This is a genomic window from Streptomyces sp. NPDC045846 (assembly GCF_056431605.1).
In genome coordinates this window covers 115,344-173,014 of sequence record NZ_JBWKKJ010000011.1, presented here as the reverse complement: position 1 = coordinate 173,014, position 57,671 = coordinate 115,344, and the positions used below count along the sequence as shown (strand labels likewise).

The following is a 57,671-nucleotide window of genomic DNA, read 5'->3' as shown; positions in this document are numbered from 1 at the left end:
AGCCCGCACCGGACGGACGCGAACGCCCGGGCCGCGCCGAGGGCGAGGCGGCCGGGCGGGCCGGGGCGCGCCGGGCGGCCCGGCGCCGCAAGACCTCCGGCGGGCCCGACGCGCTGCGCCGCCTCCTCCCGCAGGCCCTCGTCGTGGCCTTCCTGGCGGGCGGCACCTCCGCCTTCCTCGCCACCGACAAGGCCGTCAAGCTCACGGTCGACGGCGTGCCCCGCACCATGCACACCTTCGCCGACAGCGTCGAGGAACTCCTCGCCGACGAACACGTGCCGGTCGGCGCCCACGACATCGTGGCGCCGGGCCCGGGTGCCGCGCTCGCCGGGGGCGACGAGGTCGTGGTGCGCTACGGCCGCCCCGTCCAGCTCACCCTCGACGGGCAGCGCCGCCAGGTGTGGACCACCGCGCGCACCGTGGACGGCGCCCTGCGCCAGCTCGGCGTGCGCGCCGAGGGCGCCTACCTGTCGGCGTCCCGCTCCTCGGAGATCGGCCGCGCGGGCCTCACCCTCGACGTACGCACCGAACGCTCGGTGACCTTCCTCGCCGACGGGCGCGAGCGCACCCTGCGCACCAACGCGGCCACCGTCGCCGAGGCCCTCCAGGAAGCCGGGATCTCCCTCCAGGGCCAGGACACCACCTCCGTGCCGCCCTCCTCCTTCCCGCGCGACGGGCAGACCGTGACCGTCATGCGGATCAGCGGCACCAAGGAGGTGCGCGAGGAGCCCATCGCCTTCAAGGTCGAGAAGACCAAGGACGCCACCCTGTTCGCGGGCACCCAGGTCGTGGTCCGCCAGGGGCGGCAGGGCGCCCGCCGGGTCACCTACGCGCTGCGTACCGTCAACGGCGTCAGACAGAAGCCGAAGAAGATCGCCGAGGAGGTCGTCCGCGCCCCGGTCACCCAGCAGGTCAAGGTCGGCACCAAGGCGCCGCCGTCCTCCGTCGGCGGCGCCGACCACCTCAACTGGAGCGGCCTGGCCCACTGCGAGTCCGGCGGACGCCCCGGCGCCCTCGACCCGTCGGGCACCTACGGCGGGCTCTACCAGTTCGACGCGGGCACCTGGCACGCGCTCGGCGGCAGCGGGCGGCCCGAGCAGGCACCGGCCGGCGAGCAGACGTACCGGGCGAAGAAGCTCTTCGTGACCCGGGGGTCGAGCCCGTGGCCGCACTGCGGCCGTAGGCTGTATCGGTGAGCACCACTGAGCCCGACGCACTCCTTACCCCCGCCGACATCCGTGAACTGGCCGCCGCGCTTGGCGTACGCCCCACCAAGCAGCGCGGTCAGAACTTCGTCATCGACGCCAACACGGTCCGCCGCATCGTGCGCACCGCCGAGGTCCGCCCCGACGACGTGGTGGTGGAGGTGGGCCCGGGTCTGGGCTCGCTGACCCTGGCGCTCCTGGAGGCGGCCGAGCGGGTGGTGGCCGTCGAGATCGACGACGTCCTCGCGGCCGCGCTGCCCGCGACGATCGCGGCGCGGATGCCGGCCCGGGCCGACCGCTTCGCCCTGGTCCACTCCGACGCGATGCTCGTCCAGGACCTCCCCGGCCCCGCCCCCACCGCCCTTGTGGCGAACCTCCCCTACAACGTGGCGGTCCCGGTCCTGCTCCACATGCTGGGCCGCTTCCCGAGCATCGAGCGCACCCTGGTGATGGTCCAGGCCGAGGTCGCCGACCGGCTCGCCGCGAAGCCCGGCAACAAGGTGTACGGGGTGCCGTCGGTCAAGGCGAACTGGTACGCGGAGGTCAAGCGGGCCGGGTCCATCGGGCGGAACGTGTTCTGGCCCGCGCCGAACGTCGACTCCGGGCTGGTGTCGCTGGTGCGCCGTGCCGCCCCGGTGGCGACGACGGCCTCCCGGGCCGAGGTGTTCGCGGTGGTCGACGCGGCGTTCGCGCAGCGCCGCAAGACGCTGCGGGCGGCGCTCTCGGGGTGGGCCGGTTCGCCTGCCGCGGCGGAGGCGGCGCTGGTCGCGGCCGGGGTCTCTCCGCAGGCGCGGGGCGAGGCGTTGACGGTGGAGGAATTCGCCGCGATCGCCGAACACCACCCGAGCTGAGCCCCCCTGCACCCCTCCCGGGGCTCCGCCCCGGACCCCGTTCGCGCCTGAACGGCGCTCGTCCTCAAACGCCGGACGGGCTAAAGATGCCAGCACTGGCCCGCACCAGTACTGATAGGGGCGCGGGGAACTGCGCGAGTAGCCACGTGCGGTCCGCAGGTGACGACCGGCGCGCAGGACTGCGCGGGCAGGCCGCATCGACAGGGGGCCGCGGTGGGCATTCCGTGAGGGAGAATCGGGGCGTCCGTACCAGAAGGAGCCCCGTGACCCCCCGCACCGTCACCGCCCGCGTCCCCGCCAAGGTCAACGCCCAGCTCGGCGTCGGCCCCGCCCGGCCGGACGGGTTTCACGACCTCGCCAACGTCTTCCTCGCGGTCGGCCTCTACGACACCGTCACGGTGACCCCCGCCGAAGAGCTCCGCGTGACCTGCGCGGGCCCGGACGCCGCCCAGGTCCCCCTGGACCGTACGAACCTGGCCGCCCGGGCCGCCGAACTCCTCGCCGCCCGGCACGGGATCGAGCCCCGCGTGCACCTCCACATCGACAAGGACATCCCCGTCGCGGGCGGCATGGCGGGCGGCAGCGCGGACGGCGCGGGCGCGCTCCTCGCCTGCGACGCGCTCTGGGGAACGAACGCCTCCCGCGCCGAACTCCTCGACATCTGTGCCGAGTTGGGCAGCGACGTACCCTTCGGCCTCGTCGGCGGCGCCGCCCTCGGCACCGGCCGCGGCGAGAAGCTGACCCCCCTCGAAGTCGGCGGGGCCTTCCACTGGGTGTTCGCGGTGGCCGACGGCGGACTCTCCACCCCGGCCGTGTACCGCGAGTTCGACCGCCTCACCCCGGACGCCACCGAACCCGTCGCCTCACCCGCCCTGCTCGACGCGCTCCGTACCGGCGACACGAAGGCGCTCGCGGGCGCCCTCTCCAACGACCTCCAGGCCGCCGCGCTGTCCCTGCGCCCCGCGCTCGCGGACACCCTCGCGGCGGGCACGGCCGCGGGCGCGCTCGCCGCCCTGGTCTCGGGCTCGGGCCCGACCACGGCGTTCCTGTGCGCCGACCCGGAGACCGCCCGCACCGTCGCGACCGCCCTGACCGCCTCGGGCACCTGCCGCACCGCCCGGACCGCCTCGTCCCCGGCCCCGGGGGCCACCCTGGTGACCGGCTGAGGACAGAGCTCGTCGATCGCCGTGAGATCCAGGTCGATGACAGGTCGGTGACGTAGGGTCTGGCGACCTTGAGCCGGTCGCGCTGCGTGCCCAGGTGCACGTACGCCCTGGTGAGCGGGTCCAGCGAGTCCGGCGTGTTCGACCGGGTCGACCGGCCGGGGCGCCCCTGGTCAGGCCGCCGGCTCAACCCGCGCGCGATCCCCGATCGGCCACCGAAGGCGGGCCGGCCGCTCGCGGCGACTACCCTGGACGACGATCCATCCCCCTGCTCAGGAGTGAAATGGCCGTCAACCTGGTCAATGTCGAGGCAGTCAGCAAGGTGTACGGGACCCGTGCCCTGCTCGACGGCGTTTCCCTCGGCGTCTCCGAAGGGGACCGGATCGGCGTCGTCGGGCGCAACGGCGACGGCAAGACCACCCTGATCCGGATGCTCGCCCAGCTGGAGGAGCCCGACACCGGCCGGGTCACGCACGTGGGCGGCCTGCGGCTCGGCGTGCTCACCCAGCACGACTCGCTCGACCCCCGGGCCACCGTCCGGCACGAGGTCATCGGCGACCTCGCCGACCACGAGTGGGCGGGCAACGCCAAGATCCGCGACGTTCTGACCGGCCTGTTCGGCGGGCTCGACCTGCCCGGCTTCGCCCAGGGCCTGGACACCGTCATCGCCCCGCTGTCCGGCGGTGAGCGGCGCCGCATCGCGCTGGCCAAGCTGCTCATCGGCGAGCCGGACCTGATCGTGCTCGACGAGCCGACCAACCACCTCGACGTCGAGGGCATCGCGTGGCTGGCCCGGCACCTCCAGGCCCGCCGGTCCGCGCTCGTCTGCGTCACCCACGACCGCTGGTTCCTCGACCAGGTCTGCACCCGCATGTGGGACGTCCAGCGCGGCTCCGTCTTCGAGTACGAGGGCGGCTACTCCGACTACGTCTTCGCCCGCGCCGAGCGCGAGCGGATCGCGGCGACGGAGGAGGCCAAGCGGCAGAACCTGATGCGCAAGGAGCTGGCCTGGCTGCGCCGCGGCGCCCCGGCCCGCACCTCCAAGCCGCGCTACCGCATCGAGGCCGCCAACGAGCTCATCGCCGACGTGCCGCCGCCGCGCGACACCAGCGAGCTGATGAAGTTCGCCAATGCCCGGCTCGGCAAGACCGTCTTCGACCTGGAGGACGTGAGTGTCCAGGCGGGCGAGAAGCTGCTGCTCAAGCACCTCACCTGGCAGCTCGGCCCCGGCGACCGCATCGGCCTGGTCGGCGTGAACGGCGCGGGCAAGACCTCGCTGCTCCGCGCGCTCGCCGAGGCCTGGCGAACCGCGGGCGAGGCGCAGCCCGCCGCGGGCAGGGTCGTCGTAGGCAAGACCGTGAAGCTCGCATACCTCTCCCAGGACGTCGCCGAACTCCCGCCCGCGCTGCGGGTGTTGGAGGCCGTCCAGCAGATCCGGGACCGCGTCGACCTCGGCAAGGGCCGCGAGATGACCGCAGGCCAGCTCTGCGAGCAGTTCGGCTTCTCGAAGGAGAAGCAGTGGACGCCGGTCGGGGACCTCTCCGGCGGTGAGCGCAGGCGGCTCCAGCTGCTGCGGCTGCTCATGGACGAGCCCAACGTGCTCTTCCTCGACGAGCCCACCAACGACCTCGACATCGAGACGCTGACCCAGCTGGAGGACCTCCTCGACGGCTGGCCCGGCTCCATGGTCGTCATCTCCCACGACCGGTTCTTCATCGAGCGCACCACCGACCACGTGTGGGCGCTGCTCGGCGACGCCACGCTGCGGATGCTGCCGCGCGGCATCGACGAGTACCTGGAGCGGCGCCGCCGGATGATCGAATCCGCTCCGGCCCCGGCCGCGGCCCCCGCCACCAAGCCCGCGAGCACCGTCTCCGCGCAGGACGCCCGCGCCGCGAAGAAGGAACTCCAGAAGGTGGAGCGGCAGCTCAACAAGATCTCCGACCGCGAGACACATCTGCACGCGCAAATCGCCGATAACGCCACGGACTTCGAGAAGGTGGCGAAACTGGATGCCGAGCTGCGCGAACTGATCGCCGAGCGCGACGAGTTGGAGATGCGCTGGCTCGAACTGGCCGAGGAGGCCTGAGGCACACGCGTACGGACGTCGTGCGGCGCTTGCGTAGAGACGCCGTACAGAGTCAGTAACGGCGGCATTACGGGCCGGTTCTCCCTTGGGAACAGGGGTGGACCGGCCCGTGGTGTGCGGTGCTCCGAGTGATAGAAAGTAGCTCCGTTCGACTGACGTAAAGACGCAAAGACGCAAATTCGGGGGTATCTCGCTGTGACTCAGCCGCCCAGTCCGCAGCCACCGCAGGGGGGCTTCGGGGCACCGCAGGACAAGCCTCAGGGACCGCCGCCCCCGCCTCAGGGGCCGCCGCCGCAGATGCCGCCCGCGCCACCGGCCCAGCCGCCGCAGATGCCGCCGACCCCGCCGGCCGGCGCGCCGGGCTACGGCTACCCGCAGGCGCCCCCGCCGCAGCCCGGCTACGGCTACCCGGCGGCCCCGGGCCAGGCTCCGACGCAGGGCAACCCCTACGCGCAGACCCAGCAGGGCGGTTACGGCTACCCGGGCCAGCCGCAGTACCCGGGCGCCCCGATGCCGCCGCAGGACGGTGGCGGCAAGAACCCCTTCAAGGGCAAGCCCGCGGCGATCGTGGCCGCGGCGGTCGCGGGCCTCCTGGTCATCGGCGGCGGCGTGTACTTCGCGACGAGCGGCGGGGGCGACGACAAGAAGCCGGTGGCCGACAAGAGCAACGGCGCTCTGCCGTCCGGTTCGCCCTCCGTCGACAAGGGCGACGGCAAGGGCAACGGGGGCAGCGACTCCAACGACATCAACGGCGGGATCAAGCCCGGCGAGGCCCGGGTCTGGCTGCACGAGAACGAGACCCCGCTGACCCAGAACGGCGCCGAGCAGTACGGCCCCTGGCGCCTGGGCGACGTCGTCGTCAAGGCCATGTACAAGGAGATCGTCGGCTACGCGGTGGGCGACGGCCAGGAGAAGTGGAAGGTGTCCCTGGACACCCCCATCTGCGGCGCACCGCACGACACCACCGCGGACGGAAAGATCGTCTTCGGCGTCCAGGAGAACAACACCAAGGACGCCAAGTGCAACCAGCTCCAGCAGGTCGACCTCGCGGGCGGCAAGGCGGGCTGGAAGACGGCGGTGCCGTCCGAGGGCCTCTTCGACATCATGACCGGCTTCGACATGGCGATCACCGGCAACACGGTGACGTTGGCCCGCATGGGCGGCGCGAGCGGCTTCTCCGTCACCGACGGCAAGAAGCTCTTCGGCACCCCGAAGACCGGCAACTGCAGCGCGGACGCGTTCGCGGGCGGCCCCAAGCTCATCTCGGTCAGCACCTGCAACGACCCCAACGACACCAGCATGGACGCCCCGCGGTCGGAGCTCCTCCAGGAGCTCGACCCGGCCACCGGCAAGTCCAAGTGGAACTACCAGTACGACAAGGGCTGGTCGATCCGGCGCGTCTACTCGATGGACCCGCTGGTCGTCTACGCCGCCAACAAGGACAAGAAGACGTGGAACATCTCCACCTTCACCCCTGACGGCAAGATCCGCTCGCAGGTCGACTCCAAGTCGCAGCTGACCGCGAACTGCAGCGGCTTCGGCATCATCGCCCGCCAGCTCCAGGACTGCTCGGGCACGGCCGCCGACGCCAACACCCTCTACATCTCCACCGAGGGCAAGGACAGCGGCGAGCTCGGCGTCGGCCGCAGCAACGACGTGGTGGCCATCGACCTCGGCACGGGCAAGGAGAAGTGGCACGCGGCCGCCCCCAAGGGCCGCATGATGCAGCCGCTGGCCGTCGAGGGCGGCAAGGTCGTGGTCTACATCGAGCCCGGCATCGACAACGAGGGCGCCGCGGTCGCGACCCTGGCCCCGACCGGCGGCAGCCCCACGATCACGTTGCAGAGCCCGGGTGCCGCCGCCGGGACCGAGCAGAGTTTCTACAGCCCGCGCGTGGCGTGGGCGGGCGGCCGGTTCTTCCTCCTGAACGGGCGGGTCAGCACCCCCAAGGCCGACAAGAAGGACAACGCGATCCTGTCGTTCGGCAAGTGACGCCCCAACTCCCCGTTCCCGCCTTCCAGTCAGAGGTCCCTCCGGCATGAGCCAGCCACCCCAGCCACCGCAGCAGCCCCCGCGGCCCGAGGACGCGCCCCAGGGCTTCGGCGCCCCGCAGCAGCCCCCGGCCCCCGGGTTCGGCGCACCCCAGGAGCCCCCGGCCGGCGGCTTCGGCGCACCCACCCCGCCGCCGCCCGCAGGGCCGCCGAGCACCCCGCCGCCCCCGGCCTACGGCTACCCGCAGACGCCCGGCACCCCGCCGCCCGCGGCCCCGCCCGGCTACGGCTACCCGCAGACCCCGCAGCAGCAGCCCGGCTACGGCTACCCGGGCCAGCCCGGGCAGCCCGGCCCGGCGGGGTACGGATACCCGGCCCAGCCGCCCACCCAGCCGATGCAGCCGCAGCCCGGGATGCCGGGCGCGCCGGGCCCCGGCGGCGGCAAGAAGCTCAACGCGCAGCTCACGATCATCATCGCGGCGGTCGTCGCGGTGGCCCTGATCGTCGGCGGCGGCATCTGGTACGCCACCAAGGACAACGGCAAGAGCGACGCCAAGTCCGGTGACACCGGCGGCGCCAAGGGCGACACCGGCGGCAGCGCGACCGGTGGCGGCGGCAAGGAGAAGGCGCCCGCCAACACCTCCGCCAAGGTGCTCTTCCAGACGCCCCAGCCCAAGGTCACCGACCTCACCGCGGTGCACGGCTCCTGGCTCACCGACAAGGTGTACGCCAAGTCCGGCGTCAAGGAGATCGTCGGCTACGACCCCGCCAAGGGCACCCAGCTCTGGAAGCTCCCGCTGACCGGCAACGTCTGCGAGTCGACCACGCACGTCTCGGCCGACGGCAAGACCGCGTTCGCCTTCGAGACCCAGGAGAACGGCGCCAAGGTCGCCTCCTGCACCGAGGTCGCGGGCCTCGACCTCACCACCGGCAAGCTGCTGTGGCAGGCCGACATCAAGGGCGCCAACGGCGACCGCAAGACCCGCTTCGACGAGGTCACCCTCGGCGCGGGCACCGTCGCGGCCGGCGGCCTCGACGGCGGCGCGGCCTGGGACCTGAACACCGGCAAGGAACTGTGGAAGCCCACCACCACCGCCGACCAGTGCGAGGACGTCGGCTACGGCGGCGGTGACGCGCTCGTGGCCGTCCGCAAGTGCGGCGACTACCAGAAGCCCACCATCAACATCCAGCCGCTCGACCCCAAGACCGGTCAGCCCGTCTCCACGTACAAGATGATGCCCGGCATCCAGTACGCCCACATCGTCTCCACCAGCCCGCTGGTGCTCGCCGCCGACGTCGGCGACAGCGCGGGCGACGGCAGCGGCATCTCGGACTTCTTCTCCGTCGACGCCAAGACGGGCAAGCTGCTCGCCCGCATCCCGGCGCCCGGCGACAAGTACGCGGCCAGCTGCGACAGCACCTCCGTCGAGAAGTGCACGATGGTCGCGGCCGGCAACGGCAAGCTGTACGTGCCGACCGAGCAGCACGAGAACGCCGGGGGCTCCGGCTCCATCGGCCGCACCAACGAGATCGTCGCCTTCGACCTCGCCACCGGCCGGCCCGTGCCCGGCAAGACCGACGCGGGCGACGGCTACACGCTGTACCCGATGCGCATGGACGGCAACAACGTCATCGCCTACAAGGATGCCCCGTACGACAAGGGCACCCAGGTCGTCAGCATCGACGGCGGCAGCCTCAAGTCGACGCTGCTCCTGGAGAACCCGGCCGACCGGGCGGTCCGCGACGCGATCACGTCGTTCTCGCCGAAGTACTCCGAGATGCTCTACGGCAACGGCCGCCTGTACCTGGGCGCGGTCCTGCTGAGCAAGCCGTACTCGGCGAGCGACGCCGACAAGAAGTTCCTGTTCATGGCGACCGGCACCGGCTGAGTCGCGGACGGCGAAGGCCCCGGCGGCGGAGTTCCTCTCCACCGCCGGGGCCTTCGGCATTTCCCGCGCCTTTTTCGGCCACGCGTTCCCCTCGCAGGTCCGGGGCGCGCAAAGGGGCGGGAGCCGGGCCGAGTTCGCCTCTTTACTTCCCCTCGTACTTCCCCGTACTTCCTCAACCGGGCCTGAATGCCGGAGAATTCGGCATTCCGGGGGCTTCTGGCCGGTAAGCGGCGCGCGGCGTCGAACAAGCGTGTAGCTTGCCGGGGCAGAAGGGGCCGGGGACCGGGGGTCCGAGTGGGCTGCCCCCGGCTCGAAGAGCTGGGGGGCCCGGGGGGATGGGGGTAGCTCGATGGGCGTGCGGCTCATGGTGGTCGACGACCACCGGCTGCTCGCCGAGGCACTCGCCTCGGCGCTGAAACTGCGGGGCCACCGGGTGCTCGCCGCGGCCGCTCCGGTCGCCGGGGCCGCCGAACTGGTGGTGAGCCGGGCGCCCGAGGTGTGCCTGCTCGGCACGGCCTCGCCCGCCGAACCGGGGGTGTTCGACCCGATCGTACGCATCAAACGGGAGCGGCCGCAGGTGGCCGTGGTGGTCCTCGGTCCGGTGCCGAACCCGCGCGGGATCGCGGCGGCGTTCGCGGCCGGGGCGTCCGGCTACGTGCGGCACGACGAGCGCATCGAGGGCGTCGAGCGGGCGATGGTGAAGGCCAGGGCGGGGGAGGCGGCGGTCGCGCCGCAACTCCTCCAGGGCGCCTTCGCCGAGCTCCTCAACCCGGCGGCCCAGCCCGACGACGAGGGCCAGCGGCTGCTGCATCTGCTGACCCCGCGCGAGGTGGAGGTCCTGGTCCGGGTCGCCGACGGCGAGGACACCCGGCTGATCGCGGCGGGCATGGGCATAGCCCCCTCCACGGCCCGCACCCATGTGCAGCGGGTCCTGATGAAACTGGGCGTCGGCTCCCGCCTGGAGGCCGCGGCCCTGGCCGCCCGCACGGGCCTCCTGGACCGCGCGACCCAGCCACCCGCCCCGTCGGAGACGCCCTAGCGGCCGGGCGCTTCCGCGTGCGCGGGGCTGTGGCGCCGCTTGCACGGAGCGCGTCGTGGTGCGGCTCCCCGCTTGTTCGGCTGCGGACCGTGGGGGCCGTTCGCGCAGTTCCCCGCGCCCCTTGACCCCGCTTCAGCCTGCGGACCGTGCCCGCTTGCTCGCGCAGTTCCTCGCGCCCCTTGACCCCGCTTGGCCTGCGGACCGTGCCCGCTGGCCCGCGCAGTTCCCCGCGCCCCTTGGCGGGGCTGTGGGCAGTGCTGTTCAGGGGCGCGGGGAACTGCGCGAACAGCCACCATCGACCCGCACTCGATCGCTGAGCCATCGGCGGGCCGAGGCGGGCGGGGGCCGCTGGGAGTGGCCGCGAGGCTCTCACTCCTCCCGGGAGGGCATGGGGCGGAGTTTCAGCCAGGTCAGGAAGAACAGGCCCAGGGCCAGCATGCCCAGGCCGGTCCAGAGGTTGATGTTGATCCCCTGCGCCTTCTGAAGGTCCGCGTCGGAGGCGAACACCCCCGCCCCGCCGACGATCACCCCGTACAGGGTGAACAGCCCCCCGATGATCCGGCGGATGTCGAAGAGCCGGGCGGCGGACGCCGACTTCTGCTCCAACTCGGAGACTTCACGCTGCAGTTCGGACATGTCAGGACCTCCGGTTCAGAACGAGTACGGGACGTAGCAGAGCGCGGCCAGCACGATCGCGCCCCAGCCGAGCAGGGCGGGCCGGCGGTACCAGGCGCTGTCGCCCTCGGCGGGCGGCTCCTCGACGCCGGGGGACTTCGTTCCGTACACCAGCCCCGCGAGCTCGGCCGCGGGCTTGGGCGCCGTGAACAGCGAGACCGCCACCATCACCACCGCGCCCGCCACGAACCCGACGATGGCGGAGACGAAGTTGGCGCCCTGGTCGGTCGGGATCGAGATGACGCCCTGCTTGTAGATCCAGAAGTAGTTGACCATCGCGGCCGAGGTGCCCGCGAACAGCCCCCACACCCCGGACTTCACCGACGCCCGCTTCCAGAACATGCCGATCACGAAGACCACGAACATCGGCACGTTGAAGAAGGAGAACAGGGTCTGGAGGTAGCCCATGATGTTGGAGAAGGAGGAGGCGATGAACGCCGTGCCGATGGAGGCCAGCACGCCGATCGCCGTGATCAGGCGGCCGAATCGCAGGTAGTACGCGTCCGGCCGGTCCTTCTTCACATACTTGGCCCAGATGTCGTACGTGAACACCGTGTTGAACGAGGACACGTTGGCCGCCATGCCCGCCATGAACGCGGCGAGCAGACCGGTGACCGCGATGCCGAGCACACCGTTGGGCAGCAGCTCCTGCATGAGGAGCGGGATCGCGTCGTTGTAGGTGAGCGACGAGCCCGGGGTGCCGATCTTGGGGACCAGGACCGCCGCGACCAGGCCCGGGATCATCACCAGGAACACGATGAACATCTTCGGGAACGCGGCGATCAGCGGGGTCCGCCGGGCCGCGCTGAGGTTCTTCGCGGACAGCGCGCGCTGCACCTCGGCGAAGTTGGTCGTCCAGTAGCCGAACGAGAGCACGAAGCCGAGGCCGAGCACGATGGTCAGCCAGTTGGCGCCCAGCGGGTTGGCCTGGCCGATGCCGGTGCCGCCCCACGCGGACAGGAAGTTGTCGCCGTGGCTGGCCTTGAGCGAGCCGGTGAGGCCGTCCCAGCCGCCGACGCGCTTGAGGCCGAGGATGGTCAGCGGTATGAGCGCGGCCAGGATCACGAAGAACTGGAGCACCTCGTTGTAGATCGCCGAGGAGAGCCCGCCGATGGTGATGTAGGCGAGCACGAAGACCCCGGCGACGACGATCGCCACCCACTGCGGCCAGCCGAGCAGCGCCTCCACGACGATCGAGAGGGCGTACAGGTTGACGCCCGCGATCAGTACCGCGGCGAAGGCGAAGAGCACCGAGGCGAGCAGGTGCGCCGACCTGTCGAAGCGCTGGAGCAGGAACTCCGGTACGGAGCGGACCTTCGAGCCGTAGTAGAAGGGCATCATCACGAGCCCCAGGAAGACCATCGCCGGGATCGCGCCGATCCAGTACCAGTGCACGACCGCGACGCCGTACTGGGCGCCGGTCGCGGACATGCCCAGGATCTCTGTGGCGCCGAGGTTGGCGGCGACGAAGGCGAGACCGGTCACCCAGGCCGGCAGTGAACGGCCCGACAGGAAGAAGTCGAGGCTGGTCTTCACGCTGGCGCGGGCGGCGAAGCCGATGCCCAGGACGACGATGAAGTAGATCGCCAGAATCGTGTAGTCGAGCCCGTTGGTGGGGAGCCGGAGCCCCGCGGCCAGGTATTGCATGCGTACTCGCTTCGTCGCGCTTACTGATCCGGACGGGAACCTACGCCTCGATGTTCAGAAACTGAACAGTTTTGATGAGATTGTTTGTTTGATTGTGATCGAGCGTGGCCAGGCCCCCGAGCACGGCCGTCGATAGCAACCGCTTGCGCGCCCATTGACGGAGCCTGTTGGCTTGTGGTTTGTTGTGTGCGGTTCTGTTGGATAGTGGAGGTTGCAGGTGAAGAAGACGTCGACCCGGCTCGCCGACGGTCGTGAGCTGCTCTACTACGACTCCCGTGACGACCTCGTACGGGACGAGACGGACCGGCGCCCGCTCGACCCGGTGTCGACCGCGTCCGAGACCCGCCGCGATCCGCTGCTCGGCGACACGGTGGTCGTGGCCTCCCACCGCCAGGGCCGCACCTACCACCCGCCCGCCGACGCATGCCCCCTGTGCCCCTCACGCGAGGGGCGCCACAGCGAGATCCCGGCCGCCGACTACGACGTCGTCGTCTTCGAGAACCGCTTCCCCTCCCTCGCGGGCGACTCCGGCCGCTGCGAGGTCGTCTGCTTCACCTCCGACCACGACGCCTCCTTCGCCGACCTCTCCGAGGAGCAGGCCGCCCTCGTCCTGGAGGCCTGGACCGACCGCACCGCCGAACTCGCCGAACTCCCGCAGGTCCAGCAGGTGTTCTGCTTCGAGAACCGGGGCGCCGAGATCGGCGTGACCCTCGGCCATCCGCACGGCCAGATCTACGGCTACCCCTTCACCACCCCCCGCACCGCCCTCATGCTGCGCTCGCTCGCCGAACACCGCGAGCGCACGGGCGGCCGCAACCTCTTCGACGACGTGGTGGAGCGCGAACTCGCCGACCGCGCCCGGGTGGTCCTGGAGGGCGAACACTGGGTGGCGTTCGTGCCGTACGCCGCCCACTGGCCCTACGAGGTGCACCTCTACCCCAAGCGGCGGGTGCCGGACCTGCGGGCCCTGGACGACGCGGCGCGCACAGAGTTCCCACAGATCTATCTGGAACTCTTGAGGCGCTTCGACCGGATCTTCGGGCCCGACGAGCCGCCCACCCCCTACATCGCCGCCTGGCACCAGGCGCCGTTCCGCGGCGAGGAGGCGCTCGACCGGGCCGAGTTCGGGCTCCATCTCGAGCTTTTCACCATCCGACGCACTTCCGGCAAGCTGAAGTACCTCGCGGGTTCCGAGTCCGGCATGAGCGTGTTCATCAACGACGTGCCGCCGGAGGCCGCGGCCGAGCGACTGCGAGAGGTGGCAAGCGAGTGAGCAAGTACCTGGTGACGGGTGGTGCGGGCTACGTGGGCAGCGTGGTGGCGGCCCACCTGGTCGAGGCCGGTCACGACGTGACCGTCCTGGACGACCTCTCGACGGGTTTCCGCGAGGCCGTCCCGGCCGGGGCCGCGTTCATCGAGGCCCGCGTCCAGGACGCGGCCGCCCGGCTCGACCCCTCCTTCGACGCCGTCCTCCACTTCGCGGCGTTCTCGCAGGTGGGCGAGTCGGTCGCGGCCCCCGAGAAGTACTGGGCGAACAACGTCGGCGGCACGATGGCGCTGCTCGGCGCGATGCGGGACGCGGGCGTGCGCAAGCTGGTCTTCTCCTCCACCGCCGCCACCTACGGCGAGCCGGTCTCGACCCCCGTCACCGAGACCGACCCCACCGCCCCGACCAGCCCCTACGGCGCCTCCAAGCTGGCGGTCGACCACATGATCGCGGGCGAGTGCGCGGCCCACGGCCTGGCCGCGGTGTCGCTGCGGTACTTCAACGTGGCGGGCGCCTACGGGGACAGCGGCGAGCGCCACGACCCGGAGTCGCACCTGATCCCGCTGGTCCTCCAAGTCGCCCTGGGCAAGCGGGAGTCCATCTCCATCTATGGCGACGACTACCCGACCCCGGACGGCACCTGCGTACGGGACTACATCCACGTGGCGGACCTGGCCGAGGCCCATCTGCTCGCCCTGGACGCGGCGGCGCCGGGCGAGCACCTGGTCTGCAACCTGGGCAACGGGAACGGGTTCTCGGTCCGCGAGGTCGTCGAGACCGTACGCAAGGTGACCGGCCACCCCGTTCCCGAGGTCGTGGCGGGGCGGCGCGGCGGCGACCCGGCCGTCCTGGTGGCCTCCGCGGCGCGCGCCCACGAACGCCTGGGCTGGCGGCCCTCGCGCGCCGACCTCGCCGCAATCGTGGCGGACGCCTGGGCGTTCGCGAGGCGCTCGGAGCACACGGATGAGTGAAGTGGCCATCTCCTTCCGGGAGTTGTACGGGCACGAGCCGGACGGGGTGTGGGCGGCGCCCGGCCGGGTCAACCTCATCGGCGAGTACACCGACTTCAACGAGGGCTTCGTCATGCCGCTCGCGCTGCCGCACACGGCGGTCGCGGCGGTGTCCCGGCGTACGGACGGGGTGCTGAGGATCCACTCGGCGGACATCGAGGGCCCCGTGGTGGAGCTCCGCCCCGACGAGCTGACCCCGCTGTCCGGCGCGGGCTGGGCGGCCTACCCGGCGGGCGTGGTGTGGGCGCTGCGCCAGGCGGGGCACGAGGTGCCCGGCGCCGACCTCCACCTGCGCTCGACGGTGCCGACGGGCGCGGGCCTCTCCTCGTCGGCGGCCCTTGAGGTCGTCACCGCCCTGGCCCTGCGCGACCTCTACGAACTGCCGCTGTCCCTGCCGGAGTTGGCCTCGCTCGCGCAACGGGCCGAGAACGACTTCGTCGGGGTCCCCTGCGGGATCATGGACCAGACGGCGTCGGCGTGCTGCACCGAGGGCCATGTGCTGCACCTGGACGCCCGGGACCTGTCCCGGCGCCAGATCCCCTTCGACCTGCCCGCGCACGGGCTGCGGCTGCTCGTCGTCGACACCCGCGTACAGCACGCGCTGGGCGACGGCGCGTACGCCGAACGGCGCGCCGGCTGCGAACGCGGCGCGCGGGAGCTGGGAGTACGGACCCTGCGCGAAGTCCCCTACGCGCACCTCCCCACCGCGCTCGCCGAGCTGACCTCGCCGCTCGTTCGGGACTACGTGCGCCACGTGGTGAGCGACAACGAGCGGGTGGCGCGGGTGGCGTCGCTGCTCGCGGCGGGCGAGGTCCGCGAGGTCGGCCCCGTCCTCACCGAGGGCCACGCCTCCCTGCGGGACGACCTGCGGGTTTCCTGCGCGGAGCTGGACCTGGTGGTGGAGACGTCGGTGGCGTCCGGGGCGCTGGGGGCCCGGATGACGGGCGGGGGGTTCGGGGGCTCGGCGATCGTGCTGGTGGAGGAGGGCGGGGTGGAGCCGGTGACGAAGTCCCTGACCGCGACCTTCGAGCAGGCCGGTCTGACCCGTCCGAGAGTGTTCGAGGCGACCCCGTCAGCAGGCGCCCGCCGCCTGACCTGACCCTCCCCCTCCCGGGTGGCGGCCCCGATCCCCGCCACCCGCACGGCCCCTCCCGAACCCGCTCGCTTCCGCGGGCCCGGCGCGGCCGCTCGCGCCCACGGTCCCCGAGCGGCCGGGCCGCCCCACGCCCGTCGACCGTACGGCGTTGGTCGCGCAGTTCCCCGCGCCCCTCGACTCGATGTCGGCCTTGCACCGTGCGTGGTTGCTCGCGCCGTTCCTCGCGCCCCTTTCAGGCCGTCCTTCGCCCGGCCACCGTGCGTGGCCGCTCGCGCAGTTCCCCGCGCCCCTGGCGGTACTGGTGCTGGCCCGCATGGGGCATTTCAGCCTGTCCGGCGATTGAGGACGAGCGCCGTTCAGGCGCGAACGGGGGTGTGGGGGCGGAGCCCCCGCCGGGGTTCGAGGGGCGGAGCCCCTCGGGGGGTCTGGGGCGCAGCCCCAGGAGCGGAACCATCCAACCCCTTGCACGGGCGGGCGGGTGGGCAACCCCCCGGGGTCCGGGGCGGAGCCCCGGGTGGGGGGCCTGGGGGTGCAACCCTCAGCGGAGCCCCAGGGGTGCCGGCACCGTCAGGGGAGGCGTTTGGTCAGGGTGTACTCCGTCACCCCGGGCGGATAGTCGGGGATGGCCGCCACCACCTCGTACCCCCGCTTGCGGTAAAAGCCGGGCGCCTGGAAGTCCCACGTCTCGACCCGGGAAAACCCGCACCCCCGCTCGGAGCGGGCCAACTCCTCGGCCTGCGAAAGGAGTTGGGTGCCGAGCCCCGCCGCCCGCACCCCCGCGTCGATCCACAGGAGGTCGACATGGAGCCACCCCGCCCACGTGCGCCCCACCAGGCCCCCCGCCAGCAGCCCGTCCTCGTTCAACCCCCAGACGTGAAGCGGAACTTCCTTCTCCGACGCCGTCCCCCGCAGCGCGCGCAGCACGGGAGAGCGCTCGGTGTTGGTGTCGTGCAGCCGTCGCCCCAGCTGCATCTGCCGGTCCTTGTCCACTTCTGTCTCGATACGAAACATGGAACTCACCCTAAACATTCGGGCACGCCAAGTAGCCGTACGGGTTCAATCAGTTCTGCAAAGTGCCTTCCCCTCACCGCCCACAGCCCTACGCTGATGCACAGCACCGGTGGGGGCCGGTGTTGATCAGGGGGCGAGACAGTCGGGTACGTCGCCCGGGGTGGGGTAGTACTCAGTGCACGGCGGCGGCCGTGCGACTGCGGTGATCCCGGCTCCGGGCGCCGTACCCGTACCGGTCCGTCCCCCGACCCTGGGGGTGTCACTTGGTACGTATCCGAGTTCTGGTGGTGGACGACCACCGCATCTTCGCCGAGTCGCTCGCCGCGGCCCTGGCCGCGGAGCCCGACGTGGACGTCGCCGCCGCGGGCAGCGGCCCCGCGGCGCTGCGCTGCCTGGAGCGGGGCGCCGCCGAGGGCCGCAGATTCGATGTGATGCTCGTCGACGCCGACTTGGGAACGTCGGCGACGGTCCCGGTGGCCCGCGCGGTGCCCGACGGCGGCGGCGCGGAGGGCCTGGTGGACGGCATCTCCCTGGTCGCGGGCGTCCGTACGGGCCAGCCCGCGGTGCGCACCGTCGTACTCGCCGAGAAGGACGACCCGCGCCGCGCGGCCCTCGCCCTCCAGGCCGGCGCCTGCGGCTGGGTCGCCAAGGACTGCTCCCTGCAACGGCTGCTCGCCGTCATCCGGGGCGTACTGCGCGACGAGACGCATCTGCCGCCCGCCCTGCTCACGGGCGTGCTGCGCGAGCTGACGGCGGCCCGCAAGCACCGTACGGAGTCCGAGCGGCTGGTGGAGTCGCTGACCCCGCGCGAGCGCGAGGTGCTGCGCTGCATGGTGGCCGGGCTCGGCCGCAAGGCGGTCGCGGAGCGGCTGTTCCTGTCCCCGCACACCGTGCGCACCCACATGCAGAACGTGCTCGGCAAGCTCGGCGTGCACTCCACGCTCGCGGCGGTCGCGCTGGCCCGCCGGGCGGGCGTGGGCCCGGTCGACCTAGCCGGGGATGTTGTCGAACGGGGCGGTCAACTGGCGTAGCAGCGCCGCCAGTTCGCCCCGCTGGTTCCGGCTGAGCTCGCCGAGGATGGCGCGCTCCTGCTCCAGGAGACCGGCCAGTGCCTGGTCGGCCCGGTCGCGCCCCTCGGGGGTGAGCCGGACCAGCACCCCGCGCCGGTCGCTGGGGTCGGGCAGCCGCTCGACCAGGCCCTTCTTGGCGAGCCGGTCGATCCGGTTGGTCATGGTGCCCGAGGTGACCAGCGTCTGGGTCAGCAGCTGGCCGGGGGAGAGCTGGTAGGGCGCGCCCGCGCGCCGCAGCGACGTCAGCACGTCGAACTCCCAGGGCTCCAGGCTGTGCTCGGCGAACGCCAGCCTGCGGGCCCGGTCGAGATGGCGGGCCAGCCTGCTGACCCGGCTGAGCACCTCGAGTGGTTCCACGTCGAGGTCCGGGCGCTCTCGGCGCCATGCTGCGACCAATCGGTCGACCTCGTCCTCCATGGCGATCAGTGTAGAGGGTCTGTCGACGTGAAGTCTCTTGACGTCAAGATATATATCGAGCCACCATTGGGCATGCAGGGGCCGGGACCCTGTTCCGCTTCGGTCAGCCGCACCTGCAAGGGGGCTCGAACATGCATTCCGATTCGCCGTCGACCACCGCACAGACCCAGCCACCGGTCTGGGATCCGCAGCAATATCTGCGGCACGCGGGGCACCGCACCCGGCCGTTCCTCGACCTGCTCAACCGCATACCGGAACTCCCCGCGACCGGTGGCCTCTCGCCCCGGATCGCCGACCTCGGCTGCGGCCCCGGCAATGTGACCGCCCGCCTCGCCGACCGCTGGCCCGACGCCCGCATCACCGGCTTCGACCTGTCGCCGCAGATGCTCGCCCAGGCCGACAAGGACTACGCGGGCACCACCGCGGGCGGCGGCTGGCTCGATTTCCAGGTCGCCGACGCCGCGCACTGGGTGCCCGGCGAACCGTACGACCTGATCGTCTCCAACGCGGCCCTCCAGTGGGTTCCCAACCACCCCGAGTCGTTCCCCGCCTGGCTCGACGGCCTCAGCCCCGGCGGCACCCTCGCCTTCCAGGTCCCCGGCAACTTCACCTCGCCCAGCCACGCGATCCTCGCCGAGCTCTGCGCCTCCCCGCGCTGGCGCCACCGCCTCGACGACCACGGCCGCCGCTACGTCCATATCCTCGAACCCGCCGACTACCTCACCCGCCTCGCCGATCTCGGCTGCGAGACCGATGTCTGGGAAACCGTCTACCACCAGCTGCTCACCGGCCAGGACCCCATCCTCGACTGGGTGAAGGGCACCGCCCTGCGCCCCGTGCTCACCGCCCTCGACGGGGATCAGGAGGCCATTGACGCCCTGCTCGCCGAATACCGCGACCGGCTGCGCGAGGCCTACCCGCCGGGCCCGCACGGCACGGTCTTCCCGTTCCGCCGCATCTTCGCCGTCGCCAGGAAGAAATAGCCGCCAGGAAGAAATGGGAGAACGCCGACCGTGCTCACCGCCGTCGATCACGTACAGCTCGCCGCCCCGCCCGGCAGCGAGCCGCAGTTGCGGACCTACTACGAAGACATACTCGGCATGACCGAAGTCCCCAAGCCCCCTCTCCTGGCGGCCCGGGGCGGCTGCTGGTTCCGGTGCGGCGCCGTCCAGCTCCACCTCGGCATCGAGGAGGACTTCCGCCCGGCGAGGAAGGCCCACCCCGGGCTCCGCGTCACCTCCATCGAGGCGTACGCGCGCCGTATAGAGGAGCGCGGCGGGAAGGTCGTCTGGGACGGCGACCTGCCGGGCCACCGGCGCTTCCACTCCGAGGACCCGGTGGGCAACCGGCTCGAATTCCTGGAGCCGTACCCGGCCGCGGCCTGAACGCACGGCGCCCCGCCCCCCTCCTGACGGAAGGGGACGGGGCGCTCGCGTGCGTGCTCACGCACCTGAACTGCGGTGCGCGCGGCGCGCGTTGGGCCTAGTAGATGCCGTTGTACGTGTTCCAGCCGCCGCCCAGGCTCACGCGCTCCTTGAAGGAACCCGTGCCGTTGGCGTCGTAACGCCAGGCGGTGCCCGAGGCGTCCACGCCGATCAGGTCGGTGCGGCCGTCACCGGTCATGTCGCCCGGGGTGGCCAGCTTGTTGTAGCCGTTCCAGCCGCCGCCGAGGTCGATCCGGTTGCCGAAGCCCGGCGTCGACTTGCCCGGGTACAGGAACAGGTGGCCGTTGTCGTCACGGGCCAGCAGGTCCGCGACGCCGTCGCCGTTCACGTCACCGGCGCCGATGAGCTTGTTGAACCCGTTCCAGCCCGCACCGAGGTCGACCCGGTTGTAGAACCCGGTCGCCTGGCCGTTGCCCGGGTAGAGGTACATGTGGCCGTTGTTGCCGCGCGCGAGCAGGTCGCCGTTGCCCTCGCCGGTGAGGTCGCCGACCCCGACGATCCCGTTGAACGCGTCCCAGCCGGCGCCCATGTCGTGGCCCGCGATGTACAGGTGGCCTCCGCCGAGCTCCATCAGCGTCCCGTAGCGGTCGGTGGACCGCAGCGAGGAAGCGAAGCTGATGTCGGCGCCCGCCCAGCCGCCCACGTCGCTGAGCAGCTGGCGGTCGGCCATGGTGCCGTTGCCCTTGGCCCAGTAGTAGTAGAGCGAGCCCTGGGTGTCGAGGGCCATCAGGTCGGCCTTGCCGAAGGCCGGGTTGCCTCCGGTGTTGGCCAGGTTGGAGCTGTACCAGCCGCGGGCGTTCATGTCGGTGCGGTCGCCGAGACCGCCCTTGCCGTCCGACTCGTAGATCCAGAACGCACCGGAGGCGTCCCGCCCGACGATCTCGGAGTGACCCTGGTTGTCGTCGAGGTTGAAGAGCTGGTTGTAGACGCTCCAGCCAGTTCCGATCTTGACCCGGTCCTTCAGCGGGGCCGCGGCGTTGCCGGAGCCCGGGTAGAAGTACAGGTCGCCACCGGGCGTACGGGCCACGACGTCGGCGATGCCGTCGCCGTTCATGTCGGCGGCGCCGACGAGCTGGTCGTAGATGCCCCAGCCGCTGCCCACCTTGATCCGGTCGCCGAACGGGCTGCCGGTGACCGAGCCGGTGCCCGGGTACAGGTAGAGGTCGCCGGAGGGCGTACGGGCCAGCAGGTCCGACTTGCCGTCACCGGTGACATCGCCGGGCGAGAACAGCTTGTTGTACGCGTTCCAGCCGCCGCTGGACCACGACAGCGAGCCGCTGTTGACCGAGAGGCTGTCCTTGTTGTTCGCGTCCTTGACCGGCGTGGCGGACAGGCCGGTGTACAGCGAGAGGGTGCCGGTCGAGGAGAGGACGAACAGCTCCGGGTTGCCGTCCCCGTCGATGTCGCCGGGCTCGATCAGGTCCTTGTAGACGCCGTAGCTGTTGTCGACGACCGGGTTCTGGTCGATCGCCCACGGTTCGAGGAACAGCTTGTCGCTGACGTTCCGGTACAGGAGGTCGCTGGTGCCGTCCTTGTTCAGGTCGAAGCGGGGCTTCGTCGGCGCGGACGGGGTGCTCGCGGCGTACGGGGTCTTGTGCCGGGGCAGCTTCGCCGACGGCGCCGGGCCCTGCGGGGCGACCGGCTTCGCCGCGACGTGCGGGCCCGCCGGGTGGGTGTCGGCCGAGGCCGGGCCGGCGAGCAGCATGCCCGCCGACAGGACGATGGCGGTGCAGGCCGCGAGGCGGCTCGCGCGCTTGGTGCGCACAGAGGACAAAATTCCCCCCATGGGAATAAGCGGGTAGACCCGGAGGGAATGGGATTCGCTGCGTATTCGTCGTCGCATGGGCGCGCGGAAAGGGGCGCGGCACGCACGGCAGGGCGGCACGACAGGCAGCCCTGGGTGATGGCACGCGAGGAATGGCGAAAATCCCCCCCGGGATTGTGCGTGAAGACTACAGCCGATTCTTGTGCAGTTGAAGTGAAAATTTTGACCGAAGTTGCCCGGGGGGAGGTGGTGATCAGTTTTTGCGGTGCCCTATCAGGCGCGGTTTCGGCTCAAGACCGTCCAAACCGTGCCAGGCCAGATTCACCAGATGCGCCGCGACTTCCGCCTTCTTGGGCTTGCGCACGTCCAGCCACCACTGACCGGTCAGCGCCACCATGCCCACCAGGGCCTGCGCGTACAGCGGCGCCAGCTTCGCGTCGAAACCGCGGGCCTTGAACTCCAGGCCCAGAATGTCTTCGACCTGGGTGGCGATGTCGGAGATCAACGAGGCGAACGTGCCGGTCGACTGGGCGACGGGGGAGTCGCGCACCAGAATGCGGAATCCGTCCGTATACGTCTCGATGTAGTCGAGCAGGGCGAATGCGGCCTGTTCGAGGAGTTCCCGCGGATGGCCCGCCGTCAGGGCGCTCGTCACCATGTCGAGCAGGGAGCGCATTTCCCGGTCCACGACGACCGCGTACAGGCCTTCCTTGCCGCCGAAGTGCTCGTACACCACCGGCTTGGAGACGCCCGCCTTCGCGGCGATCTCCTCCACCGAGGTGCCCTCGAACCCCTTCTCCGCGAAGAGCGTGCGACCGATGTCCAGCAGCTGCTCCCGGCGCTCGGCGCCGGTCATCCGCGTCCGGCGGGTGCGCCGGGGCTTCTCGACGGAGCCGGAGGCCCCGGCCGAGCGGGAGGAACCAGAGGTGCTGGTGGTACGGGTGGTGCTGGAGTCGGTCGCCACGTCGTCCATCATGCCGCCTCGGCGGCCTTCTCCTTGCGCCGGGACCGGCCGCCCTCATTCCGCTTGGAGTCGAGACGGGCCTCGCTCGGCCAGCGCACGTCGTAGGCCAGACCCAGCTGTTCGCACCAGCGGATGATCCGGGCACTGGAGTCGACCTGCCCGCGCATCACCCCGTGCCGCGCCGACGTCGGGTCCGCGTGGTGCAGGTTGTGCCACGACTCGCCGCACGACAGGACCGCCAGCCACCACACGTTGCCGCTGCGGTCGCGCGACTTGAAGGGGCGCTTGCCCACCGCGTGGCAGATCGAGTTGATCGACCACGTCACGTGGTGCAGCAGCGCCACCCGCACCAGCGAGCCCCAGAAGAACGCCGTGAACGCGCCCCACCACGACATCGTCACCAGACCGCCCACCAGCGGGGGGATCGCGAGCGACAGAGCCGTCCACCACACGAAGTCCCGCGAGACGCGGCGGATCGCCGGGTCGCCCAGGAGATCCGGGGCGTACTTCTCCTGCGGCGTCTGCTCCTCGTCGAACATCCAGGCGATGTGGGCCCACCACAGGCCCTTCATCAGTGCGGGCAGCGTCTCCCCGAACCGCCACGGCGAATGCGGGTCGCCCTCCGCGTCCGAGAACTTGTGGTGCCTGCGGTGGTCGGCCACCCAGCGCACCAGCGGCCCCTCGACCGCCATCGAGCCCGCGATCGCGAGCGCGATCCGCAGCGGCCGCTTCGCCTTGAACGAACCGTGCGTGAAATAGCGGTGGAAACCGATCGTGACGCCGTGGCAGCCCAGGTAGTACATGAAGACCAGCAGGCCGACGTCCAGCCAGCTGAGCCCCCAGCCCCAGGCGAGCGGCACCGCCGCGAGGAGCGCCACGAAGGGAACGGTGATGAAGAACAGCAGGGCGATCTGTTCGATGGAGCGCTTTTTCTCGCCGCCCAGCGTCGCGGACGGCGAGGGAGGTCCGTCCGGCGTCTTGAGCAGATCGGGACTGGTGGTCATGGGGAGTACCCCCGGCAGGGTGAGGAAAACGAGCGGATTCGCCTGGCTACGCTTGCGTAACCTACGGCAACGTAAGTATGGCAGCGCCGTGGCCCGGGACAAGAGCCCCTGGACGGCGGGGCGGAAATGGACACCTATCCTGGGTGTCGTCGGACAGCGCGGTCCGCAAGCCTCCAGAACCCTCCAGACGTGCTCAAACACTGCAAGGAGCCGCACCTGTGAGCAGTGCCGACCAGACCCCCGCCGCCAGCCATGAGCTGCGCGCCGACATCCGCCGACTGGGTGACCTCCTGGGCGAGACCCTCGTCCGACAGGAGGGCCCCGAGCTCCTGGAGCTCGTCGAGCGGGTCCGCGCGCTGACCCGGAGCGACGGCGAGGCCGCCGCCGAACTCCTCGGCGGCACCGAAGTCGAGACCGCCGCCAAGCTGGTGCGCGCATTCTCCACCTACTTCCACCTCGCGAACGTCGCCGAACAGGTCCACCGCGGCCGGGAGCTGCGCGCCCACCGCGCCGCCGAGGGCAGCCTCCTCGCCCGCACCGCCGACATGCTCAAGGACGGCGACCCCCAGCACGTCCGCGAAAGCGTCAAGAACCTCAACGTGCGGCCGGTCTTCACCGCCCACCCCACCGAGGCCGCCCGGCGCTCCGTCCTCAACAAGCTGCGCCGCGTCGCCGAACTCCTGGAGACCCCGGTCGCCGCGTCCGACCGGCGCCGCCTCGACCTGCGCCTGGCCGAGAACATCGACCTGGTCTGGCAGACCGACGAGCTCCGCGTCGTACGCCCCGAACCGGCCGACGAGGCCCGCAACGCCATCTACTACCTCGACGAACTCCACGCCGGCGCCGTCGGCGACGTCCTGGAGGACCTCGCGGCCGAGCTGGAACGCGTCGGCGTCGAGCTGCCCCCGGGCACCCGCCCGCTCACCTTCGGCACCTGGATCGGCGGCGACCGCGACGGCAACCCCAACGTGACCCCCAAGGTCACCTGGGACGTGCTGATCCTCCAGCACGAGCACGGCATCAACGACGCGCTCGACCTGATCGACCACCTGCGCGGACTGCTCTCCAACTCCATCCGCTACGCGGGCGCCACCGAAGAGCTGCTCACCTCGCTCCAGGCCGACCTCGAAGCGCTCCCCGAGATCAGCCCCCGCTACAAGCGCCTCAACGCCGAGGAGCCCTACCGGCTCAAGGCCACCGCGATCCGCCAGAAGCTCGTGCACACCAAGGAGCGCCTGGCCAAGGGCACCCCGCACCAGCCCGGCCGCGACTACCTCGGCACCGCCGAACTGATCGCCGACCTCACCCTCATCCAGACCTCGCTGCGCGCCCACCGCGGCGCCCTGTTCGCCGACGGCCGCATGGACCGTACGATCCGCACCCTCGCGGCGTTCGGCCTCCAGCTCGCCACCATGGACGTACGCGAACACGCCGACGCCCACCACCATGCCCTCGGCCAGCTCTTCGACCGGCTCGGCGAGGAATCCTGGCGCTACGCCGACATGCCGCGCGACTACCGGCAGAAGCTCCTCGCCAAGGAGCTCCGCTCCCGCCGCCCGCTCGCGCCGACGCCCGCCCCCCTGGACGCGGCCGGGCAGAAGACCCTCGGCGTCTTCGGCACCATCAAGGAGGCCTTCGAGCGGTTCGGCCCCGAGGTCATCGAGTCGTACATCATCTCGATGTGCCAGGGCGCCGACGACGTGTTCGCCGCGGCCGTCCTGGCGCGCGAGGCCGGGCTCATCGACCTGCACGCCGGCTGGGCCAAGATCGGCATCGTGCCGCTCCTGGAGACCACCGACGAGTTGCGCGCCGCCGACGTCATCCTCGACGAGATGCTCGCCGACCCCTCCTACCGGCGCCTCGTCTCGCTGCGCGGCGACGTCCAGGAGGTCATGCTCGGCTACTCGGACTCCTCCAAGTTCGGCGGCATCACCACCTCCCAGTGGGAGATCCACCGCGCCCAGCGCCGACTGCGCGACGTCGCCCACCGCTACGGGGTGCGGCTGCGGCTCTTCCACGGCCGCGGCGGCACCGTCGGCCGCGGCGGCGGTCCCTCGCACGACGCCATCCTCGCCCAGCCCTGGGGCACCCTGGAGGGCGAGATCAAGGTGACCGAGCAGGGCGAGGTCATCTCCGACAAGTACCTCATCCCGTCGCTGGCCAGGGAGAACCTGGAACTCACGGTGGCGGCCACGCTCCAGGCCTCTGCCCTGCACACCGCGCCCCGCCAGTCCGACGAGGCGCTCGCCCGCTGGGACGCGGCCATGGACACGGTGTCCGACGCGGCCCACTCCGCGTACCGCAAGCTGGTCGAGGACCCCGACCTGCCGGCGTACTTCTTCGCCTCCACGCCGGTCGACCAGCTCGCCGAGCTCCACCTCGGTTCGCGGCCCTCGCGCCGCCCCGACTCGGGCGCGGGCCTCGACGGGCTGCGCGCCATCCCGTGGGTGTTCGGCTGGACCCAGTCCCGCCAGATCGTGCCCGGCTGGTACGGAGTCGGCTCCGGCCTCAAGGCGCTGCGCGAGGCCGGGCTCGGCGAGGTGCTCGACGAGATGAGCGAGCGCTGGCACTTCTTCCGCAACTTCCTCTCCAACGTGGAGATGACGCTCGCGAAGACGGACCTGCGCATCGCCCGCCACTACGTCGAAACGCTGGTGCCCGACGAGCTCAAGCACGTGTTCGCCGCGATCGAGGCGGAGCACGAGCTGACCGTGCGCGAGGTCCTGCGGATCACCGGGCGCGACGAACTGCTCGGCGCCAACCCGGTGTTGCAGCAGACCTTCGCGATCCGGGACGCGTATCTGGACCCGATCTCCTACCTCCAGGTCGCGCTGCTCGCCCGGCAGCGGGCGGCGGCCGAGCGGGGCGAGGAGCCGGATCCGCTGCTGTCGAGGGCCCTTCTCCTCACGGTGAACGGCGTGGCGGCGGGCCTGCGCAACACGGGCTGACCCCCGAGCCCCCGGAGGCCCCGCCCCTTCCCGCGGTGACACCCCGCGGCTCCGCCACGTGGCCTCCGGGGGTGGCGGGACCCCCGGGGGCTCCGCCCGAGCCCCCATGGGTCCCGGCGCCCCTGACCGCGAACGGTCGAACCCGGGGCGCCGGTTCACCCCGCGAAGGGAGCCCCGTCAGGAGTTGTACGTCGACTGGGCCCGCTCCAGGCCCTCGATGACCAGCGCCTCCGCCGCGTCCGCCGCCCGGTCCACGAAGTAACCCAGCTCCTTGCGCTCCGTCGAGGAGAAGTCCTTCAGGACGAAGTCCGCCACCTGCATCCGCCCCGGCGGCCGCCCGATCCCGAACCGCACCCGGTGATAGTCCGCCCCCAGCGACTTGGTGATCGACTTCAGACCGTTGTGCCCGTTGTCCCCGCCCCCCAGCTTCAGCCTCAACACCCCGTAGTCGATGTCCAGTTCGTCGTGGACGGCGACGATGTTGGCGACCGGGACCTTGTAGAAGTCGCGCAGCGCCGTCACCGGACCGCCCGACAGGTTCATGTACGACATCGGCTTGGCGAGCACCACCCGCCGGTTCAGCGGACCCGGCGGGCCGATCCGCCCCTCCACGACCTGCGCCCGCGCCTTGTGCGCCTTGAACCGGCCGCCCATCCGCTCCGCGAGCAGGTCGACCGTCATGAACCCGACGTTGTGCCGGTTCGCGGCGTACTCCGGACCAGGGTTGCCCAGGCCCACGATCAGCCAGGGTGCGTTCGCGTCGTCGGTCGTCATGGGGGCTGCGTCTCCTCGGTCACGTACAGCGGGAACAACACGTACACAGAAAAACGGGGCGGCGGGCCAAGTGTGGCCCGCCGCCCCGTCGGAGTCCGTGCCCGGCACGGAACTCAGGCAGAGCGTGCGGCTCAGGCCTCGGCGCCCTCGGCGGCCTCGGTCTCGGCGGCCGGCTCCTCGGCCTGCGCGGCCAGGATCTGGATGACGACGGCCTCGGGGTCGGTGGCCAGGGTGGCACCGGCGGGCAGCTTGACGTCCTTGGCGTGGATCGAGTCGCCGGCCTCCAGGCCCTCGACCGACACGGTGACGGAGGTCGGGATGTGGGTGGCCTCGGCCTCGACGGAGAGCGTGTTCAGCACGTTCTCGACCAGGAAGCTGCCCGGGGCCAGGTCGCCCTCGGTCTCGACGACGACCTCGACCGTGACCTTCTCGCCCTTCTTGACGAGCAGCAGGTCGACGTGGACCAGGTAGCCCTTGATGGCGTCACGCTGGACGGCCTTCGGGATGGCGAGCTCGGTCTTGCCGTCGAGCTCCAGGGAGAGCAGGACGTTCGGCGTACGCAGCGCGAGCAGCAGGTCGTGGCCCGGCAGGGTCACGTGGACCGGCTCGGTGCCGTGACCGTAGATGACACCGGGAACCTTGTTCTCGCGGCGGATGCTGCGGGCGGCGCCCTTGCCGAAGCTGGTACGGACGTCGGCGGCGAGCTTGACCTCGGACATGTGCACTCCTCGTAGAAAGTGATCCAAAAAAGGCGGTCACCCGGCCACGACTGGCCTGCTACGAAGAGCGCGTCGATAACGGACCGCCGTACCTGAGGTACGGCCTCCCTCGCCGAGCAACTTGCCCAGACTACCCGGCCACCCCCCACCGGCCCAATTGGATCAATCCCCAGGGCCCGGGTATGAACGGCGACTCCATAGGCATTCGCCTATCCTTGCCGGTCATGGACCTGCTGCTGCACCTCAGGTACTTCCGCACCGTCGCCGAAGAACAGCACTTCGGCCGCGCCGCCGAACGCCTGCGCGTCGCCCAGCCCTCCCTGTCCCAGCGCATCCAGCGCCTGGAACGCGAACTCGGCGTCCGCCTCCTCGACCGCGGCCGCACCGGCGCCACCCTCACCCCCGCCGGCCACCTCGTCCTCGCCGAGACCCACACCCTGCTCGACGCCGCCGACCGGCTGCGCACCCTCGTCGGACGCGTCCAGGGCGGCGCCGCCGGAACCCTGCGCGCAGCCGTCCCGCCCCAGCTCGGCGGCGCCACCGTCGCCGCCCTCCTCACCGCCTACCGCGAACGCAGCCCCGGCGGCGCACTCGACCTCCGCGAACTCAGCACCGCCGAACAGACCGCCGAACTCACCGCGGGCACCCTCGACGTCGGCATCGTCCGCCACCCCTGCCCCACCACCGGCCTCGGCTTCGGTCCCCAGCTCCACCAGCCCCTCGGCGCCCTCCTCGCCGACCAGGACCCCCTCGCCCAGCACACCGAGATCGACGTGTCCGAACTCGACGGCCGCGAACTCGTCCTCTTCCCCCGCCACACCGCCCCCGCCCTCCACGACGAAACCCTCACCGCCTGCGCCCGCCACGGCTGCACCCCCAGCGCCGTACGCGAAGTCGCCGGCACCGAGTTCACCCGCGCCCTCGTCCTGTCCGGCACCCACGTCGTCGCCCTCGTCCCCCGCCCCGCCCCCGAACCCGGCACCACCTGGCGCCCCCTGCGCGCCAACCCCCTCACCTGGCGCACCTCCACCGCCTGGCCCACCGGACGCGACAGCCCCGCCGTCCACCTCTTCACCCAAGCCGCCCACGACGTCCTGCGCGACCACGCCGCGATGACCCCCACCGCCACCCCCCGGCGCCTGTTCCCCCGCCCCGCATCGGAGTTCCCGCTGTGAACACCCCCGTACGCAGCCGCCTCACCGCAGCCCTCACCGACGCCGGACTCACCGGATCCCTCTGCGCCACCGACATCGACACCGGCGCCGACATCACCCTCGCCGCCGACACCCCCGTCTCCACCGCCAGCGTCCACAAGCTCTGCCTCGTCGCCACCCTCTACCGCGAAGCCGCCGCGGGCCGCCTCGACCCCAGCACCCCCCTCGACATCCCCGCCACCGGCCGCGCCCCCGGACCCACCGGCCTCGCCGTCATGCGCGACGCCGCCCGCCTCTCCCTGCGCGACCTCGCCTCCCTCGCCATCGCCGTCAGCGACAACGCCGCAGCCGACCTCCTCTGGAACCACCTCGGCCTCGACACCGTCAACGCCACCATGGCCGCCCTCGGACTCCACCGCACCATCGCCGTCCACAACCAGGCCGCCCTCTACGCCACGATGGTCACCGACACCGGCCGGAGCGGCCCCGCCGCCCTCGTCGACCCCGCCGCCGTCGCCCGCCTCACCGCCCTCGACCCGGCCCGCACCAACCGCTCCACCCCCCGGGAGATCGCCGCGCTGCTCACCGCCGTCTGGCGCGACGACGTCTGCGCCGGACCCTGGGGCGAAGAACTCCGCGCCGTCCTCGGCGTCCAGGCCTGGAGCCACCGCCTCGCCTCCGGCTTCCCCTTCGACGACGTACGAGTCAGCGGAAAGACCGGCACCCTGCCCACCCTCCGCCACGAAGCGGGCGTCGTCGAATACCCCGACGGCGGGCGCTACGCCGTCGCCGTCTTCACCCGCGCCGCCTCCACCGCCGCCACCCTGCCCGCCGCCGACGCCGCCATCGGCCGCACCGCCCGCATCGCCGTCGACGCCCTGCGCGCCCGGGCCACCGGGCGGACATGAAGAAGGGCCGCGTCCGAAACCGGACGCGGCCCCAACTCCCAACAACTACAGGCTAGTTCTCCTCGAAGAGGCTCGTCACCGAGCCGTCCTCGAACACCTCGCGCACCGCGCGCGCGATCGACGGAGCGATCGACAGTACCGTGATCTTGTCGAGCTCCAGATCCGACGGATCCGGCAGCGTGTTCGTGAACACGAACTCGCTCACCTTGGAGTTCTTCAGACGGTCCGCGGCCGGACCCGACAGGATGCCGTGCGTCGCCGTCACGATGACGTCCTCCGCACCGTGCGCGAACAGCGCGTCCGCCGCGGCGCAGATCGTGCCACCCGTGTCGATCATGTCGTCGACCAGGACACAGACCCGGCCCTTCACGTCACCGACGACCTCGTGCACCGTCACCGTGTTCGCGACGTCCTTGTCACGGCGCTTGTGCACGATCGCGAGCGGCGCGTCCAGCCGGTCGCACCAGCGGTCCGCGACCCGGACACGGCCCGCGTCCGGCGACACGATCGTCAGCTTCGAGCGGTCCACCTTCGCGCCCACGTAGTCCGCCAGGACCGGCAGCGCCGTCAGGTGGTCCACCGGACCGTCGAAGAAGCCCTGGATCTGGTCCGTGTGCAGATCCACCGTGAGGATGCGGTCCGCACCCGCCGTCTTCAGCAGATCGGCCACCAGACGCGCCGAGATCGGCTCACGGCCCTTGTGCTTCTTGTCCTGACGGGCATACCCGTAGGACGGAATGATCACGGTGATGGATCGCGCCGACGCCCGCTTCAGGGCGTCGATCATGATCAGCTGCTCCATGATCCACTTGTTGATCGGAGCCGTGTGGCTCTGGATCAGGAAGCAGTCCGCACCACGCGCCGACTCCTGGAAACGAACGTAGATCTCACCGTTCGCGAAGTCGAAGGCCTTCGTCGGCACGAGGCCCACACCCAACTGGTGCGCAACCTCCTCGGCCAGCTCGGGGTGGGCGCGGCCGGAGAAGAGCATCAGCTTCTTCTCGCCGGTCGTCTTGATCCCGGTCACAGCACAGTCTCCTCAGACGTGTTCGATGCTGCTGCACCCGCGCGGTCCCTTTCGCGGCGAGCCAGCCGAATATGTGCACCTATCACGGTAGCCCGTGAAAGACGCACCCGAATCCGGTCAGTTCTCCCCGCCCGACTGCTCGGCCGCAGCCTGAGCAGCCTGCGCGGCAGCACTTCCCGGACGCTTGCGCTCCACCCAACCCTCGATATTCCGCTGCTGGCCACGGGCGACAGCCAACGAACCGGGCGGCACATCCTTCGTGATCACCGACCCCGCAGCCGTGTAAGCACCGTCCCCCACTGTGACAGGAGCAACAAACATGTTGTCCGAACCCGTCTTGCAGTGCGAGCCGATCGTCGTGTGATGCTTCGCCTCACCGTCGTAATTCACGAACACGCTCGCCGCGCCGATGTTCGTGAACTCACCGATCGTCGCGTCACCCACATACGAAAGATGAGGAACCTTCGTCCCCTCACCGATCGTCGCGTTCTTCGTCTCCACATACGTACCGATCTTGGCCTTCACACCAAGCCGCGTACCCGGCCGCAGATAGGCGTACGGACCGACCGACGCACCCTCACCCACCTCCGAGTCGTACGCCACCGCGTTGTCGACCCGCGCACCCCGACCCACCACCGTGTTCGTCAGACGCGAATGGGGACCCACCTCCGCACCCGAAGCCAGATGCGTCGAACCCAGCAACTGCGTCCCCGGATGCACCACCGCGTCCTGCTCGAACGTCACCTGCACATCCACGAACGTCGACGCCGGATCCACCACCGTCACACCCGCGAGCATCGCCCGCTCCAACAACCGGTCATTCAACAGACGCCGCGCCTCGGCCAACTGCACCCGATTGTTGATCCCCAGAATCTCCCGGAAATCCCCCGCCAACGACGCACCGACCCGATGCCCCGCCTCACGCAGAATCCCCAGCACATCAGTCAGGTACTCCTCACCCTGACTGTTGTCCGTCCGCACCTTCCCCAACGCGTCCGCCAACAACGCGCCGTCGAACGCGAACACACCCGAATTGATCTCACGGATCGCGCGCTGCGCCTCGGTCGCGTCCTTGTGCTCGACGATCGCGGTCACCGCGCCCGAGACGTCGTCGCGCACGATGCGGCCGTAACCCGTCGAGTCGGCCACCTCGGCGGTCAGCACGGTGACCGCGTTGCGGTCCGCCTCGTGCGTACGCGTCAGCTCCGCCAGCGTCGCCCCGGTCAGCAGCGGGGTGTCGCCGCAGACCACCACGACCGTGCCCTCGATGGTCTGGCCCAGCTCCTCGAGCGCCATCCGGACGGCGTGCCCGGTGCCGTTCTGCTCGTACTGCACCGCGGTGCGCACCCCCGCGTCGATCGCGCCGAGGTGGGCGGACACCTGCTCGCGGGCGTGGCCCACGACCACGACGAGATGCTCGGGGTCCAGCTCACGAGCGGCGGCGACGACGTGGCCGACGAGCGAGCGCCCGCAGATCTCGTGCAGGACCTTGGGAGTGGCCGACTTCATGCGGGTGCCCTCACCCGCGGCGAGGACGACGACGGCGGCCGGGCGGGTTGCGCTCACGGAGGTGCCCTTCGGCTTCGGGGGGTGGACACCCGAAGGATACCGGGGGGTTTCGCGGATGAAATCGGGGTGGGGGCGGGGGAAAACGCGGCGGGTCCTGACTGGGACAGTCAGGACCCGAACTATCGAGCTCCCAGGGAAGGAATCGAACCCTCATTCAATGGACCAAAACCATTTGTCCTGCCATTAGACGACCTGGGATGGTCTGCCCCCTATGTCCATTTCGGCTCGTCGGCCGTGAGGGCAGCCCCTACTATGCCGTACCAGGCGCCTTCCATGCGACGGTACAGATCGACGCTATCCCGGACATAGATCGTGAGACAGCCTCGGTACGTGTCACCGGTGTTCTTCCGGAGCGTCTTGGGGTTGTGGCGCTTGAGTACGGGTTTGTTGAAGCTGGTGGGTCCGAGGCCCGTCAGTTCCGTCCAGAATCGGGTGGCTTCCTCCACATCGGCCGACTCGTGGATGTTGACGCAGAGGCGGAGCCGCTCCGGCTCGACGCCCTGCAGCCCCAGCCACCGCAGATAGACCTTGATCACGTTCGGATCGCTGTTGATGAACTTCAAGGACTCCCGACGGGACCACGGCTTGTCCTTGGCGCCCTCCGCCCAGTACAGGACCACGCCGACCAGGAACAGCTCCCGGTCGGACATCTCCCCGATGTCGTGGGCGGCGTCCTGCTTCACCGTTCGGCGCTCCTCCTCCCGTCGGCGCAGCGTCGCCTCCCACCCCTTCCGGGCGATGGCCGACGCCTCCTCGCGGGTGCGGGTGCGGTCCGGCTTGGGGAGGTCGCGGACCCACAGGGATATCGAGCTCTTCGAGCAGCCGAGTTCGACCTGGATCTGGTCGTACGTCAGGCCCCGCGCGCGGAGCTCTCTCGCGCGGTCGCGGAGGTCGTCCTTGGCGTTCGGGCGCTTGGTCCACTCCGGGGCGGGTTCGCCGTTCAGGAGTCGGTTCAGGAGGTCGTTGTTGTCGACGAACAGGCGGTCTCGGATCTGGCGGCGGCTGAGGCCCTCGCGGCGCAGGGCGATGGCCTGCTCGCGCAGGCCCTCGAAGTCGGCGTACTTGCCGGGTGTGGTCGATGTCATACGGACACGCTCGTCCGGAATGCGGACGTCCGGTCGAGGAATCGGCTGATTCACTCCATCGTGGGATGGACGGTGATTACCGGCGTGTTCGAGGTGTTTTCGTGCTGCCCGTGCTGGAGGAAAGCCGCCGGAAAAACGTTCGCGCCCGCCCGTAGTCTGGGAGCTATGACCGCAACGGGGGCTTACCAGGAAGCCACGGGGTTGACCTCCCGTGGCTGGTGGTGGTGGGAACGCAGGCGCAGCGCGGTGCTGGATGTCCTGCTCGGGTTGATCTCCGCGCTGGAGTGTGCGCTGGAGGGTGTGAGTTTCGCGGGGGACGCCGGGGTGCCGGTGCCGCCCGGGGTGGTGCTCGGGCTGGTGTCGGGGGCGTCGCTGCTGCTGCGGCGGCGGTGGCCGATCGCCGTGGTGCTGGTGTCGGTCGCGGTGACGCCCGCGAGCATGGGGCTCGTGCTGAGCGTGGTGGGGCTGTACACGCTGGCCGCGTCGGACGTGCCGCGCCGGATCACGGCGGCGCTGGCGGGGATGTCGGGGGCGGGGACGTTCATCGTCACGTTCGTACGGATGCATCAGAGCGTGTCGGGGGGCGAGTACGACCCGGGGCGCTGGTACGTGCCGCTGGTGTCGGTGGTGATGTCGCTCGGCATCACGGGTCCGCCGTTGCTGTACGGGCTGTATATAGGTGCGCGGCGGCGGTTGATGGAGTCGTTGCGGGAGCGGGCGGATTCGCTGGAACGGGAGTTGTCGCTGCTCGCGGACCGGGCCGAGGAGCGGGCGGAGTGGGCGCGTACGGAGGAGCGGACGCGGATCGCCCGGGAGATGCACGACGTGGTGGCGCACCGGGTGTCGTTGATGGTGGTGCATGCGGCGGCGTTGCAGGCGGTGGCGCGCAAGGATCCGGAGAAGGCGGTCAAGAACGCGGCGCTGGTCGGTGACATGGGCCGGCAGGCGTTGACGGAGTTGCGGGAGATGCTCGGGGTGCTGCGGGCGACGGACCCGCAGCCGGTGTCGGTGCTGGTGGATCCGGTGCCGTTGGCGGCGGTGGGGGCCGCGGCCGCGGCTGCCGCCGCGGCGGCCGAGGAGGGTCCGTGTCTGGCGGACATCGAGGCGCTGGTGGGGCAGTCCCGGGAGGCCGGGATGGTGGTGGAGCTGACGGTGCAGGGGGAGGCGCGGGGGTGTGACGCGCTGGTGGAGCAGACGGCGTACCGGGTGGTGCAGGAGGCGCTGACCAATGTGCACAAGCACGCGGCGGGCGCGAAGGTGATGGTGCGTCTGGCGTACCGGGCGGCCGAGGTGGCGATGCAGGTGGAGAACGGGCCTGCGGACGGGGTCACGGCGGACGCGGGGTTGCCGAGTGGGGGCAATGGGCTGGTGGGGATGCGGGAGCGGGTGACCGCGTTGGGCGGGGTGTTCGTGTCGGGGGCGACGGATGCGGGTGGGTTCCGGGTCTCGGCGGTTCTGCCGGACCGCATGCCGGCGGTGCCGTAGCGCGGGTCCCCCTGGGCTGCGCCCCGGCCCCCGGGGGTTCTCCCACCCACCCGCCCGTGCAAGGGGTTGGAGGGTTCGGCTTCCGGGGGCTGCGCCCCCAGCCCCCCGGCGGGGACTGCGTCCCCTGCACCCCTCCCGGGGCTCCGCCCCGGACCCCGTTCGCGCCTGAACGGCGCTCGTCCTCAAACTCCCCCAAGGCCTTAAGGGCCAGGGGGGACCCCCATGACAGGCTAAAGATGCCAGCACTGGCCCGCACCAGTACTGATAGGGGCGCGGGGAACTGCGCGAGCAACCGGGCACGGTCCGCAGCTAAAAGCGGCTCGCGGTCGGCCCAGCATCCGCACTCCGCGAGGGCCGACGCACCTGGGGGCGCGGGGAACTGCGCGAGCAACCACGCATGGTCGGCGGGCGAAGGCGGGTGTTCAGGGGCGCGAGGAACTGCGCGACGAGCCAGCCGCGGTCCGCGGTCGACGGCGAGTTGGGGGCGCGGGGAACTGCGCGAGCAACCGGCACGGTTCGCGGGCGCAGGGACAGGGGCGCGGGGAACTGCGCCAGCGGCCCCCTGCGGCTCGCCGGTGTGGGGGAGGGGGGCCGGGCGGAACCCCGGGAGGGGGCGGGTCAGGCTGAGGTGAGGCGGATGGGCTGGGTGCCGGTGATGAGCGTGTTGAGGGCGTGGTCGATGTCGGGCCCGAGGTACCAGTCCCCGGTGTGGTCGAGGGAGTACACGCGGCCCTGCGCGTCGAGGGCGAGTACGGCCTGCTGGTCGCCCTCTTCGCCGAGCGGGGCGATGTCGGTTTCGAGGGCGCGGCCGAGGTCGGCGAGGGTGCGGGCGAGGTGGAGGCCCGCGAGGGGGTCGAAGCGCAGGGTCGCGGGGGCGTTGCGGCGGCCGGGTCCCGGGGCGGTGAGGGTGAGGCCGCCGAATTCGGCCCAGGCTTCGACGGCGGCGGGGAAGACGGTGTGGCGGTGTCCGGCGGGGGAGGTGTGGCCGCGCAGGACGTCGGCCCAGGCTTCGGCCTGGCGTATGTCCCAGCGGCCGGGCTGCCAGCCGGCGGTGCGCAGGGCGGCGTCGACGGGGACGGGGAAGCGGGTGGTGGAGATGTCCGGCATCGGCCGCGGCCTTTCCGTGAGGGTTCGGTGTGGGGTTCCGTGGGGTCCTGTCAGGGTTCGACGCTGCGGACGCCGAAGTGGGCGAGCAGGGCGGTGCAGGAGCGGCAGGGTGGTGCGTAGCTGCCGTGGAGGGGGTCGCCGTCCTCGCGTATGCGGCGGGCGGTGAGTTTGGCGTGTTTGAGGGCGCGCCGGGCCTCGCCGTGGGTGAGGGGTTTGCGCTGGGCGCGTTTGGAGCGTCCTGTTTCGACGGCGGTCAGGTGTCGGGAGAGCAGGATCGCTTCGGGGCAGCGGCCGGTGAAGCGTTCGCGTTGGCCGCTGGTGAGGGTGTCGAGGTAGTCCTGGACGAGGGTGTGCAGGACGGGGGGCTGTTCGCCCTTGCCCGCGGTGCAGGTGAGGGTTTCGCCGCGTACGGACAGGGCGGCGGCGATGGCGGGGAGGATGCCGTCGCGGCGGTGGCGGAGTAAGGGCGCCGCGGTGGTGGCGGTGGCGCTCCAGCCCAGGCGTGGGTCGCCGGGTGTCTCGTTTATCGCGTTTGTTGCGGATGTTTCGCCTGTTGCGGTGTGCATGGTGCTGTGTTCCTCCCACTGGCGGCGGCTTCAGCCGCACGTGTCAGCGCCCCCGAGTTGCGGGGACAGCCTGCCAAATGCGGGTGCTGGTACGGAAGCTGGGGCGTGGTAAGCCGCGCGTCGGGGGCGCAGGGTGATGCGGGTGTGACGGTTGGTGACCGAATTGCGGGGCCGGGACCCGGTATTGCCTCACCGCATAGTCTGGTCCTCACCAGCCAGACGCAGAGCACGCAGCAGGGGGCAACCGCCATGACGACAGGTCGGCTCGGGCAGCATGCCGCGCCACCGAACGCGGCCTATGCCGGGCAGGTCGTGCACTTCCCGGACCCGGTCCGGGCCTCCCGGCATCCCAGAGGGGTGCGGGTGGACGAGAACGGCTTCCCGGTTTTCTCGGCGTACGCCCGTGCGGCGGCGGAGATCGCGGAGCCGCCCGAGGGTTTCGGGGTGGACGAGCTCCGGCTGACCGACTACGTGTCGGCGAACGCGGCGCTCGCCGCGGCGGGCCATGAGCTGTGGGACACGATCGCGCCGGTGGCGACGCCGCACGGGTGGACGTGGCACCACGTGCCGGGCGGTCGGCGGCTCGAACTGGTGCCGGTCGAGGTGAAGGCGCTGCTGCGTCATTACGGCGGTCTGGCGACGGCGCAGGTCGAGCACGACAAGCGGGGCACGCGCCCGTTGCAGGAGACGCGGCCCGCGCACTTCGGTCTGCCGAAGGGCTCGGTGTCGGTGACGGAGTCCCAACTCCTGGGTGTGGAGGAGGACTTGGGGTACCGGCTGCCGGGTGCCTACCGGTCGTTCCTGAAGGCGGCGGGGGGCTGTGCGCCGGTGGGCGCCGCTCTCGACGCCGAGTTGGGCCTGCTGGTGGACCAGCCGTTCTTCACGGTGCGGGACGAGGCGGCGGTCAATGACCTGGTGTACATCAACAAGTGTCTGCGTGATCACCTCACCAAGGACTACCTGGGCGTCGCGTTCGTGCAGGGCGGGATCCTGGCGGTGAAGGTGCGGGGTTCCGCGGTCGGTTCGGTGTGGTTCTGCGCGTACGACGACGCGCGGGACCGGGACGGGCTGAGTGTCGCGGAGCGCGTGGAGCAGTTGTTGTTGCCCTGCGGGGACGATTTCGACGCGTTCCTGGCGCGGCTCGCGGGCAATCCGCCGGAGCTGGAGACCGTGGCGAACCTGATGGTGGACGGCGGCTTCGCGCGCGCCGTCGAGACGACCTCGGTAGGGGAGTGAGCCGGCCGATGGTGACTTTCGCTCAGGCGCAGGAGCGCGCGGAGGAGTGGATCAACGGCGACGTGCCCGCGTATCAGCACCGGGAGGTGCGGGTGCGGGAGTTCGAGCTGGGTTTCGTGGTGTGGGCGGAGGACCGGGAGAACGGGCCTTCGGGCGGCGGCGGTGCGCAGCGTCTTGTGATCGCCCGGGACAGCGGCGAGGCGTCGTTGTGGCCGGGGCTGCCGGTGGGTGAGGTGATCCGCCGGTACGAGGAGGAGTACGGGGTGCCCGAGGACGCGCCGCCCGCGCCGCAGCCCGCGGCGCGGATCGATCTGAACCAGACGTCGTTCCTGCTGAGTCCGCCGGAGTGGCTCCAGGAGGCGGCGGACAAGCTGGGGATTCCGGACCGGCGGGGCGAGAGTGCCGCTTCGGGTTCGGGTGCGGCGCAGGATGCCGGTGCTTCTCAGGGTGCGGGGGTGCCCGCTCCGGCTGCGCCCGAGCCCGCCGCGCCGAAGTGGCCCGAGCCTGCCGGTGCTTCGCGCGGTGGCCCGGCTTCGGGGACTCCCGCCGGGGCCACGCCGTGGGCGGGGACGGACACCAACGCGGGGTCGGACGACGGTTCGGTGCCGCTGCCCGCGACGGTGTACGCGCCCGCGCTGTCCGGTTCGGACGGTGGGGACACCCCGCCGCCGCGGGTGTTGCCCGAGGCGAAGACCGCGTTGATGGCGGGGGGCAGCCAGCTTCCGCCGACCGCGCTCGCGCCGGCGCTCGACCCGCAGGCCGGGCCGGTGCCGGGCGCGCCGCCGCAGGGTGCGACCCCGCCACCGGTGGCTCCGGCCGTCCCGTCCGCCGGTCCCGCCGGGCTCTCGGACGCCGGGGACATCGCGGATGCCGCCACCAGCAAGGCGGCCGGGCCGCCGCCGGGTGCGCGGGCCGCGCGGGGCGGCGCTTCGACGACTCCGCCGCCGCCGGGCGCGCCGGGCACCCCGGGTGCGCGTCCGGGCGGGCCGGTGGCGCCGCCGGTGCCGGGTTCGACTCCGCCGCCGGGTGCTCCGGCGGGTGGTTACCTGCCGACGCAACTGGTCTCGCAGCTCGGTCCCGAGGGGCCGCAGCCGCCCGGCACGCCGACGCCGCCGCCCGCGCCGGGCGGGGTGCACCAGGCGGCCACGATGTTCGCGGACCCGAGCCGGATGGGCCCCGGCGGGCCCGGCGCCCCCATGCCTCCCGGTCCGCCGGGAGCTCCCGGCGCGCCTGGTGCTCCGATGCCTCCTGGTCCGCCGGGAGCCCCCGGTGCTCCGCTGCCGCCGGGTCCGCCCGGCGCTCCCGGGACGCCGCCCGGCGGGGTGCACCATGCCGCGACGATGTTCGCGGACCCGAGTCAGATGGGCCCCGGTGGGCCTGGCGCGCCGATGCCGCCGGGGCCGCCCGGCGCTCCGGGGGCTCCGATGCCTCCCGGTCGCCCGGGAGCCCCGGGTGCTCCTGGCGCCCCCATGCCGCCCGGTCCGCCCGGTGCCCCGGGTGCGCCCGGTGCTCCGATGCCGCCCGCCGCTCCCGGGGCGCCCGGGGGTGGGGTGCATCAGGCGGCCACGATGCTGGCGGGGCCCGCGCAGCTGGGGCCCGGTGGCGGGGTGCCGCAGCCGCCCGGTCCGCCCGGCATGCCGCCGGGTGGGCCCGCGCCGCAGACGCCGCCGCCCGCGTACGGCTATCCGCAGCAGCCTCCGGCGGGGCTGCCGACGGTCGGGCCCGGGTACCAGGCGGTGCTGCGCTACCGCGCGCCCGACGGTTCCGAGCAGCAGCTCATCCGCCGTTCGGCGCCGGGCATTCCGCACCCGGAGTGGCAGATCTTCCATGAGCTGCGGGCGATGAACGTGCCCGCGGACCACGTCCTGGAGCTGCACACGGAGCTGGAGTCGTGCGAGCTGCCGGGTGGTTACTGTGCGCGGATGATCCGCGAGCAGTGGCCGCAGGTGCGGATCACGCATGTGGCTCCGTACGGCAAGGACCACGGTTCGCGCCGTCAGGGCGTCCAGCATCTGCTCACCCACCAGGGCGAGTTGGCGCAGGTCGCGGACGGTCCGGCCAGGCCGCAGCCGGTGCGGGCACCGATTCCGGCGGTGCAGCCGGTGCCGCCGCTGCCGCCGGAGGGCGTGGCGCACGAGCTGGCGGGCGCGTTCGGCCCGCAGGGCGTCTTCCGCTTCGACCAGCGGGCGGTGTCGCGGCAGGGCGTGCCGGAGGCGGTCGCGGTCACGCTGGTGTGGGCGGGGCTTCCGGTGGACTTCGGGCCGTTCTTCTGGGCGCAGGCCGTGCCGGGGCAGCCGGTGCCGACGCTGGCCGAGCTGGCCCAGCAGCGCGGTGTGCAGCCGGCCGCCGACGCGGGCTCGTACCTGGTGATGGGCTCGGACTTCGGGCGGGCGATCTGTGTCCAGTACGGGACCGCGAACATCGTGGCGGTGCCGGTGGAGGCGGGGTCCCCGGCGGGAGGGCACGGTCAGTCGGCGCCGCCGCAGTTCGTGAACTCGGGGCTTCCCGAGTTCGTCCGGTCGCTCGCGCTGCTCGGCCGGATGTGGCGGCTGCGGTTCGGGCTCAACCCGGAGCAGGCGGGCCGCTGGACGGTCGACTTCCAGGCGCAGCTCGCGGCGCTCGATCCGGCGGCGCTCGCTTCGCCGGAGAGCTGGTGGTCGGTGCTCCTGGAGCAGATGTGGGACGGGCTGCTCTGAGCCTGGGGTTGTGCGGGTCGGAGGCGCTCACCGCGCGGGTCGCGGTGGGCGCCTTCGGCGTGTGGCGGCCCCGCGATTCCGCCTTCTTACGCCCTTTGGCGCATCCTTGAGCGTGTCATGTGGGCGGAGTGTCGCGTTATGACCATTTCGCTTCGATCGACCAGGATGCGATCGGTCAGGATCGTTCGGTCGGCCACCGAGCGGGCAGGACTGCTTCGGTCGGGTTCGGTCAGGTCGTTCAGGGTGAGCGCCGGGCGGCGGAAATGGCACGACCGGGTCGCCAGTGGGTGCGGGAGAGAGGCTTCAGGATGAGCGCAGCATCGATGTCACCGCCGCCGTCGGCGCCGCCGTTCGGGCCCGTCCGGGGCCGCGGCTACCGTCCCGACCAGGTCGACGCCGCGCTCGCGCGGCTCTCGCAGGAGCGGGACGCGGCCTGGGAGCGGGCGGCCCGGCTCACCGTCCTCGCCAAGGAGATGGGCGCCCAGGCCGCGGTCCTGCGCGAGCAGGTGGCGGCGCTGGGTCCGCAGACGTACGAGGTGCTCGGCGGGCGGGCGGGGGAGCTGTTCGCGCTGGCCGTGGAGGAGGCCGACGAGCTGCGGGCCTCGGCCGAGGAGGCGGCGGCCGGGCAGGTGCGCGCGGCCGAGGAGGCGGGCCGGGCGGTCAGGGACGCGGCCCGGGCGCGCAGCGAGGCGGTGCTGGCGGCGGCGGAGGCACGGGTGCAGCAGACGCTGCTGGCGGCCCGCACCGAGGCCGACGAGATGCGGGTCGCGGCCCGCATCGGCGCCAAGGAGATGCGCGAGGACGCGGCCGGTGCCCTCGACGAGATGCGTCGGCGCTGCGAGACCTATCTGGCCGGGCAGGACAAGCAGCGGGCGCAGGCGCTCGGTGCGGCCGAGCGTGAACAGGCCGCTCGCGAGGCCGAGTTGGACGCCCGTCACGCCGAGCTCACGGCGGCCGCGCAGGCGGTTCTCGACGAGGCCAAGCGTGCGTTCGCCGAGGCCGAGGAGAACGCGCGGCGCGGTCAGGAGGACGCGGAGGCGCGGGCGGCGGAGCTGGTGGCCGGGGCGCGGGCGAGCGAGGAGCGGATCGCGGGCGAGACGGAACGGGTGATGCGCGAGCACGCCCGCGCCCGCGAGGAGGTGCAGGCGCACATGACGCACGTACGCAACAGCCTGGCCACCCTGACGGGCCGTGCGGCCACCGAGGAGCCTCAATAGCCTTGCCGCGCGGGCGAGTTGGGGCGCCGCCGCTATGGAGGGGCGGTCGTGCCCGGGGTCCGGGTGGGGGGCCACCCGCCGCCCGCGGCCGGGGTGACCCGGCGGGTCACTCCTCGCTCTGTTCCGTCAGGACGGGGAAGCGGCGCGGGGCCAGGAAGAGCAGGACCAGCAGGGACAGGGCGGCCGCGGCGGCGGCGCCGAGGTAGACGTGGTCGACGGCGCTCGCGACCGCGCGGCGCAGATAGTCGGCGGCGTCGGTGGTCAGGGCCGTCGGGTGGCGCAGGGCGTGCGACACGGAGTCGAGGTCGCCGGGCAGGCCGGGCATCGGGGCGTGGGCCAGGCGGGCGGCGAGGGTGGCGTTGGCGACCGCGCCGAACAGGGCGGCGCCCACGGACTGGCCGACCTGGCGGCAGAACAGTACGGACGCGGTGGTGGTGCCGCGTTCGGACCAGCCCACCGTCGACTGGACGCCGATGATCAGCGGGAGCTGGAACAGGCCGAGCGCGCCGCCGAGCAGGAGCATGAGCAGCGCGGGCTGCCAGGCCTGGCCGGGGAAGGGCAGCAGGGGGAAGGCGAGCAGGATGAGCGCGGCGAGCGAGATGCCGGTGATGGCGCTGTTGCGGAAGCCGATGCGGGTGTAGACGCGGCTGGAGAGGGCGGCCGACAGGGGCCAGCTCAGCGTCATCACGGACAGCACGAATCCCGCGGCGGTGGGGTTGAGGCCGAGGACCGACTGGGCGTAGGTGGGCAGGAACACGGTCGGGGCGACCATGAGCAGGCCGAGTCCGCCGAGTGCCAGGTTGACGGCGGCGATGGTGCGCCTGCGCCACACCCAGCCGGGTATGACGGGTTCGGCGGCCCGGCGCTCCACGTAGACGGTGAGGGCGGCGAGGGCGGCGCTGCTCGCGAGCAGGGCGAGGGAGGGCGCCGACAGCCAGGGCCAGGCGACGCCTCCTTGGACGAGCGCGGTGAGCAGCAGGGCGCCGGTGGCGAAGACGCACAGAGCGCCGGCCCAGTCGATGCGGGGCCGGGCGGCGGGCCTGGGCCGGGCGGGTTCGGTGAAGTGCCGGACGACGAGATGGAGGGCGGCCGCGCCGACGGGCACGTTGATGAGGAAGATCCAGCGCCAGTCGGCATACGTGGCGAGGAGGCCGCCAAGGGCGGGTCCCGCGACCGCGGAGACCGCCCACACGGTGGACAACTTGGCCTGGATCCTGGGGCGTTCCTTGAGCGGGTACAGGTCGGCGGCGATCGTCTGGACGGTGCCCTGGAGGGCGCCGCCGCCGAGGCCCTGCACGACGCGGAAGGCGATGAGCGCGCCCATGTTCCAGGCGGACGCGCAGAGCACGGAGCCGGTGAGGAAGAGGATGACGCCCGCGACGAGGACGGGTTTGCGGCCGAAGGTGTCGGAGAGCTTGCCGTAGACGGGCAGGGTGACGGTCACGGCGAGCAGGTAGCCGGAGAACAGCCAGGAGAAGACGGCGAATCCGCCGAGGTCGCCGACGATCTGGGGGACGGCGGTCGACACGATGGTGCCGTCGAGGGCGGCCAGGGCCATGCCCATCATGAGGGCCGCGACGACCGGGCCGCGCCCGCGTGCGGGGGCGGCGGCCGACGGGGCGCCGGGTATCGCCGCTTCGGTGCCGGGTGTTCCGTCGGAGACGCTCACCGAAATCCCTTCACTGTGCATGCATATGGGGGACTCACCTTCTCACCCGGGCCTGGAGTAGCGGCAGGGGTGGAGGCGCCCCTGACAGGTACTGGGCCCAGGGGTGGAGACCCCTAGGGGACGCTCCCCACTAGGGGGCAGGGCGGGTTCGTCCCGGCGGAGGAGGTGGCGGGGGGCCGCCGGTCCTTACCGTGGTTTTACGTCGAGGAGCGCGGCCCGGGGTGGGGAAAGCCCCACCTCAAGACGGTGCCTGGCACCAGGGCGCGGGACCGCGGCGTTCCCGGACACTCAGGACGTACCTCAGCGACTGGCTGAAACTGACCTAGGAGAACACCGTGACAACGGCTGTGACCATTCCCCGGCACGGGGACACCGGAGGGCGAACGGCGGTCGCGGCGCGGGCGCGGCAGGTCGTGAAGGCGTACGGGGCGGGCGAGACCCGGGTGGTGGCCCTCGACCACGTGGACGTGGACATGGCCCGCGGCCAATTCACCGCGATCATGGGCCCGTCGGGGTCCGGCAAGTCCACGCTGATGCACTGCCTGGCCGGGCTCGACACGGTGACCAGCGGCCAGATCTACCTGGACGAGACCGAGATCACCGGGCTCAAGGACAAGAAGCTGACCCAGCTGCGCCGGGACCGGATCGGGTTCATCTTCCAGGCGTTCAACCTGTTGCCGACGCTGAACGCGCTGGAGAACATCACGCTGCCGATGGACATCGCCGGGCGCAGGCCGGACGCCCAGTGGCTGGAGCGGGTGGTGGAGACGGTGGGCCTGGCCGGGCGGCTGAAACACCGGCCGACGCAGCTCTCCGGCGGGCAGCAGCAACGCGTCGCCGTGGCACGGGCGTTGGCGGCCCGGCCGGAGATCATCTTCGGTGACGAGCCGACGGGGAACCTGGACTCCCGGGCGGGCGCGGAGGTCCTCGGCTTCCTGCGGCAGTCCGTCGACGAGCTGGGCCAGACCATCGTGATGGTCACCCACGACCCGGTGGCCGCCTCCTACGCGGACCGGGTGCTCTACCTCGCGGACGGCCGCATCGTGGACGAGATGTTCCGCCCGACCGCGGACGCCGTCCTGGACCGCATGAAGGACTTCGACACCCGGGGGCGGACGTCATGACCGTCCTCAAGACCTCGCTGCGCAACTTCCTCGCGCACAAGGGGCGCATGGCGCTGTCCGCCGTCGCGGTCCTGCTGTCGGTGGCGTTCGTGTGCGGCACGCTCGTGTTCACCGACACCATGAACACCACCTTCGACAAGCTGTTCGCGGCGACCGCCTCCGACGTCACCGTCAGCCCGAAGTCGGCGGGCGGCGACGGGGGCGCGCGCTCCCAGACCGGCAAGCCCGAGGCGCTGCCCGCCTCGCTCGTCCAGAAGGTCGAGAAGGTGCCCGGCGTGCGCAGGGCCGAGGGCGGCGTCGGCAGCTCCCAGGTCACCGTCGTCAACGCCAAGAACGAGAACATGGGCTCCTCGACCGGCGCCCCGACCATCGCCGCCAACTGGACCGACAACGACCACAAGGCGATGGAGATCACCTCCGGGCACGCCCCGCGCGGCCCGACCGAGATGATGGTCGACGCCGACACCGCCGACAAGCACCACCTCAAGCTCGGCGACGACCTGCGCACCATCACCGTCACCGGCGACTTCACCGCGAAGATCACCGGCATCGCCACCTTCAAGGTGACCAACCCGGGCGCGGCGATCGTCTACTTCGACACGGCCACCGCCCAGCGTGAACTCCTGGGCGCCACCGGCCAGTTCACCCAGATCAACGTCACCGCCGCGGACGGCGTGAGCGACACGCGGCTCAAGCAGGACGTGGCGGCCTCGCTCGGCTCGGGCCCGTACAAGCTCCAGACCGCGAAGGAGGCCGCGGACGCCAACCGCTCCAGCGTCGGCTCGTTCCTCGACGTCATGAAGTACGCGATGCTCGGCTTCGCCGGGATCGCCTTCCTCGTCGGCATCTTCCTGATCATCAACACGTTCTCGATGCTGGTCGCCCAGCGCACCCGCGAGATCGGCCTGATGCGCGCCATCGGCTCCAGCCGCAAGCAGGTCAACCGCTCGGTGCTCCTGGAGGCCCTGCTGCTCGGCGTGGTCGGCTCGGTGCTCGGGGTGGGCGCGGGCGTCGGCCTCGCGGTCGGCCTGATGAAGCTGATGGGCTCCATCGGGATGGAGCTGTCCACCGGCGACCTCACCGTGAAGTGGACGACGCCGGTGATCGGTCTGGTCCTCGGCGTGGTCGTCACCGTCGTCGCGGCCTACGTCCCGGCCCGCCGGGCCGGGAAGATCTCGCCCATGGCGGCGCTGCGCGACGCGGGCACCCCGGCCGACGGCAAGGCCGGTGCCGTCAGGGCCGTCATCGGTCTGGTCCTGACCGGCGCGGGCACCGCCGCCCTGTTCGCCGGCGCCAACTCCTCGAAGGCGGCGGCCGGTTCGGGCCTGCTCGGCCTCGGCGTCGTCCTCACTTTGATCGGCTTCGTGGTGATCGGCCCGCTCCTGGCGGGCGGCGTGGTGCGGGTGATCAGCGCGCTGGTGCTGCGGATGTTCGGCCCGGTCGGGCGGATGGCCGAGCGCAACGCGCTGCGCAACCCGCGGCGCACCGGGGCGACCGGCGCGGCCCTCATGATCGGCCTCGCCCTGGTGGCCTGCCTCTCGGTGGTCGGCTCCTCGATGGTCGCCTCGGCCACCAGCGAGCTCGACAAGTCGGTCGGCGCGGACTTCATCGTGTCCTCCGGCACCGGCCAGCCGATCGTGCCGCAGGCCGCCGACGCGATGAGGCGGACCCCGGGCATCGAGCACGTCACCGACTACAAGGCGGTCGACGCCCGGCTGACCGCCCCCGACGGCACGGCGCAGGACGACCAGGTCACCGCCGCCGACCCCACCTACCAGCAGGACCTGCGGCGCAAGACCGTCGACGGCGACCTGGCGGCGGCGTACGGGCCGGGCGCGATGTCGCTCGGCGACGCCTACGCCAAGGCGCACGGGGTCAAGGTGGGCGACTCCATGACCGTCGCCTTCAAGGGCGGCGCCACCGCGAAGCTGAGGGTCGCGGCCATCACCTCGGACGACACCAACGTCGACAAGGGCGCGATGTACACCAACATCACGACCGTCGCGAAGTACCTGCCGGCCGACCGGATGCCCAAGAACATGCTGATGTTCGCCAAGGCCGACGACGGCAGGGCGAAGGACGCCTACGCGTCGCTGAAGCAGGCACTGAAGGCGTATCCGCAGTACAAGGTGCAGAACCAGGCCGACTTCAAGCAGGACCTGAAGGACCAGATCGGCCAGCTCCTGAACATCGTGTACGGGCTGCTCGCCCTCGCGATCATCGTCGCGGTGCTCGGCGTGGTGAACACGCTCGCCCTCTCGGTGGTCGAGCGGACCCGGGAGATCGGCCTGATGCGGGCGATCGGCCTCTCGCGCCGCCAGCTGCGCCGGATGATCCGCCTTGAGTCGGTGGTGATCGCCCTGTTCGGCGCGCTGCTCGGCCTCGGGCTCGGCATGGGCTGGGGCGCCACCGCCCAGCGGCTCCTCGCCCTGGAGGGCATGGACGTCCTGGAGATCCCCTGGCCGACCATCCTCACCGTGTTCGTCGCCTCCGCCTTCGTGGGCCTGTTCGCCGCGCTGATACCGGCGTTCAGGGCGGGCAGGATGAACGTCCTGAACGCGATCGCCACGGACTAGCCGCCGGCCGGTCCGCAGCGGTACGCGCACCCCCGCCACCCCGGCGGCCGTCCCGACGGCCGCCGGGGTGGCGTTCTGGCGGGCCGCGGGAGGTCAGCGCACCCGGGTCTGGGTGCCGGTCGGGACGGCGTACGGGAGGGAGGGCGAGGGGGACAGGGGAGGGGCGGTGTCAGTGGGGGGAGGGGGGTAGGGGGAGCGCGACGGTACCGAGCGCGAGGGTGTGCCCCCGGTGTCCGGGCTCGGTGTGCTGGGTGCCCGGGTCGGCAGCCCCGGGCCCGGCGCGGTGGACGGCGGACCGGCGCTCGGGGTGGACGCGGGTGTGACCGGCGGGCCCTCCTCGAGCCGCGGGCCGAGCGCGGCGCCGGAACCGGCGAGCAGGCACACCGCGCCGACGGCGAGCGCGGCCCGCGTGCGGCGGCGCCGCAGTCCGCGCGCGGCGACCCGCTCGGCGGGCTCAGGCACGATCCGCCGACCGCCCGCATCGGCGGCCCGCTTCAGGGCGCGGGCCAGGGCCTCCTCCTCGGGGCGGACGTCAGACACCGTGTTCCTCCTCCAGGAGACGGGGCGCGAGGGCGGCCCGGGCACGCGACAGATGGGTCTTGACGGTGCCGGCGGAGATGCCGGTCTCGTGGGCGACCTGCTCCACGCTCAGATCGCACACGTAGTGCAGTACGGCCACGCGGCGCTGGCGGTCGGAGAGTCCGCGCAGGGCCTCGGTCAGGGCGACGGTGTTGGGGTCCGGTTCGGGGGCCTCGGCGGGGTGCGTCCGGCTGTGGCGGCGCCAGGCCTCCGCGGCCCTTCTGCCGCGCCGCCACCGGCTCACCGCGAGGCGCCATGCCACGGTCCGCACCCAGGCCTGCGGGCCCGCCCCCACCTCCAGGCGGGACCGGCGGCCCCAGGCCCGCACGAACGCCTCCTGGACCACGTCCTGGGCCTCGTGGAGGTCGCCGGTCATCAGGTACACCTGCCCGACCAGGGGTTTTACGGAGTGAGCGTAGAAGTCCTCGAACTCCTCGTCGGTCAATGCGGCTCCCGTGGCTGGACAGTTCTCCCCGGGTTATACGCCCCACCCCCACCCCGGGTTGACACCGGGCTCCACTCCGTCCGCTCCCGCTGTGACACTCTGCGGCTCCGCGTGGCCTCCGGGTTGTGGAGGGCTGAGGAAGCCCCCTGGGGCTCCGCCCCAGACCCCGGTGGGCCCCACCCCGCCCCTTCCCTAAACCCGCCGGGGGTGAGGGCGGCCCGAGGGAGACTCCCGGGGCTCCGCCCCGGACCTCGTTCGCACCTGAACAACGCTCGTCCTCAAGGGCCAGGGGACCCCAAGACAGGCTGAAGACGCCAGCACCGCCCCGCACCAGTACCGCCAGGGGCGCGGGGAACTGCGCGAGCAAGTGGGCACGGTCCGCGGACGAAGGGGTTGAGGGGGCCCGCATAGGCACCCCGCGAGGGGCGTCGTACCTGAGGGGCGCGGGGAACTGCGCGAGCAAGTGGGCACGGTCTGCGGACGAAGGGGCGGAGGGGGCTCGCATGGGCGCCCCGCGAGGGGCGTGGGGCGCCGCCCCGCGCGGGGCGGCGGGGGGCCGTGGGGCGTCGTACGCTGGAAGCCCCCGGCCCGTACGACGTGTCGGGCGGTTCGCGTTGCCCACTCCCCGGGATGGATGCCCTTCATGAGCCTGCACGGTCTGCTGGACGCCGTTGTACGAGACCCCGCGCTCGCCGAAGCGGTGAAGGCCGCCACCGACGGCCACCGGATGCACGTCGACCTGGTGGGCCCGCCCGCGGCCCGCCCCTTCGCCGTCGCGGGCCTCGCCCGGGAGGCCGGGCGCCCGGTCCTCGCGGTGACCGCCACCGGCAGGGAGGCCGAGGACCTCGCGGCGGCGCTGCGCTCGATGCTGCCCGCCGAGGAGGTCGTCGAGTACCCGTCGTGGGAGACGCTGCCGCACGAACGCCTCTCGCCGCGCAGCGACACCGTGGGCCGCCGGCTCGCCGTGCTGCGCCGCCTCACCCACCCCAGCAAGGACGACCCCGCGGCGGGCCCGGTCAGCGTCGTGGTCGCGCCCATCAGATCCGTACTGCAACCGCAGGTGAAGGGCCTGGGCGACCTGGAACCCGTCGCGCTGCGCACCGGCCAGTCCGCGGATCTGAACGAGGTCGTCGAGGGCCTGGCCGCCGCCGCGTACGCCCGGGTCGAACTCGTCGAGAAGCGCGGGGAGTTCGCCGTCCGCGGCGGCATCCTCGACGTGTTCCCGCCGACCGAGGAACACCCGCTGCGCGTCGAGTTCTGGGGCGACGACGTCGAGGAGATCCGCTACTTCAAGGTCGCCGACCAGCGCTCCCTCGAAGTCGCCGAGCACGGACTGTGGGCCCCGCCCTGTCGCGAACTGCTGCTCACCGACGACGTGCGGGCCCGCGCCGCCGAGCTCGCCGAGCGCCACCCCGAGCTCGGCGAGCTGCTCGGGAAGATCGCCGAGGGGATCGCGGTGGAGGGCATGGAGTCCCTCGCCCCGGTCCTGGTCGACGAGATGGAACTGCTCATCGACGTGCTGCCGCAGGGTTCGATGGCCGTGGTCTGCGACCCGGAGCGGGTGCGGACCCGGGCCGCGGACCTGGTCGCCACCAGCCAGGAGTTCCTCCAGGCGTCCTGGGCGGCCAGCGCGGGCGGCGGCCAGGCGCCCATCGACGTGGACGCGGCCTCGCTGCGGGGCATCGCCGACGTCCGGGACCGGGCCCGCGAACTCGGCATGATGTGGTGGTCCATCTCCCCGTTCGCCGCCGACGACGCGGACCTCGACGACGAAACCCTCAAGCTGGGCATGCACGCCCCCGAGACGTACCGCGGCGACACCCAGCGGGCGCTCGCCGACACCAAGCAGTGGCTCGCCGACGGCTGGCGCACGGTGTACGTGACGGCCGGCCACGGCCCGGCGTCGCGCACCGTCGAGGTGCTGGGCGGCGAGGGCATCGCGGCCCGGCTCGACGCCGAGCTCGGCGAACTGACCCCCTCCGTGGTCCACGTCACGTGCGGCGCCATCGACTTCGGGTTCGTCGACCCCGCGCTCAAGCTCGCCGTCCTGACCGAGACCGACCTCACCGGCCAGCGCAGCGCGACCAAGGACCTGGGCCGCATGCCGGCCCGCCGCCGCAAGACCATCGACCCGCTCACCCTGGAGGTGGGCGACTACATCGTGCACGAACAGCACGGCGTGGGCCGCTACATCGAGATGGTCCAGCGCACCGTGCAGAACGCGACCCGCGAGTACCTCCTCGTCGAGTACGCGCCCGCCAAGCGCGGCCAGCCCGGCGACCGCCTGTACATCCCCACCGACCAGCTGGAGCAGGTGACGAAGTACGTCGGCGGCGAGGCCCCGACGCTGCACCGGCTCGGCGGCGCCGACTGGACCAAGACCAAGGCGCGCGCCAAGAAGGCCGTCAAGGAGATCGCCGCCGACCTCATCCGGCTGTACAGCGCCCGCATGGCCGCGCCCGGTCACCCCTTCGGCCCCGACACGCCCTGGCAGCGCGAGCTGGAGGACGCGTTCCCGTACGCGGAGACGCCCGACCAGCTGTCCACGATCGCCGAGGTCAAGGAGGACATGGAGAAGACGGTCCCGATGGACCGGCTGATCTGCGGCGACGTCGGCTACGGCAAGACCGAGATCGCGGTGCGGGCCGCGTTCAAGGCCGTGCAGGACGGCAAGCAGGTCGCGGTCCTCGTGCCGACCACCCTCCTCGTCCAGCAGCACTTCGGCACGTTCACCGAGCGGTACGCCCAATTCCCGGTCGTGGTGAGGGCGTTGAGCCGGTTCCAGACCGACGCCGAGGCCAAGGCCACCCTTGAGGGGCTCAAGGACGGCTCGGTCGACCTCGTCATCGGCACCCACCGGCTGTTCTCGTCCGAGACCAAGTTCAAGGACCTGGGCCTGGTCATCGTCGACGAGGAGCAGCGTTTCGGCGTCGAGCACAAGGAGCAGCTGAAGAAGCTCCGCGCCAACGTGGACGTCCTGACGATGTCGGCGACGCCCATCCCCCGTACGCTCGAAATGGCGGTCACGGGCATCCGCGAGATGTCGACGATCACCACCCCGCCGGAGGAGCGCCACCCGGTCCTGACCTTCGTCGGGCCGTACGAGGAGAAGCAGATCGGCGCCGCCGTCCGGCGCGAGCTGCTGCGCGAGGGCCAGGTCTTCTACATCCACAACCGGGTCGAGTCCATCGACCGGGCGGCCGCCCGGCTGCGCGAGATCGTGCCCGAGGCGCGCATCCAGACCGCGCACGGGCAGATGGGCGAGAGCCAGCTCGAACAGGTCGTGGTCGACTTCTGGGAGAAGAAGTTCGACGTGCTGGTCTCGACGACGATCGTCGAGTCGGGCATCGACATCTCCAACGCCAACACGCTGATCGTCGAGCGCGGCGACAACTTCGGCCTCTCCCAGCTGCACCAGCTGCGCGGCCGGGTCGGCCGCGGCCGCGAGCGGGGCTACGCCTACTTCCTGTATCCGCCGGAGAAGCCGCTGACGGAGACCGCGCACGAGCGGCTCGCCACCATCGCCCAGCACACCGAGATGGGCGCGGGCATGTACGTGGCGATGAAGGACCTGGAGATCCGCGGCGCGGGCAACCTGCTCGGCGGCGAGCAGTCCGGGCACATCGCGGGCGTCGGCTTCGACCTGTACGTCCGCATGGTGGGTGAGGCGGTCGCCGACTACCGGGCGCAGATGGAGGGCGGCGAGCAGGAGGAGGCGCCGCTGGAGGTGAAGATCGAGCTGCCGGTCGACGCGCACGTTCCGCACGACTACGCGCCGGGGGAGCGGCTGCGCCTCCAGGCCTATCGGGCGATCGCCTCGGCCAACTCCGAGGAGGACGTCAAGGCGGTGCGCGAGGAGCTCACCGACCGCTACGGCAAGCTGCCCGAACCGGTCGAGAACCTGCTCCTGGTGGCGGGCCTGCGCATGCTGGCGCGGGCCTGCGGGGTCGGCGAGATTGTGCTCCAGGGCCCCAACATCCGCTTCGCGCCGGTGGAGTTGAGGGAGTCGCAGGAGTTGCGCCTCAAGCGGCTGTACCCCCGTACGGTCATCAAGGCGGCCACCCGGCAGATCCTGGTGCCCCGCCCGACCGCGGGCAAGATCGGCGGGAAGCCGGTCGTGGGGCGCGAACTGCTGGCGTGGACGGGCGAGTTCCTCACCACGATCCTGGGGTCCTGAGGCCAGGGCGGGGGGCGGGGCGGCACCCGGGGTGCCGTCCGCTTTCGTACGGGGCTCCTGACGGCCGGCGCCCGTGCGGGCGGGCCGCGCCCGGTCCCGTACGCCGGTCGCGCGGTGGTGATCAAGGGCGTAGGGCCGTCCCTTTCGGGACCATTGGCCCGCGGCGGCCTGGGTAGGACTCCCTAGGATTACGAGGTTCCGCCAACTGCTGCCAGGACGGCCCGCCTTGATGCGCACCTTTCGAATCGCCCTGCCCGCGACCGCTCTCGCGGCGTCCCTCGTCCTCACCGGGTGCGGGGGCGACGGCACGAAGAAGGGCGCGCCGGGGGCGGGGGGCCCGGCGGGGTCCGCGCTCGCCGCCGTCGACTCGCTGACCGTCAAGGGGCGGGCGCCCAAGACCGGTTACACGCGGGACGAGTTCGGCAAGGGCTGGACCGACACCGACCACAACGGCTGCGGGACCCGCGAGGACATCCTCAAGCGGGACCTCGCGGACGTGAAGTTCAAGGACAAGTGCGACGTCGCCTCCGGGACGCTCGCGCACGACCCGTACACCGGGCAGTCCATCCCGTTCACGCGCGGCGCGAGCAAGGTCGACATCGACCATGTGGTGGCCCTGTCGGACGCCTGGCAGAAGGGCGCCCAGCAGTGGGACAAGCGGAAGCGGACCGAGTTCGCCAACGACCCGCTCAACCTGATCGCCGTCGACGCGAGCGCCAACCGCCGCAAGAGCGACGGCGACGCGGCGACCTGGCTGCCGCCGTACAAGGCGTACCGCTGTCCTTACGTGGCGGGCCAGGTGGCCGTGAAGAAGAAGTACGGCGTGTGGCTGACCGACGCCGAGAAGGCCGCCATGAAGACGGTCCTGGCCGAGTGCCCCGACCAGAAGCTCCCGGCGGGCTGAGCCGCCGGGAGGTGTGCGGGGAAGTCAGAGGGCGACGGAGGCCCTCGGCGGGGCGACCGCGTGGACGGGCTCGCCGAAGTGCGAGAAGGCGAGGGTGCCCGGACTGTCGCCGCCGACGGTGACCATCTTCAGGAGGTAGGGCCTGCCCGAGGTCGCCACGTCCATGGTGTAGCTCTCGGCGCCGTCCTTCTCGGTGAGCACGAGGGCGGGGTGGCCGTCGACCGTGGTGGTCGCGCCCTTCTTGGCCTCGGTGTCCTCGCCCTTGAAGCCGCCGACGAAGGTGTTCAGGTCGCAGACCGAGGCGAGGGCCTTGCCGTCGGCGGACGTCGTGCTCGTCTTCGTCCACTTGCCGCCCACGCCCTGGGGCCGCAGGTAGACCGTCTTGCCGATCTTGATGATGGCGATGGTGTCCTTGCCCTGCGCGATGGTGCCGGTGCAGTCGCCCTTGGTGTCCAGGGAGAGGTCCATCCTGTTGGCGCCCTCCTTGGCGTTGGCGATGTCCGCCTTGAGGTGGAGCGAGGTGGCCTGTTGGTTCGCCTTGAGCGCGTTGGTGAGGACCTGGCCACCCGTCAGGTCCGCGTACGGGGCCTTCGACGCGGTGGCGGTCGGGCTCGCGGCGGCGGACGACGCGGGGGCGGGCGACGCGGGGGTGGCCGCGCCCTGGGTGGAGCCGGAGCCCGAACAGCCCGTCAGGGCCGTGCCGGCGCAGACGATCAGGACGGTGGTGGTGGCGATGGTGCGGCGACGCATGGCGTGACTCCCCCTGGGGGCGGTGGTGCGGGACGGCGGGTGTGGCGGGGCCGGGCACATCAGAGCAGAGTGCTGTGAACCGAGTCAACACGATGTGCTGAATCGTGATTGTTCACGCCGTGTATGGAGTGCTTCAGTGTGGTTCGGTAGGCTCGGTAATACGCCGACGAGGGGAGCGAGTTCAGGTGTCGGAGCACGCAGCAGAGGTCACCGCTGCCACGATCGCCCGGCTCGCCGGGGTGGGCCGCGCGGCCGTCAGCAACTGGCGGCGCCGCCACGCCGACTTCCCCAAACCGGTCGGAGGCACCGAGACCAGTCCCTCCTTCGACCTCCACGAGGTCGAGCAATGGCTGCGCGCCCAGGGCAAGTTGGCCGAGGTCCCGCTGCGCGAACGGATCTGGCAGCAGCTCTCGGGCCACCCCGCGGGCGCCGTCACCGCCCTGGTGCACGCGGGCCGCGCCCTGCTCGTCGTACGGGACCGGCCCACGCGCTGGCGGGAATTGGCCGGGCTTTCCGACGCCCGGCTCGCCGAACGGCTGCCGGACGTCCTCGACGAGGTGCTGGGGGAGCGGTTCGGCGAGGCGGCGGAGACGGGGGCGCGGCGCTCCGGCCCGGCCGAGCTCGCGCCGTCCGTGCCGCTCCTGCGCGGGGTCGCCGAACTCGCCGCCGAGACCGGGCCGCGGGAGGCCTTCGAGTTCCTGCTCGGGCGCCACCTCGACGCCAACCCCCGCCAGTACACGCTCACTCCGCAGGGCCCCGCCGAGCTGATGGCCGCGCTCGCCGGACCGGCGGCCACCGTCCTCGACCCGGCCTGCGGCACCGGCACCCTGCTGTGCGCGCTGCCCGGAGCCACCGCCCCGCACGGCCAGGACGCCGACCCCGAACTCGCCGCCCTCACCGGGCTCCGCCTCGCCCTCGCCGGCCGCGCCACGATCCGTACCGCGGCCGCCGACTCGCTGCGCGCGGACGCCTTCGGGCAGCTGGCCGCCGACGCCGTGCTCTGCCACCCGCCGTTCAACGAGCGGGCCTGGGGCCATGACGAACTCGCCTACGACCCGCGCTGGGAGTACGGCCTGCCCGCCCGCACCGAGTCCGAACTCGCCTGGGTGCAGCACGCGTTGGCCCGGTTGCGCGAGGACGGCACCGCCGTGCTCCTGATGCCCCCCGCCGCCGCCTCCCGCCGCTCGGGGCGCCGCATCCGCGCCGACCTGCTGCGCCGCGGCGCCCTGCGCGCGGTCGTCGCGCTGCCCGCCGGGGCCGCGCCGCCGTACGGCATCCCCCTGCACCTGTGGGTGCTGCGCAAGCCGGGCGCCACCGCCCGGCCCGCCCCCGAGCTGCTCCTCGTCGACACCGCGGGCATCGAGGGCGTCACGGTGGACGGCGGCCGCGACCGGCTGCCCTGGCCCGCCCTGCAGGCCGCCGTGCTCGCCGCCTGGGCCCCCTTCGACCGCGACGGCACGGCCGCCGAACAGCCCGGCGTCAGCCGGTCGGTGCCGGTCATCGAACTCCTCGACGACGACGTCGACCTGGCCCCGGCCCGCCATCTCCCGCCCCCCGCCGCGCAGGGCGGCGCCGCGGCCCTCGACGCGCTGCGCGACGACCTCGGCGCCACCCTGCGGCTGGCCGCCGAGCTGACCCCGCCGCTCGCGGGGTCCCCCGCCGCGGGGACCGCCCGCTGGTCGCTCACCACCGTCGGCGAACTCGCCCGCGCGGGCGCGCTGGTGCTGCGCACCGGAGGCGCCGGTACCGGGAGCGGGCCCGCGGTCCTCACCGAGCACGACGTGCTGGCCGGCACCGCGCCCTCGGGCGCCCTGCCCGAGGGGCCCGCCGAACAGCCGGTGCTCACCCGGCCCGGCGACGTGGTGGTGCCCGTGCTCGGCGGCGGCGCCGTCGCCCGCGTCGTCGACGACGCCACCGCGGGCGCCGCCCTCGGCCGCAACCTCCAGCTGCTGCGGCCCGAACCGGCCGCGCTCGACCCGTGGTTCCTGGCCGGATTCCTGCGCGGCACCGCCAACAACCGCCAGGCCAGCAGCTACGCCACCACCGCCTCCCGGCTCGACGTGCGCCGCCTGCACCTGCCCCGGCTGCCGCTCGACGAACAGCGCCGCTACGGCGAGCGGTTCCGCACCCTCGCCGCGTTCGAGGACGCGCTGCGCCTCGCGGGACGGCTCGGCGAGCAGCTCGTCCAGGGCCTGCACGACGGACTGACGGACGGCACCGTCGGCCCCGCGTGAGCTGCGGCGGATGACGGTTGGATACCGGCCGGGGGATCGCCAGGACCGCTGTCAGTGGCGGTGTATACGCTCGTATCCCTGACCCGTCCAGGTCCCGGCCCGCTTCTGCCCCGGGCCCGTCCCAGTTCCAGGAGCAGCGATGCACGGCCCCGGCTATGGACCGCCGCAGCCCCGCCCCTCGGGCGCGGGGGCGATCGTGCTGCGCGTCCTGTTCGCGCTGCTGCCCCTGGTCAGCATCGGCATGCTGTCGTGGATCGCGCCGCTGAGGCTCGCGATCGTGACCCGGCGCGCGGCGCACTGGGTGCTGTTCTGGGTCCAACTGGCCGTGTTCGTCTTCTTCTTCGCCTTCATCATGGCCGCGCCCGACGAGTACGACTGGCGGATGGACGTCGGGATGATCGGGCTGCTCGTCCTCGCCGTGGCCAGCACGTCGCACTTCCTGTACGCCGACATCCGCCACTCCGCCCGCCCGCCGTTCGCCCCGAGCCCGTACGGCCGGTACACGGGACCGGTGGCCTACGGCCCGCCCCATATACCGCGCACCACGGCCCCGCACGTCGGGCCGTACGCGAACCCGTACGCCGACACCCCGCTGCCGGGCGGCCACCCGGCACAGGTGCCCGGCGCCGCGACGGCGCCCCCGGCGCCCCCGCAGTCACCGGGTGCGCCCAGGATCGACCGGGTCAGGGCCGAGCTCGACGAGCTGTCGCAGTACCTGCGCAAGGGGACCGGGAGCGAGGGCCGGTGACCGAGGGACGGCTCGTCGCCGGGCGCTACGAGCTGGCGGCGCTCCTCGGGCAGGGCGGCATGGGCCAGGTGTGGACGGCGTACGATCGGCGCCTGGACCGCCGGGTCGCGGTGAAGCTGCTGCGCCCCGACCGGGTCGCGGGCGGCGGGGCCGGTGAGGACGCCGAGGAGCTGCGGCGCCGCTTCGTGCGCGAGTGCCGGGTGACCGCGCAGGTCGACCACCCCGGGCTCGTCACCGTGCACGACGCGGGCAGCGAAGACGACGACCTGTATCTCGTGATGCAGTACGTCGAGGGCGCCGACCTCGCCGACCATCTCGCCGAGCACGAGCCGTACCCCTGGCCGTGGGCGGTGGCCGTGGCCGCGCAGCTGTGCGC

At 72.1% G+C, this 57,671-nt stretch carries 46 protein-coding genes and 1 tRNA gene (2 of these 47 cut by a window edge); 28 read left to right on the top strand and 19 right to left on the bottom strand.

Features of this window, described 5'->3' with window-relative positions:
• The 7 genes from AC07F3_RS29745 to AC07F3_RS29715 all read left to right on the top strand — a co-directional run.
• On the top strand, positions 1 to 1,196 hold the 3' portion of the coding sequence (locus AC07F3_RS29745) for a ubiquitin-like domain-containing protein (protein WP_479117500.1). The gene continues 211 nt to the left of window position 1, outside the view; the window shows 1,196 of its 1,407 coding nt (coding positions 212-1,407); its start codon lies beyond the left edge, outside the window; the stop codon is at positions 1,194 to 1,196.
• The gene (rsmA, locus tag AC07F3_RS29740; protein WP_479117499.1) at positions 1,193 to 2,056 is read left to right on the top strand and encodes a 16S rRNA (adenine(1518)-N(6)/adenine(1519)-N(6))-dimethyltransferase RsmA; all 864 of its coding nucleotides are present in this window, start codon (positions 1,193 to 1,195) and stop codon (positions 2,054 to 2,056) included. The genes AC07F3_RS29745 and rsmA overlap by 4 nt, the downstream gene beginning before the upstream one ends.
• 263 nt (positions 2,057 to 2,319) lie before the next feature.
• The gene (locus tag AC07F3_RS29735; protein ID WP_479117498.1) at positions 2,320 to 3,222 is read left to right on the top strand and encodes a 4-(cytidine 5'-diphospho)-2-C-methyl-D-erythritol kinase; all 903 of its coding nucleotides are present in this window, start codon (positions 2,320 to 2,322) and stop codon (positions 3,220 to 3,222) included.
• Between the two features lie 280 nt (positions 3,223 to 3,502).
• Entirely contained in the window at positions 3,503 to 5,308 is a 1,806-nt protein-coding gene (locus AC07F3_RS29730) for an ABC-F family ATP-binding cassette domain-containing protein (protein WP_479117497.1), read from the top strand.
• A gap of 330 nt (positions 5,309 to 5,638) precedes the next feature.
• Positions 5,639 to 7,300, top strand: coding sequence for an outer membrane protein assembly factor BamB family protein (locus tag AC07F3_RS29725; protein ID WP_479117496.1), 1,662 nt, complete (start codon positions 5,639 to 5,641; stop codon positions 7,298 to 7,300).
• A gap of 46 nt (positions 7,301 to 7,346) precedes the next feature.
• Positions 7,347 to 9,188 (top strand): outer membrane protein assembly factor BamB family protein, encoded by a 1,842-nt coding sequence (locus AC07F3_RS29720; protein WP_479117495.1) that lies wholly within the window; start codon positions 7,347 to 7,349, stop codon positions 9,186 to 9,188.
• Between the two features lie 349 nt (positions 9,189 to 9,537).
• A complete protein-coding gene (locus AC07F3_RS29715; protein ID WP_479117494.1) occupies positions 9,538 to 10,227 on the top strand; it encodes a helix-turn-helix transcriptional regulator in 690 nt (229 codons plus the stop codon).
• A gap of 369 nt (positions 10,228 to 10,596) precedes the next feature.
• On the opposite strand, the gene AC07F3_RS29710 is transcribed toward AC07F3_RS29715, so the two are convergent.
• Positions 10,597 to 10,863: a hypothetical protein gene (locus AC07F3_RS29710; RefSeq protein WP_479117493.1), complete on the bottom strand. Its 267-nt coding sequence runs from the start codon at positions 10,861 to 10,863 to the stop codon at positions 10,597 to 10,599.
• A 15-nt stretch (positions 10,864 to 10,878) separates the two neighbouring features.
• Positions 10,879 to 12,549, bottom strand: coding sequence for a sodium:solute symporter family protein (locus AC07F3_RS29705; RefSeq protein ID WP_479117492.1), 1,671 nt, complete (start codon positions 12,547 to 12,549; stop codon positions 10,879 to 10,881).
• Positions 12,550 to 12,766: 217 nt separating this feature from the next.
• Between AC07F3_RS29705 and galT the strand changes: the two genes are divergently transcribed.
• The 4 genes from galT (at position 12,767) to AC07F3_RS29685 (ending at position 16,265) form a co-directional block, all read left to right on the top strand.
• Positions 12,767 to 13,822 (top strand): galactose-1-phosphate uridylyltransferase, encoded by a 1,056-nt coding sequence (galT, locus tag AC07F3_RS29700; protein WP_479117491.1) that lies wholly within the window; start codon positions 12,767 to 12,769, stop codon positions 13,820 to 13,822.
• Positions 13,819 to 14,787 (top strand): UDP-glucose 4-epimerase GalE, encoded by a 969-nt coding sequence (gene galE / locus AC07F3_RS29695; RefSeq protein WP_479117490.1) that lies wholly within the window; start codon positions 13,819 to 13,821, stop codon positions 14,785 to 14,787. Before galT ends, galE begins: the two co-directional genes overlap by 4 nt.
• Complete coding sequence (gene galK, locus AC07F3_RS29690; protein WP_479117489.1) at positions 14,780 to 15,925, top strand: galactokinase; 1,146 nt, start codon at positions 14,780 to 14,782, stop codon at positions 15,923 to 15,925. Before galE ends, galK begins: the two co-directional genes overlap by 8 nt.
• 145 nt (positions 15,926 to 16,070) lie before the next feature.
• Positions 16,071 to 16,265 carry a hypothetical protein gene (locus AC07F3_RS29685; RefSeq protein ID WP_479117488.1) on the top strand — a complete coding sequence of 65 codons (195 nt, stop codon included), beginning with the start codon at positions 16,071 to 16,073 and terminating at the stop codon, positions 16,263 to 16,265.
• Positions 16,266 to 16,489: 224 nt separating this feature from the next.
• Here the strand turns inward: AC07F3_RS29685 and AC07F3_RS29680 are convergent, their stop codons facing one another.
• Positions 16,490 to 16,933: a GNAT family N-acetyltransferase gene (locus AC07F3_RS29680; RefSeq protein WP_479117487.1), complete on the bottom strand. Its 444-nt coding sequence runs from the start codon at positions 16,931 to 16,933 to the stop codon at positions 16,490 to 16,492.
• A 263-nt stretch (positions 16,934 to 17,196) separates the two neighbouring features.
• On the opposite strand from AC07F3_RS29680, the gene AC07F3_RS29675 reads away from it, so the two are divergent.
• The gene (locus AC07F3_RS29675; RefSeq protein ID WP_479117486.1) at positions 17,197 to 17,964 is read left to right on the top strand and encodes a LuxR C-terminal-related transcriptional regulator; all 768 of its coding nucleotides are present in this window, start codon (positions 17,197 to 17,199) and stop codon (positions 17,962 to 17,964) included.
• Here AC07F3_RS29675 and tamR read toward each other — a convergent pair.
• On the bottom strand, positions 17,923 to 18,420 hold the full coding sequence (tamR, locus tag AC07F3_RS29670) for a MarR family transcriptional regulator TamR (protein ID WP_053724556.1): 498 nt from the start codon (positions 18,418 to 18,420) through the stop codon (positions 17,923 to 17,925). The two genes, AC07F3_RS29675 and tamR, sit on opposite strands and share 42 nt — an antisense overlap.
• Before the next feature lie 131 nt (positions 18,421 to 18,551).
• Between tamR and AC07F3_RS29665 the strand changes: the two genes are divergently transcribed.
• A complete protein-coding gene (locus AC07F3_RS29665; protein ID WP_479117485.1) occupies positions 18,552 to 19,403 on the top strand; it encodes a trans-aconitate 2-methyltransferase in 852 nt (283 codons plus the stop codon).
• 30 nt (positions 19,404 to 19,433) lie between these two features.
• Entirely contained in the window at positions 19,434 to 19,805 is a 372-nt protein-coding gene (locus tag AC07F3_RS29660) for a VOC family protein (RefSeq protein ID WP_479117484.1), read from the top strand.
• Positions 19,806 to 19,902: 97 nt separating this feature from the next.
• Here the strand turns inward: AC07F3_RS29660 and AC07F3_RS29655 are convergent, their stop codons facing one another.
• From AC07F3_RS29655 to AC07F3_RS29645, 3 genes are all read right to left on the bottom strand, one after another.
• The gene (locus AC07F3_RS29655) at positions 19,903 to 21,630 is read right to left on the bottom strand and encodes an FG-GAP repeat domain-containing protein (protein WP_479117483.1); all 1,728 of its coding nucleotides are present in this window, start codon (positions 21,628 to 21,630) and stop codon (positions 19,903 to 19,905) included.
• Between the two features lie 253 nt (positions 21,631 to 21,883).
• Positions 21,884 to 22,606, bottom strand: coding sequence for a TetR/AcrR family transcriptional regulator (locus AC07F3_RS29650; RefSeq protein WP_479117482.1), 723 nt, complete (start codon positions 22,604 to 22,606; stop codon positions 21,884 to 21,886).
• Positions 22,603 to 23,598: an acyl-CoA desaturase gene (locus AC07F3_RS29645; RefSeq protein WP_479117481.1), complete on the bottom strand. Its 996-nt coding sequence runs from the start codon at positions 23,596 to 23,598 to the stop codon at positions 22,603 to 22,605. Before AC07F3_RS29645 ends, AC07F3_RS29650 begins: the two co-directional genes overlap by 4 nt.
• Before the next feature lie 218 nt (positions 23,599 to 23,816).
• On the opposite strand from AC07F3_RS29645, the gene ppc reads away from it, so the two are divergent.
• A complete protein-coding gene (ppc, locus tag AC07F3_RS29640; protein WP_479117480.1) occupies positions 23,817 to 26,546 on the top strand; it encodes a phosphoenolpyruvate carboxylase in 2,730 nt (909 codons plus the stop codon).
• A gap of 177 nt (positions 26,547 to 26,723) precedes the next feature.
• On the opposite strand, the gene pth is transcribed toward ppc, so the two are convergent.
• A complete protein-coding gene (pth, locus tag AC07F3_RS29635) occupies positions 26,724 to 27,320 on the bottom strand; it encodes an aminoacyl-tRNA hydrolase (RefSeq protein ID WP_479117479.1) in 597 nt (198 codons plus the stop codon).
• 131 nt (positions 27,321 to 27,451) lie between these two features.
• Positions 27,452 to 28,039 (bottom strand): 50S ribosomal protein L25/general stress protein Ctc, encoded by a 588-nt coding sequence (locus AC07F3_RS29630; protein ID WP_479117478.1) that lies wholly within the window; start codon positions 28,037 to 28,039, stop codon positions 27,452 to 27,454.
• A gap of 224 nt (positions 28,040 to 28,263) precedes the next feature.
• On the opposite strand from AC07F3_RS29630, the gene AC07F3_RS29625 reads away from it, so the two are divergent.
• Both AC07F3_RS29625 and AC07F3_RS29620 read left to right on the top strand, forming a co-directional pair.
• Positions 28,264 to 29,214, top strand: coding sequence for a LysR family transcriptional regulator (locus AC07F3_RS29625; protein WP_479117477.1), 951 nt, complete (start codon positions 28,264 to 28,266; stop codon positions 29,212 to 29,214).
• Positions 29,211 to 30,101, top strand: coding sequence for a serine hydrolase (locus tag AC07F3_RS29620; RefSeq protein WP_479117476.1), 891 nt, complete (start codon positions 29,211 to 29,213; stop codon positions 30,099 to 30,101). Before AC07F3_RS29625 ends, AC07F3_RS29620 begins: the two co-directional genes overlap by 4 nt.
• A 52-nt stretch (positions 30,102 to 30,153) precedes the next feature.
• Here AC07F3_RS29620 and AC07F3_RS29615 read toward each other — a convergent pair whose 3' ends face one another.
• From AC07F3_RS29615 to AC07F3_RS29600, 4 genes are all read right to left on the bottom strand, one after another.
• On the bottom strand, positions 30,154 to 31,128 hold the full coding sequence (locus AC07F3_RS29615) for a ribose-phosphate diphosphokinase (RefSeq protein ID WP_114039280.1): 975 nt from the start codon (positions 31,126 to 31,128) through the stop codon (positions 30,154 to 30,156).
• A 117-nt stretch (positions 31,129 to 31,245) separates the two neighbouring features.
• Positions 31,246 to 32,694: a bifunctional UDP-N-acetylglucosamine diphosphorylase/glucosamine-1-phosphate N-acetyltransferase GlmU gene (glmU, locus tag AC07F3_RS29610; protein WP_479117475.1), complete on the bottom strand. Its 1,449-nt coding sequence runs from the start codon at positions 32,692 to 32,694 to the stop codon at positions 31,246 to 31,248.
• A gap of 130 nt (positions 32,695 to 32,824) precedes the next feature.
• A tRNA-Gln gene (locus tag AC07F3_RS29605) sits at positions 32,825 to 32,895 on the bottom strand.
• Positions 32,896 to 32,906: 11 nt separating this feature from the next.
• Complete coding sequence (locus tag AC07F3_RS29600; RefSeq protein WP_479117474.1) at positions 32,907 to 33,782, bottom strand: hypothetical protein; 876 nt, start codon at positions 33,780 to 33,782, stop codon at positions 32,907 to 32,909.
• Positions 33,783 to 33,947: 165 nt separating this feature from the next.
• On the opposite strand from AC07F3_RS29600, the gene AC07F3_RS29595 reads away from it, so the two are divergent.
• A complete protein-coding gene (locus tag AC07F3_RS29595) occupies positions 33,948 to 35,267 on the top strand; it encodes a sensor histidine kinase (protein ID WP_479117636.1) in 1,320 nt (439 codons plus the stop codon).
• A gap of 618 nt (positions 35,268 to 35,885) precedes the next feature.
• Here AC07F3_RS29595 and AC07F3_RS29590 read toward each other — a convergent pair.
• Together AC07F3_RS29590 and AC07F3_RS29585 are read right to left on the bottom strand one after the other, a co-directional pair.
• On the bottom strand, positions 35,886 to 36,374 hold the full coding sequence (locus tag AC07F3_RS29590; protein WP_479117473.1) for an SUKH-3 domain-containing protein: 489 nt from the start codon (positions 36,372 to 36,374) through the stop codon (positions 35,886 to 35,888).
• Between the two features lie 50 nt (positions 36,375 to 36,424).
• Positions 36,425 to 36,940 carry a YwqJ-related putative deaminase gene (locus tag AC07F3_RS29585; protein ID WP_479117472.1) on the bottom strand — a complete coding sequence of 172 codons (516 nt, stop codon included), beginning with the start codon at positions 36,938 to 36,940 and terminating at the stop codon, positions 36,425 to 36,427.
• 249 nt (positions 36,941 to 37,189) lie between these two features.
• Here AC07F3_RS29585 and AC07F3_RS29580 point away from each other — a divergent pair, with 249 nt between their 5' ends.
• The 3 genes from AC07F3_RS29580 to AC07F3_RS29570 all read left to right on the top strand — a co-directional run bounded on the left by AC07F3_RS29580 (position 37,190) and on the right by AC07F3_RS29570 (position 42,089).
• Positions 37,190 to 38,176 carry an SMI1/KNR4 family protein gene (locus AC07F3_RS29580; protein ID WP_388982636.1) on the top strand — a complete coding sequence of 329 codons (987 nt, stop codon included), beginning with the start codon at positions 37,190 to 37,192 and terminating at the stop codon, positions 38,174 to 38,176.
• 8 nt (positions 38,177 to 38,184) lie between these two features.
• The gene (locus AC07F3_RS29575; RefSeq protein ID WP_479117471.1) at positions 38,185 to 40,872 is read left to right on the top strand and encodes an SUKH-4 family immunity protein; all 2,688 of its coding nucleotides are present in this window, start codon (positions 38,185 to 38,187) and stop codon (positions 40,870 to 40,872) included.
• A 308-nt stretch (positions 40,873 to 41,180) separates the two neighbouring features.
• Positions 41,181 to 42,089 (top strand): DivIVA domain-containing protein, encoded by a 909-nt coding sequence (locus AC07F3_RS29570; protein ID WP_479117470.1) that lies wholly within the window; start codon positions 41,181 to 41,183, stop codon positions 42,087 to 42,089.
• Positions 42,090 to 42,195: 106 nt separating this feature from the next.
• Here the strand turns inward: AC07F3_RS29570 and AC07F3_RS29565 are convergent, their stop codons facing one another.
• Positions 42,196 to 43,779, bottom strand: coding sequence for an MFS transporter (locus tag AC07F3_RS29565; protein WP_479117469.1), 1,584 nt, complete (start codon positions 43,777 to 43,779; stop codon positions 42,196 to 42,198).
• Positions 43,780 to 44,093: 314 nt separating this feature from the next.
• On the opposite strand from AC07F3_RS29565, the gene AC07F3_RS29560 reads away from it, so the two are divergent.
• The gene (locus AC07F3_RS29560; RefSeq protein ID WP_479117468.1) at positions 44,094 to 44,882 is read left to right on the top strand and encodes an ABC transporter ATP-binding protein; all 789 of its coding nucleotides are present in this window, start codon (positions 44,094 to 44,096) and stop codon (positions 44,880 to 44,882) included.
• The gene (locus AC07F3_RS29555; RefSeq protein ID WP_479117467.1) at positions 44,879 to 47,458 is read left to right on the top strand and encodes an ABC transporter permease; all 2,580 of its coding nucleotides are present in this window, start codon (positions 44,879 to 44,881) and stop codon (positions 47,456 to 47,458) included. The genes AC07F3_RS29560 and AC07F3_RS29555 overlap by 4 nt, the downstream gene beginning before the upstream one ends.
• 93 nt (positions 47,459 to 47,551) lie before the next feature.
• Here AC07F3_RS29555 and AC07F3_RS29550 read toward each other — a convergent pair whose 3' ends face one another.
• Both AC07F3_RS29550 and AC07F3_RS29545 read right to left on the bottom strand, forming a co-directional pair.
• The gene (locus AC07F3_RS29550) at positions 47,552 to 47,998 is read right to left on the bottom strand and encodes a hypothetical protein (protein ID WP_479117466.1); all 447 of its coding nucleotides are present in this window, start codon (positions 47,996 to 47,998) and stop codon (positions 47,552 to 47,554) included.
• On the bottom strand, positions 47,991 to 48,482 hold the full coding sequence (locus AC07F3_RS29545; RefSeq protein ID WP_479117465.1) for a SigE family RNA polymerase sigma factor: 492 nt from the start codon (positions 48,480 to 48,482) through the stop codon (positions 47,991 to 47,993). The genes AC07F3_RS29550 and AC07F3_RS29545 overlap by 8 nt, the downstream gene beginning before the upstream one ends.
• Before the next feature lie 643 nt (positions 48,483 to 49,125).
• Here AC07F3_RS29545 and mfd point away from each other — a divergent pair.
• Both mfd and AC07F3_RS29535 read left to right on the top strand, forming a co-directional pair.
• On the top strand, positions 49,126 to 52,659 hold the full coding sequence (mfd, locus tag AC07F3_RS29540; RefSeq protein ID WP_479117464.1) for a transcription-repair coupling factor: 3,534 nt from the start codon (positions 49,126 to 49,128) through the stop codon (positions 52,657 to 52,659).
• A 229-nt stretch (positions 52,660 to 52,888) separates the two neighbouring features.
• Positions 52,889 to 53,563 (top strand): HNH endonuclease family protein, encoded by a 675-nt coding sequence (locus tag AC07F3_RS29535; protein ID WP_479117463.1) that lies wholly within the window; start codon positions 52,889 to 52,891, stop codon positions 53,561 to 53,563.
• 24 nt (positions 53,564 to 53,587) lie between these two features.
• Here AC07F3_RS29535 and AC07F3_RS29530 read toward each other — a convergent pair whose 3' ends face one another.
• Positions 53,588 to 54,313, bottom strand: a complete 726-nt coding sequence (locus AC07F3_RS29530) for a hypothetical protein (protein ID WP_479117462.1) — start codon at positions 54,311 to 54,313, stop codon at positions 53,588 to 53,590.
• A 185-nt stretch (positions 54,314 to 54,498) separates the two neighbouring features.
• Between AC07F3_RS29530 and AC07F3_RS29525 the strand changes: the two genes are divergently transcribed.
• The 3 genes from AC07F3_RS29525 to AC07F3_RS29515 all read left to right on the top strand — a co-directional run.
• The gene (locus AC07F3_RS29525; protein WP_479117461.1) at positions 54,499 to 56,547 is read left to right on the top strand and encodes an N-6 DNA methylase; all 2,049 of its coding nucleotides are present in this window, start codon (positions 54,499 to 54,501) and stop codon (positions 56,545 to 56,547) included.
• 139 nt (positions 56,548 to 56,686) lie between these two features.
• Complete coding sequence (locus AC07F3_RS29520) at positions 56,687 to 57,295, top strand: hypothetical protein (RefSeq protein WP_479117460.1); 609 nt, start codon at positions 56,687 to 56,689, stop codon at positions 57,293 to 57,295.
• Positions 57,292 to 57,671, top strand: partial view of a serine/threonine-protein kinase gene (locus AC07F3_RS29515; RefSeq protein WP_479117459.1) — the 5' end (the start) only. The gene runs 1,144 nt beyond the window's last position; only the first 380 of its 1,524 coding nucleotides appear in the window; the start codon lies at positions 57,292 to 57,294; its stop codon lies off the right edge, out of view. Before AC07F3_RS29520 ends, AC07F3_RS29515 begins: the two co-directional genes overlap by 4 nt.

Bases quoted from the DNA above. Each gene is read 5' to 3' on its own strand.
- AC07F3_RS29730 (WP_479117497.1), top strand. From the start codon at position 3,503: ATGGCCGTCAACCTGGTCAATGTCGAGGCAGTCAGCAAGGTGTACGGG.
- AC07F3_RS29725 (WP_479117496.1), top strand. From the start codon at position 5,639: ATGCCGCCGACCCCGCCGGCCGGCGCGCCGGGCTACGGCTACCCGCAG.
- AC07F3_RS29720 (WP_479117495.1), top strand. From the start codon at position 7,347: ATGAGCCAGCCACCCCAGCCACCGCAGCAGCCCCCGCGGCCCGAGGAC.
- AC07F3_RS29715 (WP_479117494.1), top strand. From the start codon at position 9,538: ATGGGCGTGCGGCTCATGGTGGTCGACGACCACCGGCTGCTCGCCGAG.
- AC07F3_RS29710 (WP_479117493.1), bottom strand. From the start codon at position 10,863: ATGTCCGAACTGCAGCGTGAAGTCTCCGAGTTGGAGCAGAAGTCGGCG.
- AC07F3_RS29705 (WP_479117492.1), bottom strand. From the start codon at position 12,549: ATGCAATACCTGGCCGCGGGGCTCCGGCTCCCCACCAACGGGCTCGAC.
- galK (WP_479117489.1), top strand. From the start codon at position 14,780: ATGAGTGAAGTGGCCATCTCCTTCCGGGAGTTGTACGGGCACGAGCCG.
- AC07F3_RS29680 (WP_479117487.1), bottom strand. From the start codon at position 16,933: ATGTTTCGTATCGAGACAGAAGTGGACAAGGACCGGCAGATGCAGCTG.
- tamR (WP_053724556.1), bottom strand. From the start codon at position 18,420: ATGGAGGACGAGGTCGACCGATTGGTCGCAGCATGGCGCCGAGAGCGC.
- AC07F3_RS29665 (WP_479117485.1), top strand. From the start codon at position 18,552: ATGCATTCCGATTCGCCGTCGACCACCGCACAGACCCAGCCACCGGTC.
- AC07F3_RS29650 (WP_479117482.1), bottom strand. From the start codon at position 22,606: ATGATGGACGACGTGGCGACCGACTCCAGCACCACCCGTACCACCAGC.
- AC07F3_RS29645 (WP_479117481.1), bottom strand. From the start codon at position 23,598: ATGACCACCAGTCCCGATCTGCTCAAGACGCCGGACGGACCTCCCTCG.
- pth (WP_479117479.1), bottom strand. From the start codon at position 27,320: ATGACGACCGACGACGCGAACGCACCCTGGCTGATCGTGGGCCTGGGC.
- AC07F3_RS29630 (WP_479117478.1), bottom strand. From the start codon at position 28,039: ATGTCCGAGGTCAAGCTCGCCGCCGACGTCCGTACCAGCTTCGGCAAG.
- AC07F3_RS29625 (WP_479117477.1), top strand. From the start codon at position 28,264: ATGGACCTGCTGCTGCACCTCAGGTACTTCCGCACCGTCGCCGAAGAA.
- AC07F3_RS29600 (WP_479117474.1), bottom strand. From the start codon at position 33,782: ATGACATCGACCACACCCGGCAAGTACGCCGACTTCGAGGGCCTGCGC.
- AC07F3_RS29595 (WP_479117636.1), top strand. From the start codon at position 33,948: ATGACCGCAACGGGGGCTTACCAGGAAGCCACGGGGTTGACCTCCCGT.
- AC07F3_RS29590 (WP_479117473.1), bottom strand. From the start codon at position 36,374: ATGCCGGACATCTCCACCACCCGCTTCCCCGTCCCCGTCGACGCCGCC.
- AC07F3_RS29585 (WP_479117472.1), bottom strand. From the start codon at position 36,940: ATGCACACCGCAACAGGCGAAACATCCGCAACAAACGCGATAAACGAG.
- AC07F3_RS29580 (WP_388982636.1), top strand. From the start codon at position 37,190: ATGACGACAGGTCGGCTCGGGCAGCATGCCGCGCCACCGAACGCGGCC.
- AC07F3_RS29575 (WP_479117471.1), top strand. From the start codon at position 38,185: ATGGTGACTTTCGCTCAGGCGCAGGAGCGCGCGGAGGAGTGGATCAAC.
- AC07F3_RS29570 (WP_479117470.1), top strand. From the start codon at position 41,181: ATGAGCGCAGCATCGATGTCACCGCCGCCGTCGGCGCCGCCGTTCGGG.
- AC07F3_RS29565 (WP_479117469.1), bottom strand. From the start codon at position 43,779: ATGCACAGTGAAGGGATTTCGGTGAGCGTCTCCGACGGAACACCCGGC.
- AC07F3_RS29555 (WP_479117467.1), top strand. From the start codon at position 44,879: ATGACCGTCCTCAAGACCTCGCTGCGCAACTTCCTCGCGCACAAGGGG.
- mfd (WP_479117464.1), top strand. From the start codon at position 49,126: ATGAGCCTGCACGGTCTGCTGGACGCCGTTGTACGAGACCCCGCGCTC.
- AC07F3_RS29535 (WP_479117463.1), top strand. From the start codon at position 52,889: ATGCGCACCTTTCGAATCGCCCTGCCCGCGACCGCTCTCGCGGCGTCC.
- AC07F3_RS29530 (WP_479117462.1), bottom strand. From the start codon at position 54,313: ATGCGTCGCCGCACCATCGCCACCACCACCGTCCTGATCGTCTGCGCC.
- AC07F3_RS29520 (WP_479117460.1), top strand. From the start codon at position 56,687: ATGCACGGCCCCGGCTATGGACCGCCGCAGCCCCGCCCCTCGGGCGCG.